The following is a 53,915-nucleotide window of genomic DNA, read 5'->3' on the forward strand; positions in this document are numbered from 1 at the left end:
GGCGCGGTCCAGGTGCCCCCCGATGGCCAGCCCATCGCCCTGCTCAATGATCGTCAGACCATCGGCGGCTACCCGCGGCTGGGGGCGCTGACGCCGCTGGCCTGCGCCCGGCTGGCGCAATGCCAGCCGGGCCAGGAGGTCCGGCTGGCGGCCGTCGCCGCCGAGCGGGCGCTGGCCGAGCATCGCCGCTTTCGCGCCCGCTTCGGCTGAAGCGGGTGTGACGCTCGGCCCCGTAGGTCGGGTAAGCGAGCCTGCGAGCGCACCCGACAGACCGGACCGGCAGCGTCTCCGCCACGCCGGATGCGCCTTCGGCTTATCCGGCCTACGGCACTCGCGCGACGCGGGGTAGGTCAGGCGCCCAGGCCGCTCTCGCGGAGCAGCTGGTCGATGCTGCGCTCGGCGCGGCGCAGGCCGGCGCCCTCGATCATCAGCTCGGTCTCGAGCGCGGTGAGCCCCTCGGCCACCAGGCGCTCGATCAGCTCGCCTTTGGACAGCCCGCAGCCCTCGGCGAGGCGCTCGAGGCGGATTTCCTGGTCGCGGGTCAGGCGCAGCAGGTGGGGCATGGGCATGGCGGTCTCTCCTCTGGGGAATATCCTGAGTCTCGCACCTCGCCATGACAGCCCCATGACGCCGAGCGACGTTGGCGTGCTCGCGCGAGACGCGGCGATACAGCGGCTACGCCAGTCCTCGCTGCTGCATGATGTCGAGGATGATCGGCACCGGGGTCATCAGGTGTTCCCGCATCATCGGCCGCGCCCGGCTGGCGTCGCGGGCCAGGGTGACCTCGACCAGGGCGGCGTGCTCCTGGCGCTTGCGTTCGAGGGCCGCCTCGGAGAACACGGTGGCCTGCAGCCAGAGATGGCGGTAGCGCTCGACCTGGTCGAACAGGCTCTCGCGCAGCTGCATCAGGTGCGGCGAGTTGCAGCCGGCGGCGATGGCGGTATGGAACGCCTTGTGGCGGGCATCCCAGACATCGAGCATGTCGTCCGGGCTCCTCACCTCCATGACCTTGGCCAGCGTATGGGCCTTGGCCAGGATATCCGCCTCCCAGCTGTCGTCGCCGCGCTCGATGGCCAGTTCCAGCACCAGTCCCTCGAGTTGTGCCCGGGCGTCGTAGAGATCGGCGAGCTCCTCCCGGGACATGGGCGCGACCCGGTAGCCCCGCTGGCTGATGGCCACCACCAGCCGTTCGGCGACCAGCTGGGAGAGCGCCTCGCGCAGCGGCCCGACGCCCAGGTCGTAGCGCTCCTTCAGCCGGCTCATCAGCAGCTTCTCGCCCGGCGGGAAGACGCCGCGGATGATGTCGTGCTTGAGCCAGGTGTAGGCGCTGATGCCGAGGTTCTGTTTCGGGGTGCTGTCCATGGTACTGCCGTTCCCTGAAGTAGACGCCCATGATACCCGATCATCGCCAGGCCCGATAATCGTCGCCACTTCCTGAGGATACACGGCATCTCGGAAGATGATGGACATTGTCCGGGACATGGCCGGCAGGGCGAAGGCCCTGCCGCGTCTTCGCCCGGGGGATGCCGCCGGCGAGCGGCTGCCCGAGGGCATGAGGGAGACGCTCCCCGGGCCCGGTATCGTGCTCACGACGTCGGGCGGTGCAGTTCGGTCCACGCTGAATAGGTGCTGAGGAAGACCCGTCCGGCGAGCGCATCGAGGAAGCGGCTCTTCTTGAGCTGGTCCATCACCGGGCCCTTCACCTCGGCCAGGTGCAGGGTGACCCGGGAGTCCTTCAGCCGGGCATTGATGGCGTCCAGGCTCTCCAGGGCCGAGGCATCGATCAGATTCACCGCGGAACAGATCAGCACGACGTGCTCCAGTTCGGGGCGGCTCGCCACCAGGGCGTAGAGGGTGTCTTCCAGGTAGCGGGCATTGGCGAAGTAGAGGCTCTCGTCGATGCGCAGCAGGGCCAGGTGGCTGACCGTCTCGGTGTCGTGGCGCACCACGCTGCGGAAGTGCTCGGTGCCGGGGATCCGCCCCACCAGGGCGCTATGGGGCCGGCTGGTGCGATACAGGAAGAGCATGATCGACAGCAGCACGCCGCTGATGATGCCGGCCTCGACCCCTTCCACCAGCGTCAGCACCATGGTCACCGCCATGGCCGAGAAGTCGCTGCGCGAATAGTGCCAGGTCTGGCGGATCAGCGGGATGTCCACCAGGGTCAGGACGGCCACGGTGATGGTGGCGGCCAGGGTCGCCACCGGCAGGTGGTAGAGCAGCGGCGTCAGGGCCAGCGTGACCAGGCCGATGCCGATGGCCGCGAAGAGGCCGGCCATGGGCGTGCGCGCCCCGGACTCGTAGTTGATGACGGTGCGCGAGAGCCCCCCGGTGACCGGCATGCCGGAGGAGAAGGCCGCGGCGAGGTTGGCGCCGCCCAGGCCGATCAGCTCCTGGTTGGGCGAGATGCGCTCGCGCCGCTTGGCGGCGAGCATCTGGGCCATGGAGATCGACTCGACGAAGCCCACCACGCTGATCAGCAGTGCCGGCACCAGCAGCTCCCGCCACAGCGCTGCCTCGAAGGGGGGCAGGGTCAGCGGCGGGAGGCCGGCCGGCACGCTGCCGACCACCGCCACGCCCCGCTCGGCGAGCCCCAGCCGCCAGCTGATCAGGGCGGTGGCGACGACCGCGAAGACCGGGCCGGCCCGGGTGATCAGGCCGGCGAGGCCCGCCGGCAGGCCCAGGCGCGTCAGGGCCGGGCGCCCGAAGCGTCGCGCGGCGACCAGGAAGGCCAGGGTGCCGCCCCCCATGGCCAGGGTCGGGCCATGCACCTCGGCGAGCTGTTGCACCAGGCGGGTCGCCAGGGTCAGGGCGTCGTAGCCACCGGCGTCGACGCCGAGCAGGTGGGACAGCTGGCTGGTGGCGATGAGCAGGCCCGAGGCCGACAGGAAACCGCCGATCACCGGGTGGCTCAGGAAGTTGGCGAAGAAGCCCATGCGCAGCAGGCCCATGATCGCCAGCATCGCCCCGGAGAGCAGCGACAGCACCAGGGCGGCCTGCAGGTACTCCGGCGAGCCGGGGGGGGCCACGCCGGCCAGCGCCGCACCGGTCATCAGGGCGATGATGGCCACCGGCCCCACCGCCAGGGTGCGGCTGGTGCCGAGCAGGGTGTAGGCGAGCAGCGGCAGGATGCTGGCATAGAGCCCGACCACCGCCGGCAGGCCGGCGAGGATGGCGTAGGCCAGGGACTGGGGAATCACCATGATGGTGACGATGGTGCCGGCCAGCAGGTCGGCGCCGCACAGGCGGCGGTTGTAGTGGGGCAGCCAGGTCAGAATCGGCAGGTAGCGTTTGAGCATCCGGGCCTATCGCTATCGGGTGGGGTCGATGCCAGACTAAACGATGTCGTGCCGACCATCAGCCCTGGTCGCGCTGCCCGGCCACGCCGCTGGCTCAGCGGTAGCCGGCCAGGAAGCGGGCATCCAGCCAGCCCTTCCAGGCCATGGCGAGCCGGCCGCCCCACCAGCGCCGGCCGCGGATGGCCAGCGCCTGACCGTGGCCGAGGTTGAGGATCGCCAGGGCGCGGGGCTGGGGGCGATAGGGCCGCAGGGAGCCGCCCGTCAGGTGGGCGGCGATATTGGCCAGCAGCACCGGGGCCTGGCGCACCCCGTAGACCCCCAGGTGGGGCAGGCGCTGGTGGAGCATCGCCGCACAGTCGCCGGCGGCGAAGGCCCAGGGGGCCTGAGGGCTCTGCAGGGTGTCGGTGACGGCCAGGCCGCGACCGGCCAGGGTCGGCAGTCCCAGGCCGTCGATCACCTCGGGCGGGGCCAGCCCGGCGGCATGCACCACGTGGTCGGCCTCGAGGTGGCGGAAGCTGTCCTCGCCCCAGGGCTGGTCGAGGGAGGCGACCATCAGGCCGTCGGCGGCCTGGCCCCGCACCTCGAGGCCCGTGGACACCCGGATCCCGCGGCGCTCGAGCAGGCGCGCGAGCCAGGCCGCGGCCCGTGCGGGGGCGCCTTCCAGCAGGCGCTGGCCGCGGGTCACCAGCTGGATATCGACCCGGGTGCCGTGATGCCGTGCCAGGGCCCACAGATTGCAGGCCACCTCCACCCCGCTGGCGCCGCCGCCGACCACCACGATGCGTGGCCGATGGCCCGCGGTGAACTCGCGGGCCAGGCGATGACGCAGGGCCAGCAGGCACGGAATCGGCTTCACCGCCCAGACGGCGGGTCCCCGGGGATGGGGGGAGGGGCAGGGCGTGCGCGAGCCGAGATTGAGCGACAGCACCGAGAAGGGCAGGCGGCGGCCGTCGGCGAGCAGCGCCTCGCGGCGCCGGGCGTCGAGCCCGCTCAGCCGGCCGCGCAGTGGCCGGACCCCATGGCGCCTGGCGAGGTGGGCGGGGTCCAGGCGGTCTTCCCCCGGGGAGTACTGGCCGCCCAGGACGCCGGTTGCCATGCCCGAATACCAGAAGCCGCCGGGATCGACCAGCATGACGTCCGCGGCCGGTAGACGCCGGCGCTGCTGGATCAGGTGGAGGTGGGCATGACCGGCGCCGACCAGCAGTACCGGTGCCCGGTCGACGGGCGGGACATGGTGAGTCATCGGGCGATGGTAGCGGAGTGGTCCCGGCCAGGCGAGTCCCCTCGGGCTCGGCGCCTTCCTGGCCCGCCATGGCGGCGGCGCTTCCGGAACCCGACGCTCAGGCCCTGGCGGCCTGTCGAGGGCGACCCTGCCAGGCCGACCAGGAGTACAGGGCCAGGCCGATCCAGATCAGGCCGAAGGTCGCCAGCTGGACCGAGGTCAGCGGCTCGCGGAACACCAGCAGGGCGATGAAGAACTGCAGGCTCGGGTTCAGGTACATCAGGAACCCCAGGGTCGCCAGCCGCAGGCGCCGCGCCGCCCCCGCGAAGGCCAGCAGCGGCAGGGCGGTGAGCACCCCGCTGGTCACCAGCAGGGCGGTGGTGCGGCCGTCGGCGAGGAAGTGGGATTGGCCGATTTGACCGAGCCAGGCCAGTGCCAGCAGCCCGAAGGGCAGCAGCAGCAGGGTCTCGACGAACAGCCCCGACAGGCCATCCAGGGGGACCTGCTTGCGCAGCAGCCCATAGGTGCCGAAGGACAGGGCCAGGGTCAGGCTGATCCAGGGCAGTTCGCCGAGCATCGCCAGTTGCAGGGCGATGGCCACAGCGGCCAGCACCACCGCCAGGGCCTGCAGGCGCGCCATGCGCTCGCGCAGCACGAGCATCCCCAGGGCCACGTTGACCAGGGGCGTGAGGAAGTAGCCGAGGCTGGCCTGGAGCACCTGACGGCTCTCCACCGCATAGATGTACAGGCCCCAGTTGAGGGCGATCAGCACCGCGCAGCCGAGCACCCGGCCGAGTCGCCGCGGCTGCCTAAGGGCCTGGCGGACCGGTGACCAGCGGCGCAGCAGCACGATCAACCCCGCCAGGAAGAGGCAGGACCAGAGGACCCGATGGATGAGGATCTCGTAGGACGGCACGCCCTCGAAGAGGGCGAAGAACAGCGGGAAGCAGCCCCACATCAGGTAGGCGGCGAGGCCGAAGCCCACCCCCTTGGCGGCCTCGGCGTCGGTGGCGGTCGGGATCATGCTTAACGTCCTAACAAAAAACCCAGGCTAGCATACACCGGCCGCGGTGTGCGGAAGCGGTCATGGAGGGGACGGGGCATTCTACATTGGAATAGTGGCCGGTCGATGTCGCCCCGTGGCGTTTGACCTCGCGACCGGCGAGCAGAAGGGAGGCGTGATGCTGAGGGTAGCCGCTGGCCTGCTGGCCATATATTGCCTGGTGCTGCTGCTGCTCTGGGGCTGCCAGGCACGCCTGCTCTACCTGCCCCATGTGGGGCGCGAGGTCATGGGCACGCCGACCGACATCGGCCTCGACTGGGAAGCGGTGAGGCTTCGTACCAGCGACGGCCTCACCCTGGCGGCGTGGTGGGTGCCGGCCGAGCCGGCGCGCGCCACGCTGCTCTTCTTCCACGGCAATGCCGGCAACATCTCCCATCGCCTGGCGTCGATCCGCCAGTTCCACCGGCTGGGGCTCTCGGTGCTGATCGTCGACTACCGCGGTTACGGGGAGAGCGAAGGGCGCCCTTCGGAGGCAGGGACCGCGCGTGATGCGCGGGCGGCCTGGCAGTGGCTGGTCGAGCGCCGCGGCCTCGCCGCCGAGGAGATCGTGCTCTTCGGCCGTTCCCTCGGGGCGGGCGTGGCCGCGGAACTGGCCGCGGCGCTGCCTGCGGACGAGGGTCCGGCGGCGCTGATCCTGGAGTCGACGTTTCGCTCGGTGCCCAAGCTCGGCCAGCGGCTCTACCCCTTCCTGCCGGTTCGCTGGCTGTCGCGTTTCGATTACGATGTCGAGCGGTACGTGACCCGGCGCTCGGCCCCGCTGCTGGTGATCCACAGCCGGGATGACGAGATCATCCCCTTCAGCGAGGGCGAGGCCGTCTTCGAGGCCGCCAGCGAGCCCAAGGAACTGCTGGTCATCCGCGGCGGCCACAACACCGTTTTCCTCGACAGCCAGCCGGAGTATGCCACCGGCATCGCCGCGTTTCTGGACGAGCACCTCGAGACGCGGCGTCCCTGATCCCCCGACGAACCCGGCGAGTGGCGTGTCACGGCGATCGCCTCCCGCCCAGGGCTATCGTAGATGGCGGTATCTCTCGGGGCTGATCCGTCGACAGGTCTGCGAGGGGGCGCTGTGAACCCCTCCCTGGGCGCTACCGACGCCCTGCGGCGCTCTCGCGTCCCGCTCCTCTTGCAGGTCCGGTGCTGGCCATCCATGGCCAGCCCGTTCGGAGCAGTGCTCCTCACCCCTGGCGCAGGACCCCCTCTTCGACCTGTCCCCGGCGCCCCTCGTCAGACTCAACTGCGATAGCCCTGGCCTCCCGCCGGCGATGGCTGCGTGGCGGCCGCGTCTCGGTTAGGCTGGGGAGATTCCCCAGAGCCCGATGGAGTCCATGATGAGCGAACTTCGAACCACCCTGGTGCAGTCCGACCTGCGCTGGGAAGACCCCGAGGCCAATTGCCGGAGGCTCGAGGAGACCCTGGGCGACCTCGACGGGGCCGAGACGGACCTGATCGTCCTGCCGGAGATGTTCGCCACCGGCTTTACCATGAATTCCCGGGAGATGGCCGAGCCGATGGCCGACAGCGCCAGCGTGGCCTGGCTGCAGGACCAGGCACGCCGTCGCGGTTGCGTGGTGACCGGCAGCGTGGCCGTGGTGGAGGATGGCGACTACTTCAATCGACTGATCTGGGCGCGCCCCGATGGCAGCCTGGTGCACTATGACAAGCGCCACCTGTTCCGCATGGCCGGCGAGCACGAGCGCTACGCCATGGGCCATGAGCGGGTGATCGTCGAGCTGAAGGGCTTCCGAATGCTGCTCAGCGTCTGCTACGACCTGCGCTTCCCGGTGTGGCTGCGCCAGCAGCCGGCCCCCGGCGAGCATTTCGAATACGATGCGCTGCTGTGCGTGGCCAACTGGCCGGCCCCGCGGCGTCACCCCTGGCGGGTCTTGCTGCAGGCCCGGGCCGTCGAGAACCTGTGCCCGGTGATCGGCGTCAACCGGGTGGGCGAGGATGCCAAGGGCATGGCCTATGCCGGCGACTCCATGCTGGTGGACGCCAAGGGCGAGGCCTTGATCGACGAGCCACGCGACATCCCCTTCGTCAGGACCGGCCGCCTGTCGCTGGACGAGCTCGCCGCCTTCCGCGAGAAGTTCCCGGCCTGGCGCGATGCCGACCACTTCGCCCTGGCCGACGGGGTGGGGGTCTGATGCGCCTGGATCGTTTCCTGTCGGAGAGCACCGAGCTCACCCGGGGGCTGGCCAAGCGGGCCCTGTCCCGGGGCGAGGTGGCCGTCAACGGCGAGCCCGAGAAGAAGGGCGCCCGGCACGTCGGCGACGAGGACCGCGTCACCTGGAACGGCGTGCCGCTGGCCCTGGTGGGCGTGCGCCATATCATGCTGCACAAGCCGGCCGGCGTGGAGTGCACCGCCCGCCGGGGCCTGTACCCTCGGGCGGTGGACCTGATCGAGGTGCCCAAGGCGGAGCGGCTGCAGCCGGTGGGGCGGCTGGATGTCGAGACCACCGGCCTGCTGTTGCTGACCGACGACGGCCAGTGGTCCCACCGGGTCACCTCGCCGAAGCGGGCCTGTGCCAAGGTCTACCGGGCGACCCTGGCGCGGCCCCTGGCGGGCGAGGAGGCCGCGCGGGCGGTGGCCGCCTTCGCCGAGGGCGTGTGGCTCGAGGGCGAGGAGGCCGCGACCCGCCCGGCCGAACTCGAGCTCCTCGATGCCCACCGGGCCCGCCTGAGCATCAGCGAGGGGCGCTACCATCAGGTGCGGCGGATGTTCGCGGCCATCGGCAACCATGTGGAGGCCCTGCATCGCGAATCGGTGGGGGCGTTGCGTCTCGACCCGACGCTGGCGCCCGGCGAGTGGCGCGAACTCACCGAGCGGGAGGTGGCCCTGTTCTGAACCGCGCTCAGGCGTAGACGTGGGACCGCGCCCGGCCGCCGTGCTTGGCGGCATAGAGGGCCTTGTCGGCGAGCCCGATCAGCGCCAGGGGGTCGTCGGCATGGAACGGGTAGGAGGCGATGCCGCAGGAGACGCTGATCGGTCCCAGGGTCGCTTCCCGGTAGTGGTAGACGGTACCGGCCAGCCGGGCCATGAGGGCATCGACCCGGCCCCGGGCCGCGTCGGCGTCGGCATCGCTCAGCAGCACCGCGAATTCCTCGCCGCCCAGCCGGCAGACCACGTCGGCCTCGCGAAAGTGCTGGGCCAGGCAGCTCGCCACCCCGGCCAGCACCGTATCCCCCGCCTCGTGGCCGAAGTCATCGTTGAAGTGCTTGAAGTGGTCGATATCGATCATGATCAGCGTCAGGGCACGACCGTGGCGCTTGGCCTGGGCGGCATCGTGTTCCAGCAGCTCGTCGAAATAGCGGCGGTTGTGCAGGCCGGTGAGGGTGTCGGTATAGGAGAAGACCTCGAGCCGCTTGACCAGTCGCTGCAGCTGGGCGGTGCGCTCGGCGACCTCCTGCTCGAGTCGCTGATTGAGTCGCTTCAGGGCCTGCTGGGTGCGCGCATAGTCGGCCAGCGAGATGCCGACAATGGCCAGGGCGAATGCCAGGGCGCCGGCGCTGACGGGCACCCGGGTCCAGGGCACCAGGCCATGGGCGACCGCCATGTCCCCCAGCAGCAGCAGGCCGAAGAGGGCATAGGTGGCGAGGATGGCCTTCTGGCCCCGGTCGAGCTGGCGCAGGCGCGGGGCGATGATCGCCAGCAGCAGCGTCAGGTTGACCACCAGCAGGGCGTCGAAGACCGGGAAGGTGCTCGACAGGTTGATCCAGCCCAGGCTGGCGGCGCCGATGGCCAGTACCAGATAGCCGAGATGGAGCTGCCAGATGCGTCGGATCAGCTGTCGGCGGGTGTCTTCGAACCAGTGCTCCAGCAGCAGGCCGATGGCGATCGGCAGGGTGAAATAGCCGGCCGCGGCCAGGGTGTCCCACAGCAGGGGAGCGGCCAGCAGCAGCTGGCTGGCCTGGGTCTCGGCGAGGATCATGGTGCCCGTGGCCAGCGAGAACAGGGCGGTGGCGGCGAAGCTGTGTCGGTTGGCCTGGATCAGTGCGAAGCTGCCGGCCAGCAGGGCGAGCAACAGGCAGACCCCGCTGATCACCAGGTCGGCCGCCGAGTGCTCGATGACGTAGCCAAGCAGCTCGGCGCGCTCCATCAGCTTGACCTCGCCCCACAGGCCGATGTCGGAGTAGTCGGAGAAGATCCGGAAATACAGGGCCTGGCCGGCGAAGTCCTCGGGCAGCTCGAGCATGTGCCAGGGCCAGCCGGCGAAGCGGCCCTTGCCCTCGGCATCGAAGGTGCCGTGGCGGTAGATGCGTTCGCCATCGAGGTAGGCCTCGACGATCAGGTCGACGCTGTAGATATAGACCACCGGATCGCGCCAGGCGCCGTCGGGCAGGGGGACCCGGAACCAGACATGCTGCCGGTCCCGGCGGTCCGGCGGGTTGGAGGGAAAGGCGATGGGCTGCCAGGCCGCCTCGTCCGTGCCGGGTCGCGTCCAGGCCGGGGTGCCGTCGGCGAGCCGGGGCGAATCGCCCCAGCGATACTCCCATCCGGCCTCGAGGGGCTTCACCGAGGCTTGGGCCTGTGGCGTCAGTGCGGCCGACAGCAGCCACAGCAGGGCACAGCAGAGCGAGAGCGGGGGGCGGCGCATGGGTCCCTCCTGGCCGGAGTCGACAGGAGCCAAGTATAGGCCAGGCTCGGGGATGACGCCCCGCCAGGCGGGAGCGTCCAGAAAGGGTTTATACCGTTATCTTCTCTTGCCGGGAAGCGTCTCGACCTGCTCTGGTGCGTGGCCTCGAGGCCAGGCGTCCGGCGGCATGGTAGGCGTCCGGCCACCGACGCGGCCGGGATCGGGAAACTGGCCCCGTCAGGCCTCGGTGGGCGTCAGGCCGGCGGCCTCCACCAGGGCGCGGGTATAGTCGGTGCCGGGATGTTCCAGGACCTGCTGGCAGTCGCCGCTCTCCATCACCTCGCCGTCCTTGAGCACCAGGATGCGGTGGGCCATGGCGCGGACCACCGCCAGGTCGTGGCTGATGAACAGGTAGCTCAGCCCGCGGCGCCGCTGGAGTTCCCGCAGCAGCGCGACCAGCTGCTTCTGCACGGTGCGATCCAGGGCCGAGGTGGGCTCGTCGAGGACCAGCAGCTCGGGCTCGAGGATGATGGCCCGGGCCACGGCGATGCGCTGGCGCTGCCCGCCGGAGAACTCGTGGGGGTAGCGGGCGGCGCACTGTTCCGGCAGGCCCACCTCGCGCAGGGTGTCGCGGACCCGACGGTCGACGTCCGCCCGAGACAGCTCCGGGTGGTGGAAGCGCAGGCCCTCGCTGACGATGTCGGCGACGGGCAGGCGTGGCGACAGCGAGCCATAGGGATCCTGGAAGACCACCTGGAGGCGGCGTCGGCGCCGGCGCAGGGCGTTGCCATGCAACCGGTCCAGGCGTTCGCCGTCGAAGTCGATCTCGCCCTGGCTGCCGGTGAGCCGCAACAGGGCCAGTGCCAGGGTGGTCTTGCCGGAGCCGGACTCGCCGACGATGCCCAGGGTCTCGCCGGGGGCCACCGTCAGGTCGAGGGGCTTCACCGCCTCGAAGGCCGGCGGGCGGCGGCTGAAGAGTTTCTTGGGGCGCTGGAAGCGCACGCCGAGGCCGCGCGCGCTGAGCAGTGGCGCCTGGGCGTTGACGGGCGCGGGGCGGCCCGCGGGCTCGGCCTCCAGCAGGTCCCGGGTGTAGGGGCTCTGGGGCGCGGCGAAGACGCCGGCCACCTCGCCGGTCTCCTGGACACGGCCGTGATGCATGACACAGACCCGATCGGCATGGCGGCGGACCAGGTTGAGGTCATGGGTGATGAACAGCATGCCCATGCCGTGGGCATCGCGCAGGTCGGCGAGCAGCGCCAGGATCTCGCGCTGGACGGTGACGTCCAGCGCGGTGGTGGGCTCGTCGGCGATCAGCAGCCGGGGGCGGTTGGCGATGGCCATGGCGATCATCACCCGCTGGCGCTGGCCGCCGGAGAGCTGGTGGGGCCAGGCGTCGAGGAGTTCCTCGGCGCGGGGCAGCCTGACCTGCTCGAGCAGCTCACGGCAGCGTCGCCGGGCCGCCGGGCCGGAGAGGCCCTGGTGCAGGCGCAGGGTCTCGCCGATCTGCTTGGCCACGGTCTGCAGCGGGTTCAGCGAGGTCATCGGCTCCTGGAAGACGAAGCCCACCTGGCCGCCGCGCAGCGCCTGCCACTGCCGACGCGTCAGCCGGGCGAGGTCGGTGTCGCCGAGGTGGCGGCCGCCGTGCACTTCGGCGTTGCGGGGCAGCAGCCCCAGGGCGCCGAGGGCCGAGACCGACTTGCCGGAGCCGGATTCGCCGACCAGGGCCAGGGTCTCGCCGGGGTGCACCGCCAGGGACAGCTCCTCGACCACCGGCGAGCCGTCGAAGGCGATGGTCAGCGCATCGAGGCGGAACAGGGGGGTGTCAGGCATCGCGGGGCGTCCTTTGGCGAGCGTCGCCGGCCTGCGGGATATGGCGCGGGTCGAAGGCATCGCGCAGGCCCTCGCCGATGAACACCAGCAACGAGAGCATCACCGCCAGGGTCAGGAAGGCGGTGATGCCGAGCCAGGGGGCCTGGAGGTTGTTCTTGCCCTGGGCCACCAGCTCGCCGAGCGAGGGCGAGCCCGGCGGCAGGCCGAAGCCCAGGAAGTCCAGGGCGGTCAGGGTGGTGATGGCGCCGGTGAACAGGAAGGGGATGAAGGTCAGGGTGGCGACCATGGCATTGGGCAGCACGTGGCGCCACATGATCAGTCGCGAGGGCAGGCCCATGGCCCGCGCGGCGCGCACGTACTCCAGGTTGCGCGCGCGCAGGAACTCGGCACGCACCACGTCGACCAGGCCCAGCCAGGAGAACAGCAGCATGATGCCGAGCAGCCACCAGAGGTTGGGTTCGACCAGGCTGGCCAGGATGATCAGCAGGAAGAGCACCGGCAGGCCGGACCAGATCTCGATCAGCCGCTGGCCGATCAGGTCGACCTTGCCGCCGAAGTAGCCCTGGACGCCGCCGATCAGCACGCCGAGGGCCATCGAGCCGATGGTCAGCACCAGGGCGAAGACCACCGAGAGGCGGAAGCCGTAGATGACCCGGGCCAGCACGTCCCGGCCCTGGTCGTCGGTGCCCAGCCAGTGCCGGGCGTCCGGCGGGGATGGCGCCGGGTGCGACAGGCCCATGTCGAGGGTGCCGTGGGAGAAGGGGATGGGGGGCCAGAGGATCCAGCCGTCGGCCTCGATGGCTTCCTGGATATAGGGGTCCCGGTAGTCCGCGGGAGTGGGCAGGAAGCCGCCGAACTCGGTATCGGGGTAGTCGACGAGCAGCGGGACGTACCACTGCCCCTGGTACTGCATCAACAGCGGCCGGTCGTTGGCGACCAGCTCGGCGCCGAGGCTGATCACGAACAGGGCCAGGAAGAGCCACAGCGACCACCGGGCGCGGCGGTTGCCGTGGAAGGTGGCGAGGCGGCGACGGGCGATCGGCGACAGCCGGGCGGTGAGGCGTGTCATGTCAGGACTCCCGGGTCTCGAAGTCGATGCGCGGGTCGACCCACACGTAGGTCAGGTCCGAGATCAGCTTCAGGACCAGCCCGATCAGGGTGTACAGGTAGAGGGTGCCGAAGATCACCGGATAGTCACGCTGCATCACCGCCTCGAAGCCCAGCAGGCCGAGGCCGTTGAGGGAGAAGATCACCTCGATCAGCAGCGAGCCGGTGAAGAAGATGCCGACCAGCGCCGAGGGCATGCCGGCGATGATGATCAACATGCCGTTGCGGAACACGTGCCCGTAGAGGACGCGGCGATCGCTGGCGCCCTTGGCGCGGGCGGTCAGCACGTATTGCTTGTGCACCTCGTCGAGGAAGCTGTTCTTGGTCAGCATGGTCAGGGTGGCGAAGCTGCCGATCGCCGAGGCCACCACGGGCAGGGTGATGTGCCAGAAGTAGTCCTTCACCTTGCCCCACGGGCCGAGGTCGGCGAAGTCCGGCGAGGTCAGGCCGCGCAGCGGGAAGACGTCCCAGTAGCTGCCCCCGGCGAACAGCACGATCAGCAGGATGGCGAACAGGAAGCCGGGGATCGCATAGCCGACGATGACCAGGCCCGAGGTCCAGACATCGAGCCGCGAGCCGTGGCTCAGCGCCTTGCGGACGCCCAGCGGGATGGACACCAGGTAGACCAGCAGGGTGGTCCAGAGTCCCAGCGAGATCGAGACCGGCAGCCGCTCGAGCATCAGGGTGGTGACCTTCTGGCCGAGGAAGAAGCTCTCGCCCAGGTCGAAGGTGGCATAGTCGACGAGCATGCCGAAAAAGCGCTCGTGGGGCGGCTGGTCGAAGCCGAACTGGGTCTCCAGGCGATCGATGAACGCCTGGGGCACGCCCCGGGCGCCCCGCGACTCGCCGCTCGCGGCGACGTCGCCGCCGCCGCCCTCCAGGCGCGTGCTGGCCTGGGTGGAGAGTCCCTCGAAGCGGGCCAGCATCTGGTCGATGGGACCGCCCGGGGCGGCCTGGACGATGATGAAGTTGAGCAGCATGACCCCCAGCAGGGTGGGGATCATCAGCAGGATGCGGCGCAGTACATAGGCGGCCACGGCGTGTCCTTAGCGTTCATTTCTAGACGTCGTGTGATAAGGCGATGAGCTTTCCCGGCGACAAGGCCCGGAGTGCCGGACCATCGCGAGGGCGCTGTAAACCCTTCCCTGGGCGCTACCGACGCCCTGCGGCGCTCTCGCGTCCCGCTCCGCTTGCAGGTCCGGTGCTGGCCATCCATGGCCAGCCCGTTCGGAGCAGTGCTCCTCACTCATGGCGTAGGACCCTCGCTACGTCTTGTCCCCGGCGCTCATCTTGCCAGATGGGAGCGGACTCGGTTGCATCATCGGCTCTGCTTCGCTCAACGATTGCGCTGTCGGTTCTCGATCTCGGCGGCGCGGTCGGGATCGACCCACCAGGCATCCAGATCCAGGTTGTAGTGGGGGAAGGGCTCCTGCCAGCCGAACTTGTCCCAAAGCGCGATGCGGGTCGTGTCCAGGTGCCACTGGGGGATCACGTGGAAGCCCCAGCGCAGCACCCGGTCCAGGGCCTGGGCGGCGGTGTCCAGTGCCTCGCGGCTGTCGGCGGCGATCAGCCGGTCCACCAGGTCATCGATCACCGGGTCCTGCAGGCCGATCAGGTTGCGGCTCTGGGGGGCGTCGGCATACTCGCTGCCCCAGAACTCGCGCTGCTCGTTGCCCGGGTTGGCGGACTGCGGAAAGCTGCCCACGATGACGTCGAAATCGAAGCGGCGCAGGCGATTGAGGTACTGGTTGACGTCGACGATGCGGATGTCGCCCTGGACCCCGAGCCGGGCGAGGTTGCGCAGCAGGGGCTGGACGACGCGTTCGAACTGGGTGTCGAACAGCAGCACCTCGAGGGTCAGGGGCTCGCCGGTCCGGGCGTCGACGAGCATGCCGTCCGCGCGATTCTCGTAGCCGGCCTCATGCAGCAGATTCAAGGCCTCGCGCAGGCGGGCGCGCATGTCCTGGGGTTGCTCGATGGGCAGCGGCTGCTCGAACACCCGCTCCGGCAGCGCCTCGCGGTGCGGCTCGAGCAGGGCCAGCTCGCCCTCGCCGGGAAGGCCCTCGGCGGCCATCGCGGAGTTCTCGAAGTAGCTCCGGGTGCGCTCGTAGGCCCCGTAGAAGAGGTTCTGGTTCAGCCACTCGAAGTCGAAGGCCAGGTTGAGCGCCTCACGGACGCGCACGTCCTGGAACTTCTCCCGGCGCAGGTTGATGACATAGGCCTGCATGCCCGCCGGCTGGCCGTCGGGCACCTCCAGGCGTTGCACGAAGCCGGCCTCGGCGGCGGGGAAGTCGTAGGCGGTGGCCCAGTTGCGGGCGCTGGACTCGATGCGCATGTCGAGGTTGCCGGCCTTGAAGGCTTCCAGGGCCACGGTCTGGTCGCGATAGTAGTCGAACACCAGGCGGCCGATGTTGTGGCGGCCGCGGTTCACCGGCAGGTCCTGTCCCCAGTAGTCCTCGACCCGCGCATAGACGATGCGCCGGCCGGGGTCGACCCGGGCGATGCGGTAGGGGCCGGAGCCCAGCAGGGCGTCCCGGGTGGTGGCCTCGAAGTCGCGGCCCTCCCAGTAGTGGGCGGGCAGGACCGGCATCTGGCCGAGGATCAGCGGCAGCTCCCGGGACTCGCTGTCGGCCAGGTCGAAGTGCACGGTGTCCTCGTCCACGGCGCGGACCTCGGTGACGTCGGCGTAGTAGGCCCCGTAGAAGGGCTGTCCCTTCTCGGTGAGGGTCTCGAAGCTGAAGATCACGTCGGCGGTCGTCACCGGGGTGCCGTCGTGGAAGCGCGCCTCGGGGTGCAGGTCGAACTCGATCCACTGGCGGTCCGGGTCCAGCCGGATGCCCTCGGCCAGCAGCCCGTACATGGTGAACGGCTCGTCCGGGTTGGCGACCATCAGGGTGTCGTAGATCGCGTTGAGGCCCGTGGCCGGGGTGCCCTGGATGATGAAGGGGTTGGTGGAGTCGAAGCTGCCGGTGGCGGCCCGGGTCAGGGTGCCGCCCACCGGTGCCGCGGGATCGGCATGGGGGAAGTGGCTGAAGTCCGCGGGAAGCGCCGGCTCGCCATAGAGGGCGAGGGCATGGCGAGTGGGCACCTCGTCGGGACTGGCGGCCAGGGCGGGGCCTGCCGCCAGCGCCGTCAGCAGCAGCATGGTCGATCGCATCGGAGAGGATCCTTGTTCCGAGGAGGGGCCGGGGCCCGTCATCATCTACCGGAAAGTGTCAGCTGCTGGCCGGGTTGTAAAGTGTCGACCCGCTGGAGGTCGTTCCAGCGGGCCAGGTCGGAGATGGCCACGGCATGCCGGGTGGCGATGGCGGACAGGGTGTCGCCTCGCTGCACGACATGGATCCCGTCGCCACCGCCGGTCGCGGGGCTGGCCGCCTCCAATGCCGCCATGAGGGGGTCGGCACCGTCCACCGGCACCAGCAGCTCGCGGACCTGGCCGGGGCGGGCCGCCTCGGTGCGCAGGCCGGGGTTGAGATCGGCGAGCTGGCCCTTGGGCACGCCGGCCAGGCGGGCCGCCTCGCCCAGTCGGATCGTGCGGGTGACACGTACCCGGGCGAAGGCCGGTTCGGCGTCGATCTCCGGCAGGGCGACGTCATAGCGCTCCGGCTCGGCGATGATCGCGGCGATGGCCAGCAGCTTGGGGACATAGTCCATGGTCTCCGCCGGCAGGTCGAGGTCCCAGTAGCGGCCCTCCTGGCCGCGGGACTGGGCGATGCGCCGCGCCCGGTTCACCGTGCCCGCCCCGGCGTTGTAGGCGGCCAGCGAAAGCTCGATATCGCCCCCGTACCACTGGTCGGCCTGGTACTCGATGTAGTCCAGCGCCGCCTGGGTCGAGCGCACCACGTCGAGGCGTCCGTCCCAGGCGCCGTTGCGCCGGAGGCCCAGGGCATCGCCGGTCCGCGGCATGATCTGCCACAGGCCGGCGGCGCCGAAGTGGCTGCGCGCGCGAGGGTCGAAGGAGCTCTCCACGAAGGGGATCAGCGCGATCTCGCCGGGCAGCCCCCGGGACTCGACCCGCTCGAGGATCCAGGCCAGCCACGGGCGGGCCCGCTCGGTGATCTCGACGATGTTGTGGGGGCTTGAGCTGTATTCGTCGATCCAGCGCTGGACCCGCGCATGGCCGGCGTCGTCCTGCCACTGATCCCGCCACTGGAAGCTCTCGCGCAGGCGTGACCAGGCATCGCTGGGCTCCAGGTCGAGACTGTTCCAGAAATGCCGGCCGCCGGCGGGCTTGCCACGAGGACTGCTGGTGTAGGCGGGAGCGTCCACGGCCAGCCGGTCCTTCGGCAGGGTCGACGCCTGGCTGTAGGCGCCGTTGGCCAGTAGGGCCCCGGTCATGGCGAGGGTGCTGGCGAATCCGAGGAGTCGTCGGCGGGTGTGATAGGTCATTCGCTGGCCTCCTGGGCGCACGCCGGCCCGCCGCTCTGCGGCGGTGGCGGCGTCCATCGGGTATCGTGTCTCAGAAGGAATCTTTCCAGGCGCGCAGGGTGGCGAAGGTGGCGACGCTGCTGTCGGTGTCGCCGTGGGCCGAGGCGGCCCGGCGAACGCCGGCGTCGTCGCAGCGCAGGAAAGGATTGATGCGCCGCTCGCGCCCGATGGTGCTGGGCAGGGTGGGGCGGTCGAGCTCCCGGGCCCGCCGGCATTCCTGCTCGGCGGCGTCCACGTCGGTGTTGTCCGGGTCCGCGGCCCTGGCGAAGCGCAGGTTCGCCAGGGTGTACTCGTGGGCCGCGAAGACCAGGGTGTCCTCGGGCAGGCCCTGGAGGCGGGCCAGCGAGGCGTGCATCTGCTCGGGAGTCCCTTCAAACAGACGACCACAGCCGGCACTGAACAGGGTGTCGCCGCAGAACAGCAGCGGCGGGATACCGGCGGTGAAGAAGGCGATATGATCCAGGGTATGGCCGGGCACCTCGAGGACCTCGAACAGCCGGCCCATCACGCGCACCTCGTCCCCGGCGCCGACCCGCTCGTCGATGCCCGGGATATCGGGGTTGTGGGGGCCGATGACCCGCGGCGAGTAGCGCTGGATCAGCGCCGGCAGGCCGCCGGTGTGGTCGGGGTGGTGGTGGGTGATCAGCACGCAGCCCAGGTTGAGCCCCTCGCGTTCCAGCCACTCGATCACGGGGTCGGCATCGCCGGGGTCGACGACGCAGACATCGCCATTCGTGTCCTGCCGAAGCATCCAGATATAGTTGTCGCTAAAGGCGGGAATCGGTGTCACGCTCAACATGGGCTCGGAGTCCTCGCGCCTGGGCTGGTCTCGATGGAGCCGCTGGCGCCTTGAATAGATGTTCTGCAAAATCGAGTACTTTGGAGAGAAGAGCGCGACATGTCAAATTCGCAGGATGCGATGGCCCTGGCTCGCCTGGTAAGGGAGGGGCGCCGTTACTGGGCGAGTCCCGGCGGCCGGAGCGTCTGGCGCGCCGAGCGCGCCTGCCTGGGACCGCTGTGCGAGCGCTGGTTCGGGGTCAACGGACTCGAACTCGGCATGGCCCCGACGCTGGCCGACATGTGCCCGGTGCGTCACGCCCTGCGCTGGTCGCCCACCGCCGAGCTGGCGGAGGGCGACGCGACCCTGGTCTGTCCCCCGGATGCCCTGCCCCTGCCCGACGGCTGCCTGAGCCTGGTGGTGATCCATCACCTGCTCGAGGTGGCCCCGGACCCCCACCACCTGCTGCAGGAGGCGGCGCGGGTGACCGATGATGACGGCCACCTGATCCTGTTCGGCTGGGCGCCCTTCGGCGTGGCCGGCGTGAGCCGCCTGTGGCCGGAGCGCCGCCGGCACCTGCCCTGGCGTGGGCGCTGGCGGACCCCGGGGCGGCTCAGCGACTGGCTGGCGTTTGTCGATTTCGAGGCCCAGCGGGTAGACTACTGCGGCTTTCGTCTGCCCGGCGGTACCGCCCATAACGCCATGCTCGAGACCCTGGGCCGGCGGCACAACCTGCCGCTGGGCGACTGCTACATGATCCATGCCCGGCGCCGCTCCCAACTGGCCCAGACCCGCCGCGACCGGGTGGCCTTCCCGAGGCCTCTGGCCGGCTCGGCGCTGGGCAATGCCTCGCGGCAGTGCGGGCCGCAGCCGGAAAGGGTGACCGAGGGTGACTGACAGACCACAGGACCAGGCGCTTGGCGTGGTGACGATCTATACCGATGGTGCCTGCCGAGGCAACCCGGGGCCGGGCGGCTGGGGCGCGCTGCTGCTCAGCGGTCGTCACGAGAAGGCCCTCAAGGGGGCCGAGGCCGAGACCACCAACAACCGCATGGAGCTGATGGCCGCCATCATGGCCCTGCGCGAGCTCAAGCGCCCCTGCCGCGTGGCGCTGTGGACCGATTCCGATTACCTGCGCCGCGGCATCACCGAGTGGATCCATGGCTGGATCAAGCGAGGCTGGAAGACCGCCTCGCGGCAACCGGTCAAGAATGCCGAGCTGTGGCGTGCCCTCCACGAGGAGACCCGCCGCCATGTCATCGACTGGCACTGGGTCAAGGGCCACAGCGGCCATCCGGGCAACGAGCGGGCCGACGCCCTGGCCAACGAGGCCATCGACGAGATGCTGGCCGGGGCCTGACGGTCCCGGTGTCCCCTTGAACACCGAGCACGAGACGCGACCCAATGCGCCAGATCATCCTGGATACCGAGACCACCGGCATCGACCCCAAGGACGGCCACCGGCTGATCGAGATCGGGGCGGTGGAGATGGTCAACCGTCGCCTGACCGGCAACACCTACCATCAGTACATCAACCCCGAGCGCGAGATCGAGGCCGAGGCGGTGGCGATCCACGGCATCACCAACGAGCGGGTCGCCGACGAGCCGGTCTTCGCCGAGATCGCCGACGCCTTCTGGGCCTTCATCGAGGGCGCCGAGCTGGTGATTCACAACGCGCCCTTCGACGTGGGCTTCATCGACCACGAACTGGGCCTGCTCAATGCCGCCCGGGGAGAGCCGCGCCTGGGGCCGGTGGCCGACCACTGTCGCATCCTCGACACCCTGAGGATGGCCCGCGACAAGCATCCCGGCCAGCGCAATAGCCTGGATGCCCTGTGCAAGCGCTACGAGATCGAGAACGGTCACCGGGTGCTGCACGGCGCCCTGCTGGACAGCGAGATCCTCGCCGACGTCTACCTGGCGATGACCGGCGGCCAGACGGCGCTGTCGCTGGATGCCTCCACCGGCGGCGAGGGCGAGGGCGACAACGGCGGCGGCATGGCGATCCGCCGGCTGTCGCTCTCGCCGGGCCAACTGAGGGTGCAGGCCCCCGACGAGGCGGAACTCGCGGCCCATCGCGACAAGCTGGCGCGCATCCGCGAGGCCGCCGGCGAGTGTCGCTGGGACGGCCTGGACGGCTGGCCCGCCAGCCCCGAGGCCCCGGACTGATGCTGCGTCGCGAGTTGCCCCACGCCGAGGCCGCGGGGCGGGTGATCCGCCTGGCCGAGGGACGCATCGCGCCCGGGCCGGATGGCGGGCCCCTGCAGGAGGCGCAGCCGTGGACGGCCGCCATGCAGCCGCTGTGCTGGTGGCGGGACGAGCCCGTGGCGCTGTCCCTGGAGGAGGCCGCGGGGGACGACTGGCCGGAAGGCCGCGCCTGGCTGGCGCGCCTGCCCGAGTCCTGGTTCCCGCTGGTCTCCACGGCCCTGCAGGTGGGGGCCTGGCTGCGCCACCACCGCTTCTGTGGCTGCTGCGGCGCCCGCACCGCGCGCCTGGACCGCGAGTTCGCCATGCACTGTGCGCAGTGCGGCCATCGCAACTACCCGCGCATCTCGCCGTGCATCATCACCCTGGTGACTCACGGCGATGCGCTGCTGCTGGCGCGGAGCCCGCGCTTCCCGCCGGGGCGCTATTCCACCCTGGCCGGCTTCATCGAGCCGGGGGAGTCCGCCGAGGAGGCGGTCCGGCGGGAGATCCACGAGGAGGTGGGGCTGGCGGTGGGGCGGTTGCGCTACTTCCGCAGCCAGGCCTGGCCGTTTCCCCACTCGCTGATGCTGGGCTTCTTCGCCGAGGCGGCCAGTCGCCGCATTCGCATCGATGGCCAGGAGATCAGCGACGCCGCCTGGTTCTCGCCGACGCGGCTCCCCCAGTTGCCGCCGCTGTATTCCATCTCGCGGGCCCTGATCGAGACGCACCTGGCCGAGGTCGGCGCCCGGCGCTCCTGACGGGCGGGTCAGTTGGCCGGGAACAGGCTGCCCAGGCGGGTGGCCAGCATGATGTTGCCGTTGGCCTTCAGCTTGCCGCTCATGAAGGCGCTCATGCCGCTGATCTCGCCCTTCATCACGCCGCGCAGGGTCTTGGTGCTCAGGCTCAGGCTCACCGAGGGCTCCTCGTGTTCGCCCTTGCAGACCTCGAGGGTGCCATCCTTGACCACCAGGTAGTGGTCGCCGGCATCGCTGAAATGGAACTGGAAGATCTCGTCCATGTCGCGGGCGGCCGCTGCATTGAAACGGGCATGGAGCTTGTCGAGGGTGAGGTCGGACATCGGTTCGGTCTCCGCGGGTCGTCGTGGCTTGTGTTCAGGGGAGCCTATTTAAAACAAGTGTTTTAATCAAGGCGACTTGTGCGCCGACACCGCCATGGGCAGGATGGAAGCGGACATCGGGAGGAGGTGAGCGGTGAACGAATGGCTGACGGATTACGGCATGTTCCTGGCCCAGTTGCTGGCCGTGGTGGGCATCACCCTGCTGGCGATCCTGGTGGTGATGCGCGCCCGCGGGGCCGAAGGCGAACGCGTCCGCCTGCGGGTCGAGGAGCTCAACGACAGCCGTCGGCGTCGCCGCCGGCGGCTGCAGCTGGCGGCCAGTGAGCCGGGGGCGAGGAAGCGTCTCCTCAAGGCCTTCCGGCGCGATGACAAGGCCCGCGGCAAGCGCCATGTCCCCACCGAGTCCACCCCCACGGTCTGGGTGCTCGACTTCCACGGCGATCTCAAGGCCAGTGCCGCCGGACGGCTCGCCGAGGAGGTCTCGGCGGTGCTGGATGTCGCCGGCGAGGCCGACGAGGTGGTCGTACGCCTGGAGTCGGCCGGTGGCCTGGTCCATGCCTATGGCCATGCCGCCGCGGAGATGGATCGGCTGCGGGAGGCGGGGCTTATGACCACGGTGTGCGTGGACAAGGTCGCCGCCAGCGGCGGCTACCTGATGGCCTGCTGTGCCGACCGGCTGCGCGTCGCCCCCTTCGCGGTGCTGGGGTCCATCGGGGTGGTGGCGCAGTTGCCCAATCTGCACCGCCTGCTGAAGCGCCACGACATCGATGTGGAGGTGCTCACGGCGGGGCGCTACAAGCGCACCCTGACGGTGCTGGGCGAGAACACCGAGGAGGGCCGCGAGAAGTTCCTCGAGGACCTCGAGACCATCCATGGCCTGTTCAAGCGTCATGTGGCCGAGCGCCGCCCGGCGCTGGACATCGAGGCGGTGGCCACCGGGGAGGTCTGGTACGGGCGGGATGCCTTGGCGCGTGGCCTGGTCGACGAGCTCGGCACCAGCGAGGCCTACCTGGCCCAGCGCCTGGAGGATGCGCGGGTGGTGTCGGTGCGCCTGGAGCGTCGCCAGGGGCTCGCCGATCGCCTGGGGCTGGCGATCTCCCGCGGCGTGGAACGCGGGGCTCAGCGCGGTCTGGAGCTGCTGGATGCCAGCGGCTGGCAGAAGCGCTGAGCCGGGGCGGACGCCGCGGTCAGTCCGGCAGGCCGAGCCGGTCCAGGGCGTCGAGGATGATCCGCGCCCGCTCGCCGTTGAGGGAGTAGTAGATGGTCTGGGAGGCCCGCCGGGTGGAGACCAGATCCTCGCGCCGGAGGATGGCGAGGTGCTGGGACAGCGCCGACTGGCTCAGGGGCAGCCGGCGGTTGAGCTCGGTCACCGACAGCTCCGTGCCCTCCAGCAGGCAAAGGATGCGTAACCGGTTGTCATTGGCCATCGCCTTGAGCAGGGCGCTGGCCTGATCGATCACCACGTCCCCCCCCTCCAGCAGGTGCGATGCCCGGCGTTGCGAGTCGCTCATCTTTATCACCCCCGCGTGTTCGGGCCCGTGGCGCGTGCTCCCTGTTCGCCGGCACGGCCCCCCGATGTCGTGATTGTTCGGCTTCCTGCTGGCCGGTAGCTGCCTTCGTCTCCGTTCTCTGATTCAGCCATCACTCAATTATAGCCCACCGAGCGCCACCCTACCGCGGCCATCGCCGCGGGCGGGCAGGCTGTCTTTGTCGACAATATCCGTCTCCCTGTCGTTCTTTTGTCGAAGCTTAGCCCTTTGTCTGAGGTTTTTCTCGATTCGCTGTTCTAGAGTGTCAACAATCCAGTGAGCCACCCGTGCAACAGGCAGGATGTCCATGACCGCATATCGCAGCGAATTCCGTCGTTCCATCGAGCAGCCCGAGGCCTTCTGGGCCGAACAGGCCCGGCGGCTCCCCTGGTTCACCCCGCCGCAGACCGTGTTGCGCCATGACGACCAGGGGCATGCCCGCTGGTACGAGGACGGCGAGCTCAACCTCTGTCACGCGGCGCTGGACCATCATGTCGAGCAGGGGCGGGGGGACCAGCCGGCCGTCCACTGGGACTCGCCGGTCACCGGTGGCAAGCGGACCCTGAGCTTTCGCGAGATGCGCGACGAGGTGGCCCGTTTCGCCGGCGCCCTGAGGGGACTCGGGGTCGAGAAGGGCGACCGGGTCATCATCTACATGCCCATGGTGCCGGAGGCCCTGGTGGCCATGTATGCCTGTGCCCGTCTCGGGGCGGTGCACTCGGTGGTCTTCGGCGGCTTCGCCCCCCACGAGCTGGCGATGCGCATCGAGGACGCCGAGCCCAGGGTGGTGGTCGCCGCGTCCTGCGGCATCGAGGTCGACCGGGTGCTGCCCTACAAGCCCATCGTCGACGAGGCCATCGCCCAGAGTGCCTACAGGCCCGAGGCCTGTGTGGTGCTGCAGCGGGCGCAGCATCGGGCCGAACTCGGGGCCATCGACCATGACTGGGCCGATCTGGTGGCGCGGGCGGCGCCGGCGGAGTGCGTGCCGGTGAAGGCCACCGACCCGCTCTACGTGCTCTATACCTCCGGCACCACCGGCAAGCCCAAGGGCGTGGTGCGGGACACCGGCGGCTATGGCGTGGCCCTGCACTATTCCATGGAGGTCGTCTATGACATGGCGCCGGGGGAGGTGTTCTTCTCCGCCTCCGACGTGGGCTGGGTCGTCGGCCACTCCTATATCGTCTATGCGCCGCTGCTGCGGGGCTGCACTACCGTGGTCTACGAGGGCAAGCCGGTGCGTACCCCCGATGCGGGGGCCTTCTGGCGACTGATCGCCGAATACCGGGTGAAGAGCTTCTTCACCGCGCCCACCGCCTTTCGCGCCATCAAGAAGGAGGACCCGGAGGGCCTGCGGCTCGCCGAGCACGATATCTCCTGCCTGAAGGCGCTGTTCCTGGCCGGCGAGCGCCTGGACCCGCCGACCTTCCACTGGCTGGAGGACCTGCTGACGGTGCCGGTGGTCGACCACTGGTGGCAGACCGAGACGGGGTGGCCCATCGCCGCCAACCTCCAGGGCCTCGAGCCCATGCCCACCAAGGCCGGTTCGGCCACCGTGCCGGTGCCGGGTTTCGATGTGCAGGTCCTGAACCGCGAGGGCCAGCCGGCCCCGGCGCTGGAGCAGGGCAGCGTGGTGATCAAGCAGCCCCTGCCGCCCGGCTGCCTGGCGGGCATCTGGCGCGATCCCCAGCGCTTCCACAGCGCCTACATGGCGGCCTTTCCCGGCTATTACCTGACCGGTGACGGGGGCTACTTCGACGAGGACGGCTACCTGTTCATCATGGGGCGCACCGACGATGTCATCAATGTGGCCGGCCACCGGCTCTCCACCGGCGAGATGGAGGAGGTGGTCGGTGCCCATCCGGCCGTCGCCGAGTGTGCCGTGATCGGCATCCACGATGCCCTCAAGGGCCAGGTGCCGGTGGGCCTGGTGATCCCCAAGGACGGCTTCGATGGTGACGAGCTGGCCCTCGAGAACGAGCTGATCGCCCGGGTGCGGGAGCGCATCGGCCCCATCGCCTGCTTCAAGCAGGTGCTGGTGGTGGATCGCCTGCCCAAGACCCGCTCCGGCAAGATCCTGCGCAAGCTGCTGCGCAATATCGCCGACGGCCAGGCGTTCGGCATTCCCTCGACCATCGACGACCCCGCGAGCCTCGAGGATGTCCACGAGGCCATGAAGAACCGGGAGGTAGGGGACGCCCACCAGGCGCGCCGGGTCTAACCGGCCGACGTCGGGGCTGCGTGGGCGGCGCGGCCCCGACGAGGTGGGACTATCGCAGATAGCGGCATCGCTCGCGGCTGATCCGTCGACAAGCCCCGGGGTGCCGGACCATCGAGGAGGCGCTGTGAACCCATCCCTGGGCGCTACCGACGCCCTGCGGCGCTCTCGCATCCTGCTCCGCTTGCAGGACCGGTGCTGGCCATCCATGGCCAGCCCGTTCGGAGCGGTGCTCCTCACCCATGGCGTAGACATGATGGATTGACCTGCCCCGCCTCAACGTCGTGGGTTACGTTGAGGTTGGGCAACAACACAGAGCCACTATTGAGGGAGGCAGGTCATGACACAGTCTAACGCAACTCATCAGGCCGTTGTGGAGCGCACTGTCGCCGAGCGGCTCAACGCCGCCGGCGATGTCCACGCCGCTTATATCGGGCTGGATGTGCACAAGGCGAGCATCTCCGTGGCGATCGCCGAGGCAGGCCGCCAGGCGCCCGAGTTCCGTGGCGAGATCCCCAACGAGCCCAAGGCCATCGACAAGCTGATTCGCCAGCTGAGCGAGCGCTTCGCGGGGCAGCCGCTGCTGTTCAGCTACGAGGCGGGTCCCTGTGGCTATGGGGTCTATCACCAGGTCCAGGCGAGTGGCCATGACTGTGAGGTCGTTGCTCCGTCATTGATCCCTCGCCGAGCCGGCGATCGCGTCAAGACCGACCGCCGTGATGCGCAGATGCTGGCGCGTCTGTCGCGTTCCGGTGAGCTGACGCCGGTGTGGGTGCCGACACCCGAGCAGGAGGCGATCCGTGACCTGACGCGAGCCCGGGAGGACATGAAAGCCATCGAGCTCAAGGCGCGACAGCGGCTGGGCGCCTTCCTGCTGCGACATGGCAAGGTCTATGGGGGCAAGAGCAAGTGGGTCCCGGTGCACTTCCGCTGGCTGGAGACGGTCCGCTTCGACACCCCGGTTCAGCAGCTCGTGCTGGAGGAGTACGTAGAGGCCGTGAAGGAGGCTCAACGCCGCGTGGCCGGCCTGGAAAAGCAGATGGCAGCGGCGCTGTCGAGCTGGTCGCTGGCGCCGGTCGTCGAGGCGCTGATGGCGATGCGCGGGATCGGCCTGATCACGGCGATGACGGTGCTCGCCGAACTCGGCGACATCAGTCGCTTCGATTCGCCGCGGCAGCTGATGGCTTATCTGGGCTTGGTCCCCAGCGAGCACTCCAGCGGCGGCAGCCGACGTCAGGGTGGCATCACCAAGACCGGCAACGGCCATGTCCGACGCGTGCTGGTGGAGGCTGCCTGGAACTATCGTTTCCCCGCACGCAAGACGCGAATCATCCAGCAACGGGCCGAGCGCACCTCGCCAACGGTCCAGGCGATGGCCTGGGAGGCCCAGAAACGCCTGTGCGGGCGTTACCGCCGGCTGGCGGCCACAGGCAAGCTAAAGCAGCAGGTCACCACCGCGGTGGCGCGAGAGCTGGCAGGTTTCCTGTGGGCCATCGCCTGTGAGGCCATGGGCAAGCCGCACGGTAGCCGGGCCACGGCATAATGGCCGCGTCCCAGTGTCTACGTGTCAGGGAGCGTCGGGCCGGTAGGAGAACCCCTGGCGGTCCTATGAGGCATCCGCCCTCCGGGGCCGGGTGACCCTCGAGCGTAGAGCGGGGTAGCTCCGCGACGAAGTGATGACAGGTCGGTACCCAACCCACGAATACCAGAGAGATCCACCGTCGCTGATAGCCCCTCGCTCCCTGACCGGTAGGCATTGAGGACAACCGCATGCAGTAGAGACAACCGAGTCCCTTGACAGGTCAATCCATACCAGGACCTCCTCTTCGGCTTGTCCCCGGCGCCTCTCGTCAGACCCAACTGCGATAGCCTGCATGACATGAGAGCGGGTTTGGCCGGGGCGGGGCGGCTGCGTATAATGCGCGCGTCTTCCGCCGGCTGCCCACCGCAGTCCCGATCCCTTCATGGCCGCCCACTGGCCGGAGATCGCCTGGGTGGACTACGCCATCAAGCTGGGCATCAGCCTGGTGCTCTGATTCCCAAGGAGACCCCGATGACCATCGCGCTCAACCATCTCGACACCGGCGGCGAGGGTACGCCGCTGGTGGTCATCCATGGGCTGCTGGGCAGCGCCGACAACTGGCGTTCCCATGTCAAGCAGTGGCAGGCCGCGCGGCGGGTCATCGCCGTGGACCTGCGCAACCACGGCCGCTCCCCGCATGCTGCGGGGATGGCCTACACCCAGATGGCCGATGACCTCCTGGCCCTGCTCGACCGGCTCGAGGTGCCGCGCGTCCACCTGCTCGGCCATTCGATGGGCGGCAAGGTGGCCATCAGCCTGGCGCGCCTGGCGCCCGAGCGGGTGGCCTCGCTGATCGTTGCCGATATCGCCCCCCGGGCCTACGGCCATGGCCATGACGCCATCTTCGCCGCGCTGCGCCGGGTCGAGGCCGGGGCGCCGGCCAACCGGGGCGAGGCCGATGCGCTGCTCGCCGAGCATGTCGCGGAGCGCCCCGTTCGCCTCTTCCTGGCGACCAACCTGGAGCGCGCCGAGGCGGGCCAGCTGCGCCTGCGCATCGGCCTGGACGAGATCGAGGGGGATTACGAGGCGATCAGGGCGGCGCCGGCCGGCGAGGGCGCCTTCACGGGGCCGACCCTGGTGATCCGCGGCTCCCGCTCCGACTATGTCACCGACGCCATGCTGCCGGCACTCCACGAGGTGTTGCCCGGGGCGCGGGTGGTGACCCTGGAGGCCGGCCACTGGCTGCACGCCGAGCGGCCCGAGGCCTTCCAGGATGCGGTCAACGCCTTTCTCGACGAGCAGGTCGATTGACCCTCACGGCCGGGTGCCGGGGTCGACGGCCAGGCGCCCGACCGGCAGGCGCTCGTCGATGAGCCCGGCCTCGAACAGGAAGCGCTCGAAGTCGGCATAGCGGGATTGCGAGAGGGCGGCCGGGGCCAGGCTGAGGCGGGCGCGGATCTCCGGCCAGGCGGCGCGGTTGGCCGGCGTGTCCAGCGTCGGCTCGGCCGCCGCCAGCAGCGGCCAGCTCTCCTCGGGGTGCTCGAGGATCCAGGCGGTCGCCTCCTCGAGGGCGTCCACGAAGCGTCGGATGGCGTCCCGCTGCCGGCTCAGGTGGTCCCGGTTGGCCACCAGGACGAGCCCGTCGTGACGCGGCACGCCGAAGTCCTCCACCGGCCGGGTCGTGGTCGCCAGGCCATCGTCGGCCAGCGCCCGCGGCAGCAGGTGGCGCCCCGCGTCGATCACCCCGTCCACGCGAGCCTCGCGCATGGCCTGTTCCATCCCGAAATGCAGGTCGGGGCTGTCGATCTCCTCGCGGGCGACATCCTGGCTGGCCAGCAGGGTGGCCAGCAGGATTGCCTCGCCGTCCCGGTTGGCGTGGCCGATCCGTGCCCCCGTCAGGCTTGATGGCGAGGGGAAGTCGGCATCGGTGCGCATCACCAGCGCCGTCAGCGGCACGCCGACCAGGGTGGCCACCCGCACCAGCGGCTTGCCGCGATGGACGAGCAGGTGGAGCAGCGGCTGCCGGGTCACGGCCAGGTCGATGCGCGAGGCGGCGAGCAGCTTGGTGGGCACGTCCGGATCGGCCGGGGTGACGATCTCCACCTCCAGGCCCCGGTGGGCGAAGAGATCCCGCTCCCGGGCCACGAAGAGTGCCGCGTGGCGGGGGCTGGGGTACCAGTCGAGCATCACCTCGAGCCGGCGCACCGGCGGCGGCGCGATGGGCTGCGCCGGCCCCACGGCCACGGCGGGCGCGGTGGGGTGCGTCGGGGTGTCCACCGCCGGCCCGTTGGGCAGGGTGTGGAAGGCGGCCAGCGGATCCGGGCCAGGGGGCGCGGCCGGCCGCGACAGGTCGGGGACCATCACCTCGGTATCGAGGGGCGGGAAGCGCGATGGCGCCTCGTCGGCCTCCTGCGCGGCCACCGGGGGCGCGAGGGCGAGCAGGCCGCCGACGAACAGCAGCAGGGCCCGGGCCGGCCGGCGGCAGGAAGATGACAGCATGGCAGAGGCTCCAGCGACATGACGCGCGTCGTGCGACGTCCGGCGCTAGTCTATCGGCGCCGGGCAGGGGCTGGCCAGCCTGCCGCTCAACGTTGCCGCGGGCTTCGCGACCCGCCGACGGTCGTGAGATAATCCCGGCCCTCTCCCGAGGCAGGACGCCATGGATTCGATCAATACCCTCTTTCTGCTCAGCGGCTTCTTGATCGCCCTGAGCATCCTCGCCAGCCGCCTTTCCACCCTGGTCGGCGTGCCCTTGCTGCTGATCTTCCTCGGGCTCGGCATGCTGGCCGGGGAGGAGGGGCTGCTGGGCATCCAGTTCGACGACTATGCGCTGGCCTTCCTGATCGGCCATCTGGCCCTGGCGATGATCCTGCTCGACGGCGGACTGCGCACCCGGCTCAAGACCTTCCGGGTGGGCTTCAAGCCGGCGCTGTCCCTGGCCACCCTGGGGGTCTTCGTCACCAGCGCCCTGGTCGGGGCGATCGCCATGGCGGTCTTCGAACTGACCCTGGTCCAGGGGCTGCTGGTCGGTGCGATCGTCGGCTCCACTGACGCCGCCGCGGTCTTCTCGATGCTCGGCGGCCGCGGCATCAACCTCAACGAGCGAGTGGGGGCGACGCTGGAGATCGAGTCGGGGACCAACGATCCCATGGCGATCTTCCTGACGCTGATGCTGGTGGAGGTGCTGGTCGGGGAGATCGGCGGCGTGCTCGAGACCGCGCTCTTCTTCCTGCGCCAGTTCGGGCTGGGGATCGTCATCGGCGTCGGGGCGGGCTGGCTGATCGCGCGGCTGATCAGTTGGCTGGACCTGGCGCCGGGCCTCTACTCGTTGCTGGCCCTGGCCCTGGGGTTCTGCGTCTTCGGACTGACCAGTGCCCTGGGGGGGAGTGGCTTCCTGGCCATCTACCTGGCGGGGCTGATGATCGGCAACCGGCCCGGGCGCCATCTCAACTTCATCCTGCCGGTCCATGACGGCCTGGCCTGGCTGAGCCAGATCGGCCTGTTCCTGGTGCTGGGCCTGCTGGTGACCCCCAGCGAGATGCTGGAGTATGCCCTGCCGGCCACCGCGGTGGCCCTGGCGCTGATCTTCGTGGCGCGTCCCCTGGCCGTGCTGGTGGCCATCAAGCCGTTCTTCCGCTTCCGCTGGCGGGAGGTCGGCTTCATCGCCTGGGTGGGGCTGCGCGGCGCGGTGCCCATCGTGCTGGCGATCTTCCCGGTGATCGGCGGGGTGGAGAACGCCTCGCTGTACTTCAACGTCGCCTTCGCGGTGGTGCTGCTGTCGCTGCTGATCCAGGGCGGCACGCTGCCGTGGGTGGCCCGGTGCCTGAAGGTCCAGCTGCCGCCCATGGTGGCGCCCAATCGGCGTGGGCCCCTGGGGATCCAGACGGACAACGACTTCGAGATGTTCGTCTATGTGGTCGAGAACGCCGACCTCGAGGACGTGCCGATCCGCCTGCTGCGCTTCCCCTCGGGAGCCCTGATCGCCTCGCTGTTCCGCGAGGGCGTGATGCTGCACCCCAAGGGCAGCACTCGACTGTGTCGCGGCGATGTGCTCTGCGTGATCGGCCGCACCGACGACCTGCCGGCCCTCAACCGGCTGTTCAACGGCGATGCCACCCTCAAGCGCGAACGGGCCTTCTTCGGCACCTTCACCTTCGACGGGGCGGCGCGCATGGGCGACGTGGCCGATGCCTACGGGCTCACGCTCAGCCCCGGTGAGCAGGACATGACGCTGGCCGATTTCATCTCGTTGCGGGTCGGTGGCCACCCGGTGGTGGGCGATGACGTGGACTGGCACGGCATCCACTGGGTGGTCAGCGAGATGGATGGCAACCGGGTGACCCGGGTGGGGCTGCGTCTCTACTGACCGGTCGGGGAGCGACGGGCGCCGTGACAGCGCGAGAGGGATGGTCGAGACTGTGACGAGTGGGCAGCCTCGGAGACCGTCCCCATGAACGTCATTGTGGTCAGCTATGTGCCGGGCAGTGACCTGCTCGTTTCTCTGGCAGTCGACCGGCCACCGCGCCCCGGTGACGTGCTGCACGTCGATGACCGGTCGGTACGCGTGCTGCGTGCCATCCCGCTGGTGGCGGTTCACGGCCACGCCTACTCGGTGGTGGTCGCCGAGCTCCCGGCATCGGCCGGCGACACATTTCCCCTGGAAGGAGAGTCGCGAGTGGCGACCGAGGGGCACACGTCGCTTGGCTTGGCCGGCGGAAGCGCCTTGCCCCCCACCTAGAGCGTCAGGCGTTGTCTCGACTCGCCGTCTTCTCCCTCCGATCGCTAGCGGTGCCCCTCGGCACATCGGTCATCGCTGGCTCCTTCCTCATTCCGCGCCTGTCGCTGGCTTGCATCGGCCCTGGCCGAGGGGCGTGCTCGCCGATGCAACCGCCAGCGTCGACACACCAGGGAGAGAGGCATGATTCGCCATGAGATGAACCGCCGGGGGCGTGACTTCTTCGTCGGCGACCTGCACGGCGAATATGACTTGCTGTCGGCTCGGCTGAGAGGGGTCGATTTCGACGAGCGCGTGGATCGCCTGTTCTCGGTGGGCGACCTGATCGACAGGGGCCCGGCCTCGCTGGCCTGCCTGCGGCTGGCCCGTCAGCCCTGGTTCCATGGGGTGCGCGGCAATCACGAAGTGATGGCGCATGAGGCCCTGTGCGTCGATGACGCCGCCATGCCCCTATGGCGGATCAACGGGGGCGGCTGGGCCCTGGACGAGTCGCTCGATGAGGTCAGGCGGGTCCTGAAGGAGGCCCTGCACCATCTGCCCTTTGCCCGTGAGGTGAGGGTGGGCGAGCGGCGTATCGGCCTGGTACACGCCGAGCCGCCGGCGGATTGGGCACGGATCGAGGAATGCGACCGTCATGCACTGGTATGGGGGCGAGAGCGCATCCGGCAGGGCGACACCACCCCGGTGACCGGTATCGATGCCGTGGTCGTCGGTCACACCATCGTGGAGGCCCCCAGGGTGCTCGGCAATGTGCATTACCTCGATACCGGCGCCTTCCTGACCGGACGCCTGACCCTGGTCGAGGCCCGGGATCTGCTGGGATGACGCCGGCAGCGGGAAGAGGAGGAGTCGGCGCCCCTTCCCGGGGTGTGAGAGGAGAGTGTGGCATGATGCCGGCCCATCGACCACGCTACATCAGAAGAGCCCTATTAAAGAGCACCATGGAAAACGAGGGGCCTGCGCCCTGGCCGTTGCCGGTGACAGGCCCGTCTACGCAGGAGAGTCGACATGACAACGACCTTTCGGACCCTCGCCCGGTATGCCCTCAAGGTTCTCACCTGGGTCGCCTTCCTTGCCTTCGTGACGCTGGCGGCGGGCATGATCATGGCACACGGGGAGACCGCGCAGGGCCTCGGTGACTTCCTTGCCCCGCTCATCGTGGCCGGCCTGTTCCTGATCGCCCTGACTTGGCTCAGCGCCAAGGGGCAGCAGGCGTTGTCCCGGTCCGGATCGCGCCAGGGCTAGATCCCGGGTGCCTCTCTTATTCGTCTTCCTCGTCCTTGATTTCCAGCTCGACGTGGAAATGGGCCGGCCCGGTCAAGTTGACCAGGGCATCAAGGCTGAACTTGTTGATCCGCCCTTTCAGCAAGTCGTTGAGTCGGGGCTGGGTGACGCCGAGGCGCTGAGCCGCCTCAGCCTGAGTGACATTCCAGTCCCTGATGCGATCGGCGATCCGTGCCATCAGCTCGGAGCGCAGCCGCATGTTCAGGGCCTCTTCGGGGGTGTCCTCAATGGCATCCCATACGCTGTCATACCGTTCGATGGCCATGGTAATTCTCCTCGCCGAGTCTCAGGGCAGTTCCTTGTAGCGCTGCTTGCCGAACTCGATGTCTTTTCCCTATATCAGCTTCGATATAATAGGTTGGCCTATAGTAACTCGTCAATGCTGGCGCTGAACTCAGGTCCGGGCCGAGCGGCAAGTCCGAAAATCGGACTCGGCCCGGGCCAGAGGCGGGAGAATCCCGCCATTGGCGCCCGCAAGCGCGCTCCTCAGGGAGTGGGGAAACGGCTATCCTCAGCCTGAAGAGCCGAGATCCAGTAGTTTGTGGATGCTGGAGGGAATGTTGGGGCAACGAAAAAAGCGCCCGAAGGCGCTTGATTCTGAATATAAAGTGGCGGAGGGACAGGGATTCGAACCCTGGGAAGGCTCTCACCTTCGCCGGTTTTCAAGACCGGTGCATTCAACCGCTCTGCCATCCCTCCGGCTCACGGCGATGCATCCTACCAGTTTTTCCGTGGAGGTCAAGACCGTCGTGCGATCAAGGTGTTATCCGAATACCGTGCTGCCGGGCGGTCGCTGGCGCGGGGGTGGGGCATGACGGGGACGCGGTGGCCGAGGGTGGCGGTGTCGGCGGCGGTGGTGCGCGATGGCCGGATCCTGATGGTGCGGCGCGCCCATCCCCCCAACGCGGGGCGCCTGGCCCTGCCGGGGGGCAAGGTGGAGCCCGGCGAGTCGCTGCACCAGGCGGTGAGGCGCGAGCTGCGCGAGGAGACCGGCCTCGAGGGACGGGTGCGTGAGGTGGAGACGGCGCTGGATGTGTTCGACCGCGACAGCCAGGGAGCCCTCCGTGCCCACTTCGTCATCGTCGTCCTGCGGGTCGACTGGCAGGGCGGCGAGGCGGTGGCCGGCGGAGATGCCGAGGCGCTGTGCTGGCTGGATCTCGCCGCCCTCGAGGCCGCGGGCGACACGGTCTGCCGCTCCGCGGCCGAGATTGCCCGGAGGCTGCTGGCGGGGCGGCCGGCGCAGAATTGTCGTTGAAACCCGACAAGGCCGGTGCGCCGGTGCTTGCGTCGGGAACCGGCAGGCGGCATCCTGTGTCGTGAGAAGGGTCCACAAATAGGGAGCACTGGATCGATGGCTTACCAAGACACGCGAGTGACGAGTCAGCAGACACAGGCCGTCAGCACCAACAAGGTGTTACGAAACACCTACGGCCTGCTGGCGATGACGCTGCTGTTCTCCGCCATCACGGCGGGGGGCGCCATGGCCCTGGGCATTCAGCAGATGAATATCCTGGTGTTCTTCATCGGCGCCTACGGCCTGATGTTCCTGGTCCACAAGACCGCCAACTCCGCGGCCGGTCTGCTGGCGACCTTCGCCTTCACCGGCTTCATGGGCTTCACCCTGGGACCGATCCTCAGTGCCTATCTGGCGCTGCCCAATGGCGCCCAGCTGATCATGACGGCCCTGGGCCTGACCGGCCTGACCTTCTTCGGTCTCTCGGCCGTCGCCCTGGTGACCCGCAAGGATTTCAGCTTCCTCGCCAACTTCCTGATGGCGGGCGCCATCGTGCTGGTGCTGGCGATGGTCGCGGCGCTGATCTTCCAGATCCCGACCCTCTCGCTGATGGTGTCCGCCGGTTTCGTGCTCTTCGCCTCCGCGGCCATTCTCTACCAGACCAGCGAGATCGTGCATCGGGCCGGCGAGACCAACTACATCCTCGCCACCGTCACCCTCTATGTGTCGATCTACAACCTCTTCATCAGCCTGCTCTCCCTGCTGGGGATCATGAGCCAGGACTGACCGCCGCGGTTCCCCAGGCACGCGCATGGCTGGCCCCGCTACGGCGGGGCCAGCACGTTTACGACGAGGCCCTCCATGCGATATGCGATCCTGTTGATGGGCGCCCCCTACAGCCATCAGGCCAGCCACTCCGCGCTGCGCTTCGCCCGCGCCGTGCTGGCGCGGGGGCACCGCCTCGAGGCGGTGTTCTTCTATCATGACGGCGTGCACAACGCCGCGCGGCTGGCCTCGCCGCCCCAGGACGAGCCTCATCTGGTGGACGCCTGGGCGGCGCTCGGCGCCGAGCACGACGTGCCGCTGCTGGTCTGCATCGCGGCGGCCCTGCGACGGGGGCTGCTCGACTCGCGCGAGGCGAGCCGCCATGGCAAGGCGGGCCACAGCGTCGAGGCGCCCTTCGAGCTGACCGGCCTCGGCCAACTGGTTGATCTCGGGTTGCGCAGCGACCGGCTGGTGACCTTCGGGCCCTGAGGATGAACGAGAGGGAAGCGATGATGAGCGACAGCGACCTCGAGGCCGGCGAGCTGCTGGTGATCCTGCGTCACGGTCCGCACGGCACCAGCTGGCTGCGGGAGGGGCTGGATGCGGCCCTGGTGGCCGCCGCCTTCGGTCGCCGGGTCTCCCTGCTGTTCATGGGCGAGGGGGTGGGCGCCCTGGTGACCGGACAACAGGCGGGCCCGCTGGGCCAGAAGGGCACCGCGCCGACACTCGAGATGCTGGCGATGTATGATATCGAGACCCTGTGGGTCGAGGCCGAGGCACTCTCCAGCCTCGGCCTCGCGGAAGACGACCTGATGCTACCGGCTCGCCCGCTGGCCGCCGAGGCCATCGAACGGGCGGTGGCGGCCCATCCGCTGGTGCTCACCTTCTAGCCGGCCCGAGGAGTCCGAGAATGAAACTGCATATCGTGAATCGCTCGCCGGCCAGCAGCCAGGTGCATGCCCAGGCGGTGACGGCCATGGGGCCGGATGATCGCCTGCTGCTGATCGAGGACGGCGTGCAGGGTGCGCTGCCGCAGCTGGTCCGCTACTTCGAGGACATCCCCGGGCGCCTCTACGCCCTGCGCGAGGACCTGGAGGCGCGCGGGCTGGTCGGTCGTTGCGACGCCTCGGTACAGGTGGTGGACGTGGATGGCTTCGTGCAATTGACCGAGGAAGCCGAGCAGACGGTGAGCTGGTACTGATGGCAACCGTGGAAATATACCGTTATCTATCCGTCGACGGGCAAGCAATCGGCCTCGACCCGGAGGGCTACCTGGTCGACCTCGCCCAGTGGTCACCCGGCGTGGCGGAGGCGCTGGCGGACGAGGAGGGGATCCACCTCGAGGAGGACCACTGGGAGGTGCTGCGGGTGCTGCGCGACTTCTATGGGCGCTACGAGATGGCGCCGGCCATGCGTCCGCTGGTCAAGGCGGTGGGCATGGCCCTGGGGCCGGACAAGGGCCGCTCGATCCACCTGATGCGGCTCTTCCCCGGGAGCCCGGCCAAGGTGGCGGCCCGGCTGGCGGGCCTGCCGAAACCCACCAATTGCCTGTGACATGAACTTTCTGGCCCACGGCTGGCTGGCCCGGGGAGGCAGCGACGACTTCCTCTACGGCAACCTCGTCGCCGACGGCGTCAAGGGGAACGACCTCGGCGCCTGGCGCGCCGCGGTCGCCGAGGGCATCCGCCACCACCGGCGGGTCGATGCCTTCGTCGACTCCCACCCCGCGGTGCGCCAGGCGCGGGCCCTGGCCCCGGACGGCCAGCGACGCTATGCCGGCATCGCCCTCGACCTGCTCTGGGATCATTTCCTGGCGCGGCAGCTGCAGCGCCGGGACAGGGATGCGCTCGTCCGACGCTGTTACCGGCTGCTGGAGGAGCGACCTGCCCCCGACCGTCTGGCGGCGATGATGCCGGTGCTGGTGCGCCAGGACTGGCTGCGGGGCTATGCCGACTTCCGCTTCACCTGCCGCGCCGTGGAGGGCATCGGCCGGCGGCTCTCCGGACCGAATCGCCTGGCCGAACTGCTGCCCTGGCTGGAGCGCGACTACGACCGGCTGGAGGCCGCCTTCTCCCGTCTCTGGGACGACGTGGACCAGGCCCTGGGGGTGCCCCCGGGCCAGTCCCTCAATCGACCCTGAGCCACAGGCAGTCGATGGCCGCGCCTGGCGCGATGTCGGTCTCCGGCGGGATGACCGCCAGGGCATCGGCGTTGACGCAGGACGACAGCACCCCGGAATTCTGGTCCCGGAAGGGCCGGGCCACGATGTCCTCGGCGGTGAAGTCCAGCGACACGCGCATGTAGTGCTGACGCGGCCCGGTGCGGGTCTCGAAGTCGGCGCGCGCCGCCAGCCGGGGCAGCGCCGCCAGGGCCGGGCAGGCGAGCAGTGCCCCGATCAGCGGCCGCAGGAACAGCCAGGCGCCGACGAAACAGGAGACCGGGTTGCCGGGCAGCCCGACGAAGCGGGCCTCACCAGCGTCCGCCGCTCGCCGGGGCAGGCGCCCCAGGGCCAGCGGCTTGCCGGGGCGGATGGCCAGCCGCCACATGTCGAGCCGGCCCAGGGCCTCCAGGGCGGCCTTGACATGATCCTCCTCGCCGACGCTGACGCCACCGGTGGTGACCACCACATCGGCCGTCTCGGCGGCCTCCTGCAGTACCCGGCGGGTGCCCTCGGCATCGTCCGGCACCGTCTCGACGCGCACCACCTCGGCCCCGAAGCGGGTCAGCAGTGCCCGCAGCATGGGCCGATTGGAGTTGTAGATCTGGCCGGGGCCCAGCGGGCGACCGGGGTCGACGATCTCGTCGCCGGTGGACAGCAGGGCGATGCGCGGGCGGCGTCGCACCTCGACCCGGGTGATGCCCTGGCCGGCGAGATGCCCCAGGGCGGCCGCGTCGAGGCGGGTGCCGGCCGCCAGCAGGCGGTCGCCGACGGCCACATCGCGGCCGCGTCGGCGCAGGTTGTCGCCGGCGGGGATGGCGGCGGGGATCCAGGCCCGGTCGCCGTCGACCTCGACGCGCTCCTGCATCACCACGCAGTCGGCGCCGGCGGGTAGCTCCCCGCCGGTGAAGATCCGTGCACAGCCGCCGGGCGAGAGGGGCGCGGCGGCCGTGCCGGCGGTGATGCGCTGGACGATCGGCAGCCACTGTCCGGCCTCACGGTGATCCAGGGCATAGCCGTCCATGGCGCTGTTGTCGAAGGGCGGCACGTCGAGGCGGGCCATGACATCCCGGGCCAGCACCCGGCCCGCCGCCGCGTCGCCGTCAATGGCCTCGCCGGGCAGTGCGGTCACGCCGTCGAGCAGGGCGGCGAGGGCCGCCTCGACGGGCTGCAACTCGCCGTTGTTGTCAGACATGCTGGCCTCGTTCGGGGATCACCAGATTCGCCGGAAGGTGTAGAGAGTTACATAGCTTGTGCCGGCCGTCGGCCGTCTCGTGGTTGTCAGGCATGCTGGCCTCGTTCGGGGATCACCAGGTTGGCGAAGTTACATGGCTTGTGCCGACTGTCGAGCTGTTCGGCGAGGATCCCGTCCCAGCCGGTGCGACAGGCCCCGGTGGAGCCGGGCAGGCAGAACACCACGGTGGCGTTGGCCAGGCCGCCCAGGCAACGGCTCTGCACGGTGGAACTGCCCACCTCGTGCCAGGAGAGCTGGCGAAACAGCTCGCCGAAGCCCTCGATGCGCTTGTCCAGCAGTACCGAGACGGCCTCGGGGGTGGAGTCGCGCCCGGTGAAGCCGGTCCCGCCGGTGGTGAGGATGACCTGGATGCCGGGATCGGCGATCCAGGCCGCGACCACCGCACGGATGCGATAGACGTCATCGGGGACGATGCGCTTGTCGGCCAGGCGGTGGCCGGCGGCGGTGAGCCGCTCCACCAGGGCCTGGCCGCTGCGGTCGGTGTCCTCGGTGCGGGTATCCGAGACCGTCAGCACCGCCACCGAGAGGGGGATCATCGCCTCGCTCATTGTCCCTTTTCCTGCTTGGCGGCCTGGCGGGCCTCGAAGGCGGCCTGCTGCTCCGGCGTGGCCTCGGCCTGGTAGAGAGACTTCCACTCGCTGTAGGGCATGCCGTAGACGTATTCCCGGGCGGTCTCGTAGTCCAGCGTCTCGCCGCGCTCCTCGGCGGCGGCCACCAGCCACTTGGACAGGCAGTTGCGGCAGAAGTCGGCGAGGATCATCAGTTCGATGTTCTGCACCTCCTTGTGCTCGTCCAGGTGGTGCAGCAGCCGGCGGAAAGCGGCGGCCTCGAGTTCGGTGCGGGTGCTGTCGTCAAGGTGTTGCATCGTGTTGGCTCCATGGTGGTGTCGGGCCCCTCGGGGGCGATACCCCAGCTTAACAAAAGACACCGCCCGTGGGCGGTGTCGTGAGAGGGGACGAGGCGCGATCAGCCGGGGGGCCGGGAGGCCGATGACGAGTCGCCCTTCGCCTCGTCCGGGGCGGCCCGGTCGGCCTTGCCCTTGACCTCCTCGTACCAGAGGTTGTGGTGCTGCCTGGCCCAGCTCTCGTCCACGTAGCCGTGGGTCATGCCCTCCAGGGCGCCCTCCGTGCCGAGGGTGCCGATATAGATATGGCCCAGTGCCACGGCGGTCAGGCCCAGGGCGCCGAGGGCATGGAGGATGTTGGCCCACTGCATGGTGTCCCGGGCCTGGTTGAAGTTGGGGAAGTCCAGCACCAGGCCGCTGACGACCACCACCAGGCCGACGCTGGCCAGCAGCCAGTACCAGAGCTTCTCGCCGGCGTTGGCGAAGCCGGCATCCGGATGCGCCTTGCCGACCATGCCCCCACCCTGGCGCAGCCAGGCCAGGTCGTGGCGCCTGGGCAGGTTGTGGCGCAGGAAGCGGGCCAGCACCAGCAGCAGCAGGATGGCGAACAGCGGGCCCAGGTAGTTGTGCAGGGTCTTGGTGCCGATCATCAACCCGGCCCAGGCGCCGTCGCCGAACACCGGACGCAGCAGGGCCTTGCCGTAGAGCAGCATCAGGCCGGTCAGGCCGAGCAGCAGGAACAGGCTGGCCACGCTCCAGTGCAGGGCGCGGTCCAGCACCGGCCAGCGCAGCAGCTTGCGCCCGGTGCGGGGCGCGTCGAGCCGCTGGCGGCCGACGACGAGGTAGAACACCAGGATCACGACCAGCATGCCGAGGATGGCGATGGCGCCGAAGGGCGATACCCAGCGGTCGCGGATCTGCCGCCAGGTCTCGCCACTGGCATTGACCAGGTTGTAGGTGCTCTGTGCCCGGCTGTCGCGGAAGTTGGCGTCGGTCTCGCCACTGCGGATCTGCCGCCAGGTGTCGGCATCCACCGCGGGCACGGCGAAGGCGGCTTCCTGGCCGGGATTCGCCGCGCCGGGCGTGGTCTCCTGGGCCAGTGCCTGCCGGCCCGGGCCCAGGGCGGCCACCAGCAGCGCCACCAGCAGGGCCGTCAGCACGAGCCGCCTGGGGTCTCGCATCGCGATGCTCATGGTCTGCCTCCTTAGCCCTGCCGGGTGGCGTCATGGGCCAGCGAATCGGCCTCGGCCCGGGGGTTGCCGGACCAGCCGCCATCCTCGTGACCGCGACGCACCACCCGCTGGCGGAAGATATCCGCGATCTCCTGGGCGTCGCCGGCGAGCAGCGCCTTGGTGGAGCACATCTCGGCACACAGCGGCAGCTTGCCCTCGTCGATGCGGTTGGCGCCGTACTTGGCGTATTCCTCCTCCTTGCTGTCGGCCGGGCCCCCGGCGCAGAAGGTGCACTTGTCCATCTTGCCGCGCTCGCCGAAGGCGCTCTGCTGCGGGAACTGCGGCGCCCCGAAGGGGCAGGCGTAGAGGCAGTAGCCACAGCCGATGCACAGGTCCTTGTCGTGGAGCACGATGCCGTCGTCGCGCTGGTAGAGGGTCTCGGTGGGGCAGACGGCGATGCAGGGGGCATCGTCGCAGTGCATGCAGGCCACCGAGATCGAGACCTCGCTGGGCTCGCCGTCGTCCAGGGTCACCACGCGGCGGCGCTGGATGCCCCATTCCACCTCGTTGGCGTTCTTGCAGGCGGTGACGCAGCCGTTGCACTCGATGCAGCGCTCGGCGTCACACATGAATTTCATCGTGGCCATGATGTCCTCCCGTGGGCCGTTAGCCGGCCTTCTCGATGCGACACAGCGTGCACTTGGTTTCCTGCATCTGGGTCACCGAGTCGTAGCCGTAGGTGGTGGCCGTGTTCGCGGCCTCGCCCAGTACATAGGGGGCCGACCCCTCGGGGTAGCGGTCGTGGAGGTCCTCGCCCTGGAACAGGCCGCCGAAGTGGAAGGGCATGAACACCACCTCGCGGGCGACGCGCGGGGTGACCAGGGCCTGGACCCGCACGCGGCCCCCCTCGGCGCCCTCGACCCAGACCATCTCGCCGTCGGCGATGCCGAGGTCGTTGGCCAGTGCCGGGTTGATCTCGACGAACATCTGCTGCTGCAGCTCGGCGAGCCAGGACATGGAGCGCGTCTCCTCGCCGCCGCCCTCGTATTCCACCAGCCGGCCGGAGGTGAGGATGATCGGATAGGTACCGGTCACGTCCTTCTGCTGGATGGAGCGGTAGAGGGTGGGCAGGCGGTAGTGGGAGGCCACGTCGTCCCAGGTCGGGTAGTCGCTCACCAGGTCGCGGCGGCTGGTGTAGAGCGGCTCGCGGTGCCTGGGAATCGGGTCGGGAAAGGTCCAGACGTTGCAGCGGGCCTTGGCATTGCCGAAGGGGGCGCACTCGTGGGCGATGGCCACCCGCTGGATGCCGCCGGACAGGTCGGTCTTCCAGTTCTGGCCCTCGGCGGCCTGCTGCTCCTGCGCCGTGAGATCGCCCCACCAGCCCAGGTCCTTGAGCATGGCGTCGGTGAACTCCGGGTAGCCGTCGTCCAGTTCCGAGTTTCGACTGAAGGAGCCGTCGGCGAGCAGGGACACGCCATCGCGCTCGATGCCGAAGCGGGCGCGGAAGGTCAGGCCGCCCTCGGACACCTTCTTGCTGGTGTCGTAGAGGATCGGGGTGCCGGGGTGGCCCATCTCGGCGGTGCCCCAGCAGGGCCAGGGCAGGCCGTAGTAGTCGCCGTCGGTGGGCCCGCCCCGGGCCTGCAGGGTCTCGAAGTCGAAGGTATGCCAGTTCTGCTGGTGGGCCTTGAGGCGCTCCGGGCTCTGCCCGGTGTAGCCCACGGTCCACATGCCGCGGTTGAACTCCCGGGTGATGTCCTCGATCACCGGCTCGCTGCCCTCGACGCGGATGTGCTTGAAGAGTTGCTCGGCGAAACCCAGCTTGCGGGCCAGCAGGTACATGATCTCGTGGTCGGGCCTGGACTCGAACAGCGGCTCGATGACCCGGTCGCGCCACTGGAGGGAGCGGTTGGTGGCCGTGACGCTGCCGGTGGTCTCGAACTGGGTGCAGGCGGGCAGCAGGTAGACCCCGTCGCGGCGATCGTGCATGACCGCGGCCACGGTGGGATAGGGGTCGACGATGACCATCATCTCCAGCTGCTGCATCGCCCGGCGCATCTCGGGGCCGCGGGTCTGGGAGTTGACCGCGTGCCCCCAGTAGAACATCGCCTTGAGGCGGGTGCGCTGGGCGATGGCGTCCTCTTCCTCGAGGACCCCGTCGATCCAGCGGGACACGGTGATGCCGCTGGCGTTCATCGGCTTGCCGTCCGCGTACTCGGCGGGGTCGAAGCGGCCGACCAGCCAGTCGTAATCCAGGTCCCAGACCCTGGCCCAGTGCCGCCAGGCGCCCTCGGAGAGGCCGTAGTAGCCGGGCAGGGAGTGCGACATCAGCCCCAGGTCGGTGGCGCCCTGGACGTTGTCGTGGCCGCGGAAGATGTTGGCGCCACCGCCGGAGATGCCGATGTTGCCCAGGGCGAGCTCCAGGATGCAGTAGGCCCGGGTGTTGTTGTTGCCGGTGGTGTGCTGGGTGCCGCCCATGCACCAGACGATGCAGCCGGGGCGGTTCTCGGCCAGGCGGCGGGCCGTGTCGCGCATGGTCGCCTCGGGGACGCCGGTGATGTTCTCCACCACGTCCGGCGCGAAGGCCGCGACCTCGCTGCGGACATCGTCCATGCCGTAGACCCGCTGGGCGATGTAGTCGCGATCCTCCCAGCCGTTCTCGAAGATGTGCCACAAAAGCCCCCAGATGAAGGCCACGTCGCTGCCGGGGCGCAGGCGCACATAGTGGTCGGCCTTGGCGGCGGTGCGGGTGAAGCGGGGATCGACCACGATGATCTCGGCCTGGTTGCGCTCCTTGGCCAGCAGGATGTGCTGCATGGCCACCGGGTGGGCCTCGCAGGGGTTGGAGCCGATGAACATGATCGCCCGGCTGTGCTGGATGTCGTTGAGCGAGTTGGTCATCGCCCCGTAGCCCCAGGTGTTGGCGACCCCGGCCACGGTGGTGGAGTGGCAGATGCGTGCCTGGTGGTCGGTGTTGTTGGTGCCCGCCAGGGCGGCGAACTTGCGCAGCAGGTAGGCCTGCTCGTTGTTGAACTTGGCCGAACCCAGCCAGTAGACGCTGTCCGGGCCGTGCTGCTCGGTGAGCGCGAGCACCTTGTCGCCGATCTCCTCGATGGCCTGCTCCCAGCTCAGCCGCTGCCATTCGCCGTCGACCAGCTTCATGGGGTACTTCAGCCGCCGGGTGGAATGGCCATGCTGGCGCAGGGACGCGCCCTTGGCGCAGTGGGCCCCGCGGTTGATGGGATGGTCGAAGGCCGGCTCCTGGCCGGTCCAGACGCCCTCCTGCACTTCCGCGTAGACCCCGCAGCCCACCGAGCAATGGGAACAGACGGTACGCCGGGTCTCGATGGGGGCGTCGGAATAGGGCGTCTTCTCCGCGGCGTCGACCCGGCGCATCATCGGCGCGCCCATGAAGCCGGCGGCGGCCAGGCCGCCGGTGGTGGCACCGCTGCGCTTGAGAAACTGGCGACGGGAAATGCCGAGGCCGCCGGTCCGGGGAGTGGATGAGCTTCGCGTCAGTCGCATGGTGTCGGTCTCCTGGCGGGCGCGGACTCAGTCGCGCAGGGTGGCGTAGTAGGCGCGGATATGCGCGGTCTCCCGGTAGCCCCGCGGTGTCTCGTCCCGCACGGTGTCCGGGGGGGCGGACTCGGCCTGCACCAGCGGCACCTGGCCGAGGCCGGCGGCCGCCCCGGCCGCGACGGTGCCGAGGCCGAGGGTCTTGAGGAAGCGGCGGCGCTGGGGATTGCGTTCGGTGGACATGGGAGTCTCCTCGTTCAGGACACGGGCGGGGTGACGAAGCGCACGGGGGCTTCGCCGTCGATCGCCGCCAGGCGACGTGCCTCCTCGGCGAGAAAGGCGCGGCCGAGCTCGCCGAGACGGGCATGGAAGGGGGTGTCGACGGCGGCCAGGTCGGCCAGGCAGCGATCCGCCCAGGGGGCCAGGTGACGGCGGTAGAAGCCGGCCTCCTCATGGGGGGAGGTTTCCACCAGCAGGGCCATGACCTCCAGCTCCGCCGCCAGGTGGTCCTCGGGGTCGCGGCTGTGCTCGGCGCGGGCGATCCCCAGGCGGCGCAGGTCGCGGCGCAGGGCGACCAGCGCCTCGTCCATCAGGGCACCCTGGCGGTACCAGGACGCATAGGGGGTGACGTCGCCCTCGATGACGCCGACCAGGTGGCGGAAATGGGCCCGCGCCAGGGCCGCCGGCGTGGCCTCGCCGGCGGCCTGGGCCAGGCCCTGCCAGCCGCGGGCCAGGTCGCCGTCGCCCTCGGGGGCGAGGCTCGTCAGCCAGGCGAGAAGCGCCTCGTCGGGCGGCTCCCGCAGCAGGCGGCCGAGGAGCCGATAGATATCGGCGCGCAGGGCGCGTGTCTCGTCGTCGGGCTCGGCCGTTGGCAGTTGCTGGGTCATGGTCATACCCTCGATTGCGCGTCGGGGTCGCGGGCCAGGGACCGCCAGGCATCGCGCACGCGACAGTCCTCGCACATCTCCAGCCGCCGGGCGGCCTCGCCGGCGAAGTGGGGATGATCGGCCAGCTTGGCCTTGATGGCGGCGATGGTGCCGGCGCTGGCGAAGGGCTTGCCGCAATGCAGACAGGCGAAGGGCGCGTCCTCGTGCAGCACGCGCCGCTCGCCGCGCGACGGGTCGGCCAGCAGTCCCGGCACCAGGCGGATGGCGTCCTCCGGGCAGGCGGCCTCGCAGAGGCCGCACTGCACGCAGTCGGCCTCGCGGAAGTCGAGCCGCGGGGCGTCCCGGCCGGCCCCCAGGGCCGGCGTGGGGCAGGTCGCCACGCAGGCCATGCACAGGGTGCAGGCCGCCTCGCTGACCGCGACCGACCCATAGGGCGCGCCCTGCGGCAGGGCATGGCGCCGGCCATCCGGTGCGCCCAGCTCGGCCAGGCGGTCGAGCGCCTGGTCGAGACGGGCTCGCTTGTCGTCGCCCGTCAGCGCGAGGGGGGTGGTGGTCAGCGGCGCCAGGGCGGGCAAGGCGTCGCGGCCGGCGCTGTCGCCGGGCGTCAGGCCCACCAGCCGCTCGGGAGCATGGCCCAGGGCCGAGAGCATCCCCCGCGCCAGCGCCAGCTGGTCGTCGAGGAAGGCCGTCAGCCGCTCGGGCATGTCGGCGTGGTACTGCAGGCGGACCTCGGCGGCACCGCCGGCCAGGGCGGCGAGCCACTGGTCATGGCCGGCGGCGCCGAGCTCCTCGAGGGGGATGTCGATCACGTGCCCCGCGGCGCTGTCCTCCTCGGCCAGCGTCCCGGCCGCGAGGAAGCGCACGACGGGCGTGCGTCCCCCGGCCGCCCGGTAGGCCGCCAGCCAGCCCAGCAGGGTGTCGAGCTGGCGCGAGGCGGTGGGCTGGCGGTAGCCGATGGCGCCGGTGGGGCAGGCGCTGGCACAGCTGCCCACGCCGTGGCAGCGGTAGGGGTCGATCTCGACCCAGGCCTCGATGCGGCCCCGGCGACTGGCGATGGCATCGGCGGGACACACCTCGAGACAGCGCGTACAGCCCGGTTGGCCATTGGCGGCATGGGCGCAGCGCTGGCCGTCGACCTGGACGTAGCGGGGCTTGTCGAACTCGCCCACCAGGTCGGCCGCCTCGGCCAGGCGCGCGTCGCGCGCCGCGTCCTCCCAGGGGAAGGCGAGGTAGCCGGGCGGGGGCAGTTCCAGCGCCAGGCAGGGCGCCTCGCCGAGGTCGATGACCAGGTCGAAATGGGCGCGGCCGGCCAGCAGCCTGGCCAGGTCCAGGGGGCCCTCTGGCGTGTCCAGCGTCGCGGTGAAGCGACCGAGATAGCCTGCCAGGCGCAGCCGACGGCGCTGGTTCCGGGTGAGGGAATGCTGCGAGAGATGGTCGGTGGCGGCCAACAGGGCATCGTCGTCGCCGTCCTCGCCGGCGGCGACGGGCTCGGTGAACAGCAGGCTCAGGGAGCCCAGCCCCGTATCGGCGAGGGCCCTGGCGGCGCGCCGCACGTGGCGTTCGTTACCGAGCAGCAGGGCATGGCCCTCGCTGACATAGCTCAGGGTCTCCGGGGCCAGGTTGACGGGCCAGGAGAGCTGGCGGCGGGCAAGGTCGCGCGCCTGGCGGTTACGGGGCTCGTCCGCCTCGTCCTCCGCCAGCGGGTCGATTCGCTGGTTCATGCAGCCTCACGGTCGAAGTCATTTATTATTATGAAATGCTCATTCATCGAGTCTTGATGGGTTTTCCCGTTTGCGCCAATGCTCCTTGGTCTAATGGGGCATCGCCGGCACTCGCAGGGAGCGTCTCCGTCTGGGAGGCGGCGACGTTCTCGCCATCCCCGTCGTCTCGCGGCTCGTCACCCGCGGAGGGCGTGGCGTCGCCGGCGACCTCGCGGGGCTCGCCGGCCGCAGCGTCATCGCGACCGCCGACCGGCTCGTCGAGCCAGCGTCGCAGGCGCTCCGCGGCCTGGCTCGCCAGCGGGGTCAGGGTCCGGCGGAAATCCTGGTCGTAGTCATCGAGGCCATCGCGGATACCGTAATGGTCCGCGGCGAAGAGCCGCTTCAGGGCGCGTCGGCGCAGGCCGGCGCTGACGCCGGGCGCCATGAACGCCGTGATATCGCTGCCCGCTGGCAGGCTGTCGGGGTCGGGAAGCTCCGCCTCGGGGTCGGTGGCCGGTGCCTCCGGGGCCGCGACGGGCTCGGCCGAAGGGGCGTCGCTGGCCTCTTCACGGCCGGCGGACGCCGTCGCGTCGTCGATCTCGTCGTCGCCGATGACGCCCCGCTTGCGTCGGGACCAGCGTTGAAAATGGTTCATGGGGTGTGCTCCCGGGCGCGGCCGGCGCCCTTGCGCTGCTTCTTGCGTCCCTCGTCGGGGGCCTCGCCATGGCGGGCCAGGTAGGCCTCGAGCCAGGCCTGGATCGCCAGGGGCATGGCGACCTCCAGCACGCGCTGCTCGCCGTCCAGCCAGGCCGCGGCCACCTCCTGGCTGGCGGTGATGCAGGCGGGGCGCGGCTCCCCGTCGGCATCGCCGGCGTTGATGAACAGCCGCGGCGAGTCCGAGGCCAGGTTGAAGCGATAGGCGGCACGCTCGGTGAGGGTGAGCTGCAGGTCCAGGGGGTGAGGGCCGCCATCGCCGGACACGAGGTCGGCGACTCGCCAGCGGGTCGCGGTGAAGCCCTTGCTGGTGACGCGCTCGGCCCTGAGGGAAACGCTGAGGCGTCGGGTGGTGGCGGTGGGCATGCCGTGACTCCCGAGGGTTTCCCTGCCAGTAAAGACACGGCGGGCGGGGAATGCCATCATCGTCATCAACGCAAACGCTGGAGGCCTCCCATGCACGACATCAGCCTGAGCCACGCACGGCTGCCGGCCACGCTCGAGATCACCGTCGTCGACGAGTTCGGCGAGGCCCGTCCCCAGGCGATCGCCGCGGAGCGTGCCCTGACGGTGTACCTGAACCGGCGCGAGATCGTCACCCTGATGACCCTGGGGGCGGATCCGGAGGCCCTGGTGGTGGGCTACCTGCGCAACCAGGGCCTGCTGGGTCGCCTCGAGGATCTCCAGGCGGTACAGGTGGACTGGGAGGTGGAGGCCGCCGCCGTGGTGACCCGCCACCTGCCCGAGGACCTGGAGGAGCGGCTCGGTCAGCGCACGGTGACCACCGGCTGCGGCCAGGGCACCGTCTTCGGACGGCTGCTGGAGGCCACCTCGCTGACGCCGTTGCCGCGTACCCGGTTGCGTCAGTCCGTGCTCTATGGGTTGCTGGAGAACCTCGGCGCCTACAACGAGACCTACCGCAGCGCAGGGGCCGTGCACGGCTGCGCCCTGTGTCGCCAGGCGGAAGTGCTGGATTTCGTCGAGGACGTGGGCCGGCACAATGCCGTGGATACCCTGGCGGGGCGCCAGTGGCTGGGCCGCGAGGAGGCGCAGCCGGCGCCGGACATCTTCTACACCACCGGCCGGCTGACCTCGGAGATGGTGCTCAAGGTGGCCCAGATGGGCATCGGCGTGCTGGTGTCACGCTCCGGCGTGACCCAGAAGGGGGTCGAGCTCGCCGAGCGGTTCGGGGTGCTGCTGGTGGCGCGGGCCAAGGGCCGCCACTTCCAGGCCATCGGCGGCGAGGGGCGCCTCGAGCTGGATGCCATGCCCGCGCGCCGGCCCGGCGACCGCCCGCGCCAGGGGCGGGATTGAGCGTCGCCGCTACTGGCCATCCCGGGGGGTGCAGACCGACAGCACCACGGCGTCCTCCTCGCTCACCGACACCAGGGCGTGCCCCATGTCGCTGTCGAAGTAGATGCTGTCGCCCTTGGCCAGGCGCAGCGGCTCGTAGAACTCGGAGAACAGCTGGATCTCGCCCTCGAGCACCATCAGGAACTCCTCGCCGTCGTGACGCACCCACTGGCAGAAGTCCTCGAAGCGTCGGGCCCGCACGATCGTCTTGAAGGGGATCATGCGCTTCTGGGCCAGCTCGCAGCTCAACAACTCGTGCTCGTAGGTGGGCGTGGGATGCAACTGGCCCTCGCCGCGGCGGGTCAGGTCGCGACGCCCCATGGTGCGCGTCTTGGCCTTGGGCTGGGAGAGCAGCTGCGGGAGGTCGATATCGAGCCCGCTGATCAGCTTCTGCACGGCACTGAAGGTCGGCGAGATCTGGTCGTTCTCGATCTTGGACAGGGTGGAGCGCGCCAGGCCGGTGCGTTCGCTGACGTCACCCAGGGTCCACTGGTTGGCCAGGCGGATCTCGCGGAGGCGTTCCCCGAGGCGCTGGGGCTCGACGAAGGGTTTGCGCCCCGAGGCGATGCGCAGGGCGGCGTCCTGATCGTTGCTGGCGGGCATGCGGCATTCACTATCGGAAACAGGGTTTCCCACAGAATACCATATCCCCGGCGGCCGTCGGCCACGGAAACGACGCCTCTCGGGGCGATGGCGACAGCCGTCGGCGACGGGGCGCTCCCCGCGAGGTTTCCCGCCCCGGGGAAACCCGTGGCGTCGGTCAGGCGAACGGCAGGCCGAGCAGCGCCTTGACATGGGCCTCCGCGCCGCGACCCAGGGCATCCGGGTCGTAGCCCCCCTCGAGTACCGAGACCAGGCGATGGTCGGCATAGAGGGCGGCGATCTCCATGGCCAGGTGGGTGACCCAGTGATAGTCCTCGTCCTCGAGGCACAGCTCGGCCAGGGGATCCTGGCGATGCGCATCGAAGCCCGCCGAGACCAGCACGAGCTCGGGCTTGAAGGCATGCAGGGCCGGCAGCCAGTCGTCCTCGACGGCGCGGCGGAAGGCCGGCCCGTCGGTACCGGCGGCCAGCGGCGTGTTGACCACGTTCCGGGACTCGCTGCGCAGGTAGCGCCAGGGATAGAAGGGATACTGGAAGCTGGTGCAGACCAGGACCCCCGGATCGTCCTTGAAGATGTCGATGGTGCCGTTGCACTGATGGACATCGAAGTCGAGGATCGCCACCCGTCGCACGCCGTACCTGGCCCTGGCATGGGCGGCGCCCACCGCCACGTTGTTGTAGAAGCAGAAGCCCATGGCGTCGCTGGCCTCGGCGTGATGGCCGGGCGGGCGCACGGCACAGAAGACGTTGTCGGCCTGGTGGCGAAACACCAGATCGACGCCCCGCACCACCGCGCCGGCGGCCAGCCGGGCCGCCAGCAGGCTGTCGGGATTCATCAGGGTGTCGCCATCCAGGGCAACGAGGCCATGGTCGGGGAGGCACTTGTCCAGGGCCCGCAGGTGACGCAGGGGATGGACCCGGGCGAGCTGCTCCTCGGTGGCTTCCCGGGCGTCCGACTGCATGGTCTGCTGGAGGATGCCGCCGAGCATCAGCCGCGCGCGGATGGCCTCGAGGCGCAGCGGGCTTTCCGGGTGTTCGGGCCCCATGTGGTGCCGCTGACAGTCGGGATGGGAAAGGTAGGCCGTTATCATTCACGCGCTCCGGGTCGATGACGATCACCTTAGGCGTGGCGGGGCCTTGCAGGACAGTGTCAATAAGTCGTACACAGGGGACTGCCCGAACCCGATGGAGGAGCCCATGAGCACCCGCTTCCTGCACCACTTCTTCGAGCCGCGCACCATCGCGGTGATCGGTGCCTCCGAGAAGCCGCATTCCATGGGCGGACTGGTGATCCGTAACCTGCAGGAGGGCGGTTTCCCGGGGACGATCTGGGCGGTCAATCCCAAGGGCTACGAGCGCGTGCATGGCGTCCCCTGCGTATCCCGCGTCTCCAGGTTGCCGGAGACGCCGGATCTGGCGGTGCTCTGCTCGCCGGTGGAGACGGTCCCGCGGACGATCGGCCAGCTCGGCAAGCTGGGGGGGCGCGCCGCCCTGGTGCTGTCCGGCGGCGCCCACCTGGACGACGAGCGTGGTGACGAGGGCTCGATCCGCGGGCGGATGCTGGCGGCGGCCCGGGCGTCGGGGATCCGGGTGCTGGGCCCGGAGTGCATGGGGCTGATCGTGCCGGGGCGCCGGCTCAATGCCTCCTACGCCAGCCAGCCGGTGAGGAAGGGCCGCGTGGCCTACCTGGGGCAGTCCGGCATGCTCGGCAACGCCATGATCGACTGGGCCGCCGGCCGCGGCATCGGTTTCTCGCACCTGGTGACGGTGGGCGACAGCGTCGATGTGCTGTTGCCCGACCTGATCGACTACATCAACCAGTTCTCGCCGACCCAGGCCATCCTGCTGCACCTCGAGCGGATACTCGACGCCCAGCACTTCATGACCGCGCTGCGTGATGCCTCGCGGCATCGGCTGGTGCTGGCCATCAAGAGCGGGCGCACCGCCGAGTCGGACATCTCGGGCCTGCCGCCGACCCCGGGCATCGCCAACCGCGACCAGCTCTTCGATGCCGCCTTCGCCCGGGCCGGGGTGGTGCGGGTCGATGATTCCGATGAGCTCTTCGATGCCCTCGAGACGTTGTCGCGCATGAAGCCGCTGCGCGGCGATCGCCTGGCGGTGGTCGCCAACGGCCTGGGGCCGGCCATGCTGGCCATCGACAAGCTGATCCGTGCCGGGGGCCGGTTGGCCGTCTTCACCGAGGAGACCCGCCGGGCGCTGCGCCGGGACGACGTCGACATCAGCAAGCCCGGGGAGAATCCGGTGGACCTGGGCGGCAACGCCACGCCGGAGCGCTTCGTCGAGGCGCTGGCGCTGGTGGCCGCCGACTCCGGCGTGGATGCGGTGCTGGTGGTCCACGCGCCGACCCGCCTGGCGCCGTCGAAAGCCACCGCCCAGGCGATCATCGCCGCGCGCAAGCGCTTTCGCCGCAACCTGCTGACCAGCTGGATGGGGCTCGAGGAGGCGTTGTCGGCGCGCCACGAGTGCAACCTCGCCGGCATCCCGACCTATATCTCGCCCGAGAAGACGGTGAAGGCGTTCATGCACATGGTCGACTACCAGCGGGTCCAGGCCCTGCTGCAGGAGACGCCGCCGAGCCTGCCGTTCGCCACCACACCCGAGATCCGGCGCCGTTGCCGGACCCTGCTCGACGAGGTTCGCTCCCGGCAGCGGGAATGCCTGCTGCATTCCGAGACCGCCCGGGTGCTCGAGGCCTATGGCATCCCGGTGGCCCCGCGCCACTATGTCGACACGCCGGAGGAGGCCGCCGACGCGGCGGCGAGCCTCGAGGGGGCCATGGCCCTGAAGGTGATCCATGACGGCAACTGCCGGCCGTTTCGCTACCGCCAGCACCCCCACAAGATCTCGGCCGGCCTGCTGCAGGATCTGACCACGCCGGCGCAGGTGGCCGAGGGCGTCACCCGGCTGGGCGACAAGGTCGCCGAGAAGTTTCCCGAGTTTCGCGTGCGGGAGTACTGCCTGCAGCCGATGCAGCGGGGCAAGCACTCCATGCAGCTGTGTGCCGGCATCACCCGGGATCCGGTCTTCGGCCCGGTCATCGTGTTCGGGATCGGCGGCTACAAGGTCAATATCCTGGCCGATCGCCAGGTCGCCTTGCCGCCGCTCAATATCAGCCTGGCGGCCGACCTGGTCGGCCGCACCCATGCCGCCCGGCTGATCCGCGAGCACTCCAGCGACCCCGAGCGGGACCTCGAGCGCATCGGCAAGCTGCTGGTCACCCTGTCGCAGATGGCCAGCGACCTGATCGAGTTGCGTGGCCTGGAGCTCAACCCGCTGTTGCTCAACCGCGAGGGCCTGGTGGCGGTGGACTTCGCCATGGACCTGGGCCGGCCCGCGCGCTTCGCGATCATGCCCTATCCCGAGGAGCTGCGCGAATGGGTGACCCTCAAGAACGGCTGGGACGTGGAGGTGCGTCCCATCCGCGCCGAGGATGCGCCCCTGATCACCCGCTTCCATACCCGGCTCTCCGAGGAAAGCATCCGCTTTCGCTACTTCCACCACAAGGCCGACCTGACCCAGCGGGACCTGTCGATGCTGTCGCACATCAACTATGACCGCCAGATGGCCTTCATCGCCGAACACCTGCTGGAGGACGGCAGCAAGGAGATGCTGGGGGTGGTGCGGGTCTGGAACGATGCGGACAACATCCGCACCGAGTTCTCGATCATCATTCGCGACGACCTGCAGGGGCTGGGCATCGGCAGCCTGCTGATGGAGAAGATGATCCGCTACTGCAGGAGCGTGGGCACCCTGGAGATGATCGGCAAGATCATGGTCGACAATCACCCGATGCGCTCGCTGATGAAGCACCTGGGGTTCACGCAGCGCTACAACATGGAGGAGCAGGTGGTCGATGCCGTGCTGCGCCTGAACGAGCCGCAGAGCGACTGGCAGCGGCATCGCCTGGAGAGCCTGCCGGACTGACGGCCCCCCAGGGGCGGGGGACCTCGGCGGGGCGGCTCGCCCGCGGCTCAGGGGGCCAGGCGGAAACGCTGCCAGTGGCCGTCGCGGCGCTCGTAGCGGATGCGGTCGTGGAGGCGGCTGGGCTGTCCCTGCCAGAACTCGATCATCTCCGGCACCACGCGGTAGCCGCCCCAGTGGATGGGACGGGGAATCGCCTGCCCCTCGTAGGCCTGCTCGAAGCGCTGTTCGCGTTCCTCGAGCCAGGTCCGGTCGGGAATCACCACGCTCTGGGTGGCGACCCAGGCGCCCAGTTGGCTGGCCCGCGGCCGGCTGGCGAAATAGGCGTTGGATTCCTCTTCGCTGACCCGTTCCACGGCGCCCTCGACGCGCACCTGCCGGGACAGCGACGGCCACCAGAAGACCAGGGCGGCATGGGGCACGTTGGCCAGCTCGCTGCCCTTGTGGCTGTGGTAGTTGGAATAGAAGACCAGGCCCCGCTCGTCGGTCCCCTTGAGCAGCACCACCCGGGCATGGGGCAGTCCCTGGCTGTCCACGGTGGCCAGCGTCATGGCATTGCCATCGTCGCCCTCGGCCTCCATGGCCAGGGCCAGCCACTCGCTGAACAGCTCGGTGGGCTGGTCGGGCATCCGGGATTCCTCCAGGCGCCCGCCTTCATAGTCGCGTCGGATGTCGGCGATATCGCGTGTCATGGCGTTCTCCTCGAATTCACTCTCATGGTCGCCGCTTGTCGGGTCGACCTCAACACCCGTTAGGGGTCGGCCAGGGGATATTTTTCGCTAAGCCTATGGTGTCCAGCCCGGCGGGACCATGCTCAGGTACTCGACCCTGGGGGAGGCCGAGATGGCACTGACGGCGAGTACGCCCGGGGACGTCATGCGGCGAGCGACGGCATGATGGATCATTGTCGCAGCTGGCGGCT

General features: G+C 69.8%; 56 protein-coding genes and 1 tRNA gene (2 of these 57 running past the window's edge). 25 read left to right on the forward strand and 32 right to left on the reverse strand.

Annotated features, from left to right (window positions below; translation table 11 throughout):
* On the forward strand, nt 1-210 hold the end of the coding sequence (locus FHR97_RS03285; RefSeq protein ID WP_183382304.1) for a 5-oxoprolinase subunit C family protein. 726 nt of this gene lie to the left of the window's left edge; 210 of the gene's 936 nt are visible here — the last part of the coding sequence; its start codon lies beyond the left edge, outside the window; its stop codon occupies nt 208-210.
* Nucleotides 211-350: 140 nt separating this feature from the next.
* Here FHR97_RS03285 and FHR97_RS03290 read toward each other — a convergent pair whose 3' ends face one another.
* From FHR97_RS03290 to rarD, 5 genes are all read right to left on the reverse strand, one after another.
* Complete coding sequence (locus tag FHR97_RS03290; RefSeq protein WP_183382305.1) at nt 351-569, reverse strand: ribbon-helix-helix protein, CopG family; 219 nt, start codon at nt 567-569, stop codon at nt 351-353.
* 106 nt (nt 570-675) lie between these two features.
* A complete protein-coding gene (gene csiR, locus FHR97_RS03295) occupies nt 676-1,362 on the reverse strand; it encodes a DNA-binding transcriptional regulator CsiR (protein WP_183382306.1) in 687 nt (228 codons plus the stop codon).
* 224 nt (nt 1,363-1,586) lie between these two features.
* Nucleotides 1,587-3,299 carry a SulP family inorganic anion transporter gene (locus FHR97_RS03300; protein ID WP_183382307.1) on the reverse strand — a complete coding sequence of 571 codons (1,713 nt, stop codon included), beginning with the start codon at nt 3,297-3,299 and terminating at the stop codon, nt 1,587-1,589.
* Between the two features lie 94 nt (nt 3,300-3,393).
* The gene (locus FHR97_RS03305; protein WP_183382308.1) at nt 3,394-4,542 is read right to left on the reverse strand and encodes an NAD(P)/FAD-dependent oxidoreductase; all 1,149 of its coding nucleotides are present in this window, start codon (nt 4,540-4,542) and stop codon (nt 3,394-3,396) included.
* A gap of 97 nt (nt 4,543-4,639) precedes the next feature.
* On the reverse strand, nt 4,640-5,545 hold the full coding sequence (gene rarD / locus FHR97_RS03310; protein ID WP_183382309.1) for an EamA family transporter RarD: 906 nt from the start codon (nt 5,543-5,545) through the stop codon (nt 4,640-4,642).
* Between the two features lie 157 nt (nt 5,546-5,702).
* On the opposite strand from rarD, the gene FHR97_RS03315 reads away from it, so the two are divergent.
* The 3 genes from FHR97_RS03315 (at nt 5,703) to FHR97_RS03325 (ending at nt 8,432) form a co-directional block, all read left to right on the forward strand.
* Nucleotides 5,703-6,539 (forward strand): alpha/beta hydrolase, encoded by an 837-nt coding sequence (locus tag FHR97_RS03315; RefSeq protein WP_183382310.1) that lies wholly within the window; start codon nt 5,703-5,705, stop codon nt 6,537-6,539.
* Between the two features lie 376 nt (nt 6,540-6,915).
* The gene (locus FHR97_RS03320) at nt 6,916-7,731 is read left to right on the forward strand and encodes an amidohydrolase (RefSeq protein ID WP_183382311.1); all 816 of its coding nucleotides are present in this window, start codon (nt 6,916-6,918) and stop codon (nt 7,729-7,731) included.
* Nucleotides 7,731-8,432, forward strand: coding sequence for a pseudouridine synthase (locus FHR97_RS03325; RefSeq protein ID WP_183382312.1), 702 nt, complete (start codon nt 7,731-7,733; stop codon nt 8,430-8,432). Before FHR97_RS03320 ends, FHR97_RS03325 begins: the two co-directional genes overlap by 1 nt.
* A gap of 7 nt (nt 8,433-8,439) precedes the next feature.
* On the opposite strand, the gene FHR97_RS03330 is transcribed toward FHR97_RS03325, so the two are convergent.
* The 7 genes from FHR97_RS03330 to gloB form a co-directional block, all read right to left on the reverse strand.
* Nucleotides 8,440-10,182 carry a GGDEF domain-containing protein gene (locus tag FHR97_RS03330; RefSeq protein ID WP_183382313.1) on the reverse strand — a complete coding sequence of 581 codons (1,743 nt, stop codon included), beginning with the start codon at nt 10,180-10,182 and terminating at the stop codon, nt 8,440-8,442.
* A 216-nt stretch (nt 10,183-10,398) separates the two neighbouring features.
* Nucleotides 10,399-11,991, reverse strand: a complete 1,593-nt coding sequence (locus FHR97_RS03335; RefSeq protein WP_183382314.1) for an ABC transporter ATP-binding protein — start codon at nt 11,989-11,991, stop codon at nt 10,399-10,401.
* A complete protein-coding gene (locus FHR97_RS03340; protein ID WP_183382315.1) occupies nt 11,984-13,060 on the reverse strand; it encodes an ABC transporter permease in 1,077 nt (358 codons plus the stop codon). Before FHR97_RS03340 ends, FHR97_RS03335 begins: the two co-directional genes overlap by 8 nt.
* Before the next feature lies 1 nt (nt 13,061).
* Nucleotides 13,062-14,135 (reverse strand): microcin C ABC transporter permease YejB, encoded by a 1,074-nt coding sequence (locus tag FHR97_RS03345; protein WP_183382316.1) that lies wholly within the window; start codon nt 14,133-14,135, stop codon nt 13,062-13,064.
* 299 nt (nt 14,136-14,434) lie between these two features.
* A complete protein-coding gene (locus FHR97_RS03350) occupies nt 14,435-16,255 on the reverse strand; it encodes an extracellular solute-binding protein (RefSeq protein ID WP_183382317.1) in 1,821 nt (606 codons plus the stop codon).
* A gap of 41 nt (nt 16,256-16,296) precedes the next feature.
* Nucleotides 16,297-17,487: a transglycosylase SLT domain-containing protein gene (locus FHR97_RS03355; protein WP_183382318.1), complete on the reverse strand. Its 1,191-nt coding sequence runs from the start codon at nt 17,485-17,487 to the stop codon at nt 16,297-16,299.
* Between the two features lie 70 nt (nt 17,488-17,557).
* A complete protein-coding gene (gloB, locus tag FHR97_RS03360; protein WP_183382319.1) occupies nt 17,558-18,325 on the reverse strand; it encodes a hydroxyacylglutathione hydrolase in 768 nt (255 codons plus the stop codon).
* Nucleotides 18,326-18,424: 99 nt separating this feature from the next.
* Between gloB and FHR97_RS03365 the strand changes: the two genes are divergently transcribed.
* From FHR97_RS03365 to nudC, 4 genes are read left to right on the forward strand one after another with little or no spacing between them, the layout of a single operon-like run.
* Nucleotides 18,425-19,201 carry a class I SAM-dependent methyltransferase gene (locus FHR97_RS03365; protein ID WP_183382320.1) on the forward strand — a complete coding sequence of 259 codons (777 nt, stop codon included), beginning with the start codon at nt 18,425-18,427 and terminating at the stop codon, nt 19,199-19,201.
* Nucleotides 19,194-19,664 (forward strand): ribonuclease HI, encoded by a 471-nt coding sequence (rnhA, locus tag FHR97_RS03370; protein WP_183382321.1) that lies wholly within the window; start codon nt 19,194-19,196, stop codon nt 19,662-19,664. Before FHR97_RS03365 ends, rnhA begins: the two co-directional genes overlap by 8 nt.
* Nucleotides 19,665-19,708: 44 nt before the next feature.
* Nucleotides 19,709-20,473 (forward strand): DNA polymerase III subunit epsilon, encoded by a 765-nt coding sequence (gene dnaQ / locus FHR97_RS03375; RefSeq protein ID WP_183382322.1) that lies wholly within the window; start codon nt 19,709-19,711, stop codon nt 20,471-20,473.
* Nucleotides 20,473-21,249: an NAD(+) diphosphatase gene (gene nudC, locus FHR97_RS03380; protein ID WP_183382323.1), complete on the forward strand. Its 777-nt coding sequence runs from the start codon at nt 20,473-20,475 to the stop codon at nt 21,247-21,249. Before dnaQ ends, nudC begins: the two co-directional genes overlap by 1 nt.
* An 8-nt stretch (nt 21,250-21,257) precedes the next feature.
* On the opposite strand, the gene FHR97_RS03385 is transcribed toward nudC, so the two are convergent.
* Complete coding sequence (locus FHR97_RS03385) at nt 21,258-21,569, reverse strand: SCP2 sterol-binding domain-containing protein (protein ID WP_183382324.1); 312 nt, start codon at nt 21,567-21,569, stop codon at nt 21,258-21,260.
* 133 nt (nt 21,570-21,702) lie between these two features.
* Between FHR97_RS03385 and sohB the strand changes: the two genes are divergently transcribed.
* Nucleotides 21,703-22,737, forward strand: a complete 1,035-nt coding sequence (sohB, locus tag FHR97_RS03390) for a protease SohB (RefSeq protein WP_183382325.1) — start codon at nt 21,703-21,705, stop codon at nt 22,735-22,737.
* 19 nt (nt 22,738-22,756) lie between these two features.
* On the opposite strand, the gene FHR97_RS03395 is transcribed toward sohB, so the two are convergent.
* Nucleotides 22,757-23,080, reverse strand: a complete 324-nt coding sequence (locus tag FHR97_RS03395; protein ID WP_183382326.1) for an ArsR/SmtB family transcription factor — start codon at nt 23,078-23,080, stop codon at nt 22,757-22,759.
* Between the two features lie 325 nt (nt 23,081-23,405).
* On the opposite strand from FHR97_RS03395, the gene FHR97_RS03400 reads away from it, so the two are divergent.
* From FHR97_RS03400 to FHR97_RS03410, 3 genes are all read left to right on the forward strand, one after another.
* Entirely contained in the window at nt 23,406-25,316 is a 1,911-nt protein-coding gene (locus FHR97_RS03400) for a propionyl-CoA synthetase (RefSeq protein ID WP_183382327.1), read from the forward strand.
* Between the two features lie 337 nt (nt 25,317-25,653).
* Entirely contained in the window at nt 25,654-26,856 is a 1,203-nt protein-coding gene (locus FHR97_RS03405) for an IS110 family RNA-guided transposase (RefSeq protein ID WP_246403703.1), read from the forward strand.
* Nucleotides 26,857-27,366: 510 nt separating this feature from the next.
* Nucleotides 27,367-28,146, forward strand: a complete 780-nt coding sequence (locus FHR97_RS03410; protein WP_183382328.1) for an alpha/beta fold hydrolase — start codon at nt 27,367-27,369, stop codon at nt 28,144-28,146.
* A 3-nt stretch (nt 28,147-28,149) separates the two neighbouring features.
* Here the strand turns inward: FHR97_RS03410 and FHR97_RS03415 are convergent, their stop codons facing one another.
* Entirely contained in the window at nt 28,150-29,334 is a 1,185-nt protein-coding gene (locus tag FHR97_RS03415; RefSeq protein ID WP_183382329.1) for an ABC transporter substrate-binding protein, read from the reverse strand.
* A gap of 160 nt (nt 29,335-29,494) precedes the next feature.
* Between FHR97_RS03415 and FHR97_RS03420 the strand changes: the two genes are divergently transcribed.
* The 4 genes from FHR97_RS03420 (at nt 29,495) to FHR97_RS03435 (ending at nt 32,815) form a co-directional block, all read left to right on the forward strand.
* Nucleotides 29,495-31,201, forward strand: a complete 1,707-nt coding sequence (locus FHR97_RS03420) for a potassium/proton antiporter (RefSeq protein WP_183382330.1) — start codon at nt 29,495-29,497, stop codon at nt 31,199-31,201.
* An 84-nt stretch (nt 31,202-31,285) separates the two neighbouring features.
* Nucleotides 31,286-31,573 carry a hypothetical protein gene (locus tag FHR97_RS03425; RefSeq protein ID WP_183382331.1) on the forward strand — a complete coding sequence of 96 codons (288 nt, stop codon included), beginning with the start codon at nt 31,286-31,288 and terminating at the stop codon, nt 31,571-31,573.
* Nucleotides 31,574-31,753: 180 nt separating this feature from the next.
* The gene (locus FHR97_RS03430) at nt 31,754-32,395 is read left to right on the forward strand and encodes a metallophosphoesterase (RefSeq protein ID WP_183382332.1); all 642 of its coding nucleotides are present in this window, start codon (nt 31,754-31,756) and stop codon (nt 32,393-32,395) included.
* A 183-nt stretch (nt 32,396-32,578) separates the two neighbouring features.
* On the forward strand, nt 32,579-32,815 hold the full coding sequence (locus FHR97_RS03435; protein ID WP_183382333.1) for a hypothetical protein: 237 nt from the start codon (nt 32,579-32,581) through the stop codon (nt 32,813-32,815).
* A 16-nt stretch (nt 32,816-32,831) separates the two neighbouring features.
* Here the strand turns inward: FHR97_RS03435 and FHR97_RS03440 are convergent, their stop codons facing one another.
* Nucleotides 32,832-33,119, reverse strand: a complete 288-nt coding sequence (locus FHR97_RS03440) for a helix-turn-helix domain-containing protein (protein ID WP_183382334.1) — start codon at nt 33,117-33,119, stop codon at nt 32,832-32,834.
* 344 nt (nt 33,120-33,463) lie between these two features.
* A tRNA-Ser gene (locus tag FHR97_RS03445) sits at nt 33,464-33,553 on the reverse strand.
* 112 nt (nt 33,554-33,665) lie between these two features.
* Between FHR97_RS03445 and FHR97_RS03450 the strand changes: the two genes are divergently transcribed.
* From FHR97_RS03450 to FHR97_RS03480, 7 genes are all read left to right on the forward strand, one after another.
* Nucleotides 33,666-34,109: an NUDIX hydrolase gene (locus FHR97_RS03450; protein WP_183382335.1), complete on the forward strand. Its 444-nt coding sequence runs from the start codon at nt 33,666-33,668 to the stop codon at nt 34,107-34,109.
* Nucleotides 34,110-34,205: 96 nt separating this feature from the next.
* A complete protein-coding gene (locus FHR97_RS03455) occupies nt 34,206-34,874 on the forward strand; it encodes a Bax inhibitor-1/YccA family protein (protein ID WP_183382336.1) in 669 nt (222 codons plus the stop codon).
* 75 nt (nt 34,875-34,949) lie between these two features.
* A complete protein-coding gene (gene tusD, locus FHR97_RS03460; RefSeq protein ID WP_183382337.1) occupies nt 34,950-35,342 on the forward strand; it encodes a sulfurtransferase complex subunit TusD in 393 nt (130 codons plus the stop codon).
* A 23-nt stretch (nt 35,343-35,365) separates the two neighbouring features.
* Nucleotides 35,366-35,743: a sulfurtransferase complex subunit TusC gene (gene tusC / locus FHR97_RS03465; protein ID WP_183382338.1), complete on the forward strand. Its 378-nt coding sequence runs from the start codon at nt 35,366-35,368 to the stop codon at nt 35,741-35,743.
* A gap of 20 nt (nt 35,744-35,763) precedes the next feature.
* Entirely contained in the window at nt 35,764-36,054 is a 291-nt protein-coding gene (gene tusB, locus FHR97_RS03470) for a sulfurtransferase complex subunit TusB (RefSeq protein ID WP_183382339.1), read from the forward strand.
* The gene (locus FHR97_RS03475) at nt 36,054-36,407 is read left to right on the forward strand and encodes a TusE/DsrC/DsvC family sulfur relay protein (protein ID WP_183382340.1); all 354 of its coding nucleotides are present in this window, start codon (nt 36,054-36,056) and stop codon (nt 36,405-36,407) included. Before tusB ends, FHR97_RS03475 begins: the two co-directional genes overlap by 1 nt.
* Before the next feature lies 1 nt (nt 36,408).
* A complete protein-coding gene (locus tag FHR97_RS03480; RefSeq protein ID WP_183382341.1) occupies nt 36,409-36,993 on the forward strand; it encodes an acyl carrier protein phosphodiesterase in 585 nt (194 codons plus the stop codon).
* Here the strand turns inward: FHR97_RS03480 and FHR97_RS03485 are convergent.
* From FHR97_RS03485 to FHR97_RS03535, 11 genes are all read right to left on the reverse strand, one after another.
* Entirely contained in the window at nt 36,980-38,206 is a 1,227-nt protein-coding gene (locus FHR97_RS03485) for a molybdopterin molybdotransferase MoeA (RefSeq protein WP_183382342.1), read from the reverse strand. The two genes, FHR97_RS03480 and FHR97_RS03485, sit on opposite strands and share 14 nt — an antisense overlap.
* 86 nt (nt 38,207-38,292) lie before the next feature.
* Complete coding sequence (gene moaB / locus FHR97_RS03490) at nt 38,293-38,814, reverse strand: molybdenum cofactor biosynthesis protein B (protein WP_183382343.1); 522 nt, start codon at nt 38,812-38,814, stop codon at nt 38,293-38,295.
* Complete coding sequence (locus FHR97_RS03495) at nt 38,811-39,131, reverse strand: DUF1244 domain-containing protein (protein ID WP_183382344.1); 321 nt, start codon at nt 39,129-39,131, stop codon at nt 38,811-38,813. The genes moaB and FHR97_RS03495 overlap by 4 nt, the downstream gene beginning before the upstream one ends.
* 101 nt (nt 39,132-39,232) lie before the next feature.
* Complete coding sequence (locus FHR97_RS03500) at nt 39,233-40,303, reverse strand: formate dehydrogenase subunit gamma (protein WP_183382345.1); 1,071 nt, start codon at nt 40,301-40,303, stop codon at nt 39,233-39,235.
* 11 nt (nt 40,304-40,314) lie between these two features.
* Nucleotides 40,315-40,929 carry a formate dehydrogenase FDH3 subunit beta gene (gene fdh3B / locus FHR97_RS03505; RefSeq protein WP_183382346.1) on the reverse strand — a complete coding sequence of 205 codons (615 nt, stop codon included), beginning with the start codon at nt 40,927-40,929 and terminating at the stop codon, nt 40,315-40,317.
* 19 nt (nt 40,930-40,948) lie between these two features.
* Complete coding sequence (locus FHR97_RS03510) at nt 40,949-43,804, reverse strand: molybdopterin-dependent oxidoreductase (RefSeq protein ID WP_183382347.1); 2,856 nt, start codon at nt 43,802-43,804, stop codon at nt 40,949-40,951.
* Between the two features lie 27 nt (nt 43,805-43,831).
* The gene (locus FHR97_RS03515) at nt 43,832-44,038 is read right to left on the reverse strand and encodes a twin-arginine translocation signal domain-containing protein (RefSeq protein WP_183382348.1); all 207 of its coding nucleotides are present in this window, start codon (nt 44,036-44,038) and stop codon (nt 43,832-43,834) included.
* Nucleotides 44,039-44,052: 14 nt separating this feature from the next.
* The gene (locus tag FHR97_RS03520; protein WP_183382349.1) at nt 44,053-44,682 is read right to left on the reverse strand and encodes a TorD/DmsD family molecular chaperone; all 630 of its coding nucleotides are present in this window, start codon (nt 44,680-44,682) and stop codon (nt 44,053-44,055) included.
* A gap of 2 nt (nt 44,683-44,684) precedes the next feature.
* Complete coding sequence (locus FHR97_RS03525) at nt 44,685-46,403, reverse strand: 4Fe-4S dicluster domain-containing protein (RefSeq protein ID WP_183382350.1); 1,719 nt, start codon at nt 46,401-46,403, stop codon at nt 44,685-44,687.
* Nucleotides 46,404-46,446: 43 nt separating this feature from the next.
* Complete coding sequence (locus FHR97_RS03530; protein WP_183382351.1) at nt 46,447-47,037, reverse strand: DUF3306 domain-containing protein; 591 nt, start codon at nt 47,035-47,037, stop codon at nt 46,447-46,449.
* Nucleotides 47,034-47,462, reverse strand: coding sequence for a DUF3305 domain-containing protein (locus FHR97_RS03535; protein ID WP_183382352.1), 429 nt, complete (start codon nt 47,460-47,462; stop codon nt 47,034-47,036). Before FHR97_RS03535 ends, FHR97_RS03530 begins: the two co-directional genes overlap by 4 nt.
* A 90-nt stretch (nt 47,463-47,552) precedes the next feature.
* Between FHR97_RS03535 and FHR97_RS03540 the strand changes: the two genes are divergently transcribed.
* Nucleotides 47,553-48,410 (forward strand): formate dehydrogenase accessory sulfurtransferase FdhD, encoded by an 858-nt coding sequence (locus FHR97_RS03540; RefSeq protein WP_183382353.1) that lies wholly within the window; start codon nt 47,553-47,555, stop codon nt 48,408-48,410.
* A 9-nt stretch (nt 48,411-48,419) separates the two neighbouring features.
* Here FHR97_RS03540 and FHR97_RS03545 read toward each other — a convergent pair whose 3' ends face one another.
* On the reverse strand, nt 48,420-49,052 hold the full coding sequence (locus FHR97_RS03545; protein WP_183382354.1) for a helix-turn-helix domain-containing protein: 633 nt from the start codon (nt 49,050-49,052) through the stop codon (nt 48,420-48,422).
* Between the two features lie 157 nt (nt 49,053-49,209).
* Entirely contained in the window at nt 49,210-50,142 is a 933-nt protein-coding gene (locus tag FHR97_RS03550; RefSeq protein ID WP_183382355.1) for a histone deacetylase family protein, read from the reverse strand.
* Nucleotides 50,143-50,248: 106 nt separating this feature from the next.
* Here FHR97_RS03550 and FHR97_RS03555 point away from each other — a divergent pair, with 106 nt between their 5' ends.
* Complete coding sequence (locus tag FHR97_RS03555; protein WP_183382356.1) at nt 50,249-52,996, forward strand: bifunctional acetate--CoA ligase family protein/GNAT family N-acetyltransferase; 2,748 nt, start codon at nt 50,249-50,251, stop codon at nt 52,994-52,996.
* 47 nt (nt 52,997-53,043) lie between these two features.
* Here the strand turns inward: FHR97_RS03555 and pdxH are convergent, their stop codons facing one another.
* A complete protein-coding gene (gene pdxH, locus FHR97_RS03560; RefSeq protein ID WP_183382357.1) occupies nt 53,044-53,685 on the reverse strand; it encodes a pyridoxamine 5'-phosphate oxidase in 642 nt (213 codons plus the stop codon).
* Between the two features lie 209 nt (nt 53,686-53,894).
* Nucleotides 53,895-53,915 carry the 3' end of a DUF2069 domain-containing protein gene (locus tag FHR97_RS03565; RefSeq protein ID WP_183382358.1) on the reverse strand. It continues 369 nt past the right edge of the window, so only the last 21 of its 390 coding nucleotides appear in the window; the start codon falls outside the window, past its right edge — the gene reads right to left on this strand; its stop codon occupies nt 53,895-53,897.

This window comes from Halomonas stenophila (genome assembly GCF_014192275.1).
Classification (GTDB): Bacteria; Pseudomonadota; Gammaproteobacteria; order Pseudomonadales; family Halomonadaceae; genus Halomonas; species Halomonas stenophila.

What these genes read in the sequence shown, in the direction of transcription:
- FHR97_RS03290 (WP_183382305.1), bottom strand. Translation starts at nt 569, where the DNA reads ATGCCCATGCCCCACCTGCTGCGCCTGACCCGCGACCAGGAAATCCGC.
- csiR (WP_183382306.1), bottom strand. Translation starts at nt 1,362, where the DNA reads ATGGACAGCACCCCGAAACAGAACCTCGGCATCAGCGCCTACACCTGG.
- FHR97_RS03300 (WP_183382307.1), bottom strand. Translation starts at nt 3,299, where the DNA reads ATGCTCAAACGCTACCTGCCGATTCTGACCTGGCTGCCCCACTACAAC.
- FHR97_RS03305 (WP_183382308.1), bottom strand. Translation starts at nt 4,542, where the DNA reads ATGACTCACCATGTCCCGCCCGTCGACCGGGCACCGGTACTGCTGGTC.
- rarD (WP_183382309.1), bottom strand. Translation starts at nt 5,545, where the DNA reads ATGATCCCGACCGCCACCGACGCCGAGGCCGCCAAGGGGGTGGGCTTC.
- FHR97_RS03315 (WP_183382310.1), top strand. Translation starts at nt 5,703, where the DNA reads ATGCTGAGGGTAGCCGCTGGCCTGCTGGCCATATATTGCCTGGTGCTG.
- FHR97_RS03320 (WP_183382311.1), top strand. Translation starts at nt 6,916, where the DNA reads ATGAGCGAACTTCGAACCACCCTGGTGCAGTCCGACCTGCGCTGGGAA.
- FHR97_RS03325 (WP_183382312.1), top strand. Translation starts at nt 7,731, where the DNA reads ATGCGCCTGGATCGTTTCCTGTCGGAGAGCACCGAGCTCACCCGGGGG.
- FHR97_RS03330 (WP_183382313.1), bottom strand. Translation starts at nt 10,182, where the DNA reads ATGCGCCGCCCCCCGCTCTCGCTCTGCTGTGCCCTGCTGTGGCTGCTG.
- FHR97_RS03335 (WP_183382314.1), bottom strand. Translation starts at nt 11,991, where the DNA reads ATGCCTGACACCCCCCTGTTCCGCCTCGATGCGCTGACCATCGCCTTC.
- FHR97_RS03340 (WP_183382315.1), bottom strand. Translation starts at nt 13,060, where the DNA reads ATGACACGCCTCACCGCCCGGCTGTCGCCGATCGCCCGTCGCCGCCTC.
- FHR97_RS03350 (WP_183382317.1), bottom strand. Translation starts at nt 16,255, where the DNA reads ATGCGATCGACCATGCTGCTGCTGACGGCGCTGGCGGCAGGCCCCGCC.
- FHR97_RS03355 (WP_183382318.1), bottom strand. Translation starts at nt 17,487, where the DNA reads ATGACCTATCACACCCGCCGACGACTCCTCGGATTCGCCAGCACCCTC.
- gloB (WP_183382319.1), bottom strand. Translation starts at nt 18,325, where the DNA reads ATGTTGAGCGTGACACCGATTCCCGCCTTTAGCGACAACTATATCTGG.
- FHR97_RS03365 (WP_183382320.1), top strand. Translation starts at nt 18,425, where the DNA reads ATGTCAAATTCGCAGGATGCGATGGCCCTGGCTCGCCTGGTAAGGGAG.
- dnaQ (WP_183382322.1), top strand. Translation starts at nt 19,709, where the DNA reads ATGCGCCAGATCATCCTGGATACCGAGACCACCGGCATCGACCCCAAG.
- nudC (WP_183382323.1), top strand. Translation starts at nt 20,473, where the DNA reads ATGCTGCGTCGCGAGTTGCCCCACGCCGAGGCCGCGGGGCGGGTGATC.
- FHR97_RS03385 (WP_183382324.1), bottom strand. Translation starts at nt 21,569, where the DNA reads ATGTCCGACCTCACCCTCGACAAGCTCCATGCCCGTTTCAATGCAGCG.
- FHR97_RS03395 (WP_183382326.1), bottom strand. Translation starts at nt 23,080, where the DNA reads ATGAGCGACTCGCAACGCCGGGCATCGCACCTGCTGGAGGGGGGGGAC.
- FHR97_RS03400 (WP_183382327.1), top strand. Translation starts at nt 23,406, where the DNA reads ATGACCGCATATCGCAGCGAATTCCGTCGTTCCATCGAGCAGCCCGAG.
- FHR97_RS03405 (WP_246403703.1), top strand. Translation starts at nt 25,654, where the DNA reads ATGACACAGTCTAACGCAACTCATCAGGCCGTTGTGGAGCGCACTGTC.
- FHR97_RS03410 (WP_183382328.1), top strand. Translation starts at nt 27,367, where the DNA reads ATGACCATCGCGCTCAACCATCTCGACACCGGCGGCGAGGGTACGCCG.
- FHR97_RS03415 (WP_183382329.1), bottom strand. Translation starts at nt 29,334, where the DNA reads ATGCTGTCATCTTCCTGCCGCCGGCCGGCCCGGGCCCTGCTGCTGTTC.
- FHR97_RS03420 (WP_183382330.1), top strand. Translation starts at nt 29,495, where the DNA reads ATGGATTCGATCAATACCCTCTTTCTGCTCAGCGGCTTCTTGATCGCC.
- FHR97_RS03425 (WP_183382331.1), top strand. Translation starts at nt 31,286, where the DNA reads ATGAACGTCATTGTGGTCAGCTATGTGCCGGGCAGTGACCTGCTCGTT.
- FHR97_RS03430 (WP_183382332.1), top strand. Translation starts at nt 31,754, where the DNA reads ATGATTCGCCATGAGATGAACCGCCGGGGGCGTGACTTCTTCGTCGGC.
- FHR97_RS03435 (WP_183382333.1), top strand. Translation starts at nt 32,579, where the DNA reads ATGACAACGACCTTTCGGACCCTCGCCCGGTATGCCCTCAAGGTTCTC.
- FHR97_RS03440 (WP_183382334.1), bottom strand. Translation starts at nt 33,119, where the DNA reads ATGGCCATCGAACGGTATGACAGCGTATGGGATGCCATTGAGGACACC.
- FHR97_RS03450 (WP_183382335.1), top strand. Translation starts at nt 33,666, where the DNA reads ATGACGGGGACGCGGTGGCCGAGGGTGGCGGTGTCGGCGGCGGTGGTG.
- FHR97_RS03455 (WP_183382336.1), top strand. Translation starts at nt 34,206, where the DNA reads ATGGCTTACCAAGACACGCGAGTGACGAGTCAGCAGACACAGGCCGTC.
- tusD (WP_183382337.1), top strand. Translation starts at nt 34,950, where the DNA reads ATGCGATATGCGATCCTGTTGATGGGCGCCCCCTACAGCCATCAGGCC.
- tusC (WP_183382338.1), top strand. Translation starts at nt 35,366, where the DNA reads ATGAGCGACAGCGACCTCGAGGCCGGCGAGCTGCTGGTGATCCTGCGT.
- tusB (WP_183382339.1), top strand. Translation starts at nt 35,764, where the DNA reads ATGAAACTGCATATCGTGAATCGCTCGCCGGCCAGCAGCCAGGTGCAT.
- FHR97_RS03475 (WP_183382340.1), top strand. Translation starts at nt 36,054, where the DNA reads ATGGCAACCGTGGAAATATACCGTTATCTATCCGTCGACGGGCAAGCA.
- FHR97_RS03480 (WP_183382341.1), top strand. Translation starts at nt 36,409, where the DNA reads ATGAACTTTCTGGCCCACGGCTGGCTGGCCCGGGGAGGCAGCGACGAC.
- FHR97_RS03485 (WP_183382342.1), bottom strand. Translation starts at nt 38,206, where the DNA reads ATGTCTGACAACAACGGCGAGTTGCAGCCCGTCGAGGCGGCCCTCGCC.
- moaB (WP_183382343.1), bottom strand. Translation starts at nt 38,814, where the DNA reads ATGAGCGAGGCGATGATCCCCCTCTCGGTGGCGGTGCTGACGGTCTCG.
- FHR97_RS03495 (WP_183382344.1), bottom strand. Translation starts at nt 39,131, where the DNA reads ATGCAACACCTTGACGACAGCACCCGCACCGAACTCGAGGCCGCCGCT.
- FHR97_RS03500 (WP_183382345.1), bottom strand. Translation starts at nt 40,303, where the DNA reads ATGAGCATCGCGATGCGAGACCCCAGGCGGCTCGTGCTGACGGCCCTG.
- fdh3B (WP_183382346.1), bottom strand. Translation starts at nt 40,929, where the DNA reads ATGGCCACGATGAAATTCATGTGTGACGCCGAGCGCTGCATCGAGTGC.
- FHR97_RS03510 (WP_183382347.1), bottom strand. Translation starts at nt 43,804, where the DNA reads ATGCGACTGACGCGAAGCTCATCCACTCCCCGGACCGGCGGCCTCGGC.
- FHR97_RS03515 (WP_183382348.1), bottom strand. Translation starts at nt 44,038, where the DNA reads ATGTCCACCGAACGCAATCCCCAGCGCCGCCGCTTCCTCAAGACCCTC.
- FHR97_RS03520 (WP_183382349.1), bottom strand. Translation starts at nt 44,682, where the DNA reads ATGACCCAGCAACTGCCAACGGCCGAGCCCGACGACGAGACACGCGCC.
- FHR97_RS03525 (WP_183382350.1), bottom strand. Translation starts at nt 46,403, where the DNA reads ATGAACCAGCGAATCGACCCGCTGGCGGAGGACGAGGCGGACGAGCCC.
- FHR97_RS03530 (WP_183382351.1), bottom strand. Translation starts at nt 47,037, where the DNA reads ATGAACCATTTTCAACGCTGGTCCCGACGCAAGCGGGGCGTCATCGGC.
- FHR97_RS03535 (WP_183382352.1), bottom strand. Translation starts at nt 47,462, where the DNA reads ATGCCCACCGCCACCACCCGACGCCTCAGCGTTTCCCTCAGGGCCGAG.
- FHR97_RS03540 (WP_183382353.1), top strand. Translation starts at nt 47,553, where the DNA reads ATGCACGACATCAGCCTGAGCCACGCACGGCTGCCGGCCACGCTCGAG.
- FHR97_RS03545 (WP_183382354.1), bottom strand. Translation starts at nt 49,052, where the DNA reads ATGCCCGCCAGCAACGATCAGGACGCCGCCCTGCGCATCGCCTCGGGG.
- FHR97_RS03550 (WP_183382355.1), bottom strand. Translation starts at nt 50,142, where the DNA reads ATGATAACGGCCTACCTTTCCCATCCCGACTGTCAGCGGCACCACATG.
- FHR97_RS03555 (WP_183382356.1), top strand. Translation starts at nt 50,249, where the DNA reads ATGAGCACCCGCTTCCTGCACCACTTCTTCGAGCCGCGCACCATCGCG.
- pdxH (WP_183382357.1), bottom strand. Translation starts at nt 53,685, where the DNA reads ATGACACGCGATATCGCCGACATCCGACGCGACTATGAAGGCGGGCGC.